49 protein-coding genes (1 of these 49 cut by a window edge) are annotated in these 56860 nt (G+C 64.5%); 29 read left to right on the top strand and 20 right to left on the bottom strand.

Annotation, left to right across the window (positions count from 1 at the left end):
- On the bottom strand, positions 1–2128 hold the 5' portion of the coding sequence (locus ACEN8I_RS19815) for a DUF6600 domain-containing protein (protein ID WP_413330336.1). It extends 290 nt beyond the left edge of the window; only the first 2128 of its 2418 coding nucleotides appear in the window; the start codon lies at positions 2126–2128; the stop codon falls past the left edge of the window.
- Positions 2129–2354: 226 nt separating this feature from the next.
- Here ACEN8I_RS19815 and ACEN8I_RS19810 point away from each other — a divergent pair, with 226 nt between their 5' ends.
- Positions 2355–3437: a DUF6352 family protein gene (locus tag ACEN8I_RS19810; RefSeq protein ID WP_413330365.1), complete on the top strand. Its 1083-nt coding sequence runs from the start codon at positions 2355–2357 to the stop codon at positions 3435–3437.
- 2 nt (positions 3438–3439) lie between these two features.
- On the opposite strand, the gene ACEN8I_RS19805 is transcribed toward ACEN8I_RS19810, so the two are convergent.
- A complete protein-coding gene (locus ACEN8I_RS19805) occupies positions 3440–3751 on the bottom strand; it encodes a cupin domain-containing protein (RefSeq protein WP_413330334.1) in 312 nt (103 codons plus the stop codon).
- A gap of 155 nt (positions 3752–3906) precedes the next feature.
- On the opposite strand from ACEN8I_RS19805, the gene ACEN8I_RS19800 reads away from it, so the two are divergent.
- On the top strand, positions 3907–4740 hold the full coding sequence (locus tag ACEN8I_RS19800; RefSeq protein ID WP_413330332.1) for an aldo/keto reductase: 834 nt from the start codon (positions 3907–3909) through the stop codon (positions 4738–4740).
- Between the two features lie 32 nt (positions 4741–4772).
- Here the strand turns inward: ACEN8I_RS19800 and ACEN8I_RS19795 are convergent, their stop codons facing one another.
- Positions 4773–5282 (bottom strand): DinB family protein, encoded by a 510-nt coding sequence (locus ACEN8I_RS19795; RefSeq protein ID WP_413330330.1) that lies wholly within the window; start codon positions 5280–5282, stop codon positions 4773–4775.
- Positions 5283–5423: 141 nt separating this feature from the next.
- Here ACEN8I_RS19795 and ACEN8I_RS19790 point away from each other — a divergent pair, with 141 nt between their 5' ends.
- The 6 genes from ACEN8I_RS19790 to ACEN8I_RS19765 all read left to right on the top strand — a co-directional run bounded on the left by ACEN8I_RS19790 (position 5424) and on the right by ACEN8I_RS19765 (position 10165).
- Positions 5424–5975, top strand: coding sequence for a TetR/AcrR family transcriptional regulator (locus ACEN8I_RS19790; protein ID WP_413330328.1), 552 nt, complete (start codon positions 5424–5426; stop codon positions 5973–5975).
- 192 nt (positions 5976–6167) lie between these two features.
- Entirely contained in the window at positions 6168–7130 is a 963-nt protein-coding gene (locus ACEN8I_RS19785; RefSeq protein WP_413330326.1) for a Bug family tripartite tricarboxylate transporter substrate binding protein, read from the top strand.
- Between the two features lie 142 nt (positions 7131–7272).
- Positions 7273–8010 carry a GntR family transcriptional regulator gene (locus ACEN8I_RS19780; protein ID WP_413330324.1) on the top strand — a complete coding sequence of 246 codons (738 nt, stop codon included), beginning with the start codon at positions 7273–7275 and terminating at the stop codon, positions 8008–8010.
- A gap of 46 nt (positions 8011–8056) precedes the next feature.
- The gene (locus tag ACEN8I_RS19775) at positions 8057–9085 is read left to right on the top strand and encodes a tripartite tricarboxylate transporter substrate binding protein (protein ID WP_413330322.1); all 1029 of its coding nucleotides are present in this window, start codon (positions 8057–8059) and stop codon (positions 9083–9085) included.
- Positions 9086–9107: 22 nt separating this feature from the next.
- Positions 9108–9929 carry an amidohydrolase family protein gene (locus tag ACEN8I_RS19770; RefSeq protein ID WP_413330321.1) on the top strand — a complete coding sequence of 274 codons (822 nt, stop codon included), beginning with the start codon at positions 9108–9110 and terminating at the stop codon, positions 9927–9929.
- Positions 9930–10003: 74 nt separating this feature from the next.
- Positions 10004–10165 (top strand): hypothetical protein, encoded by a 162-nt coding sequence (locus ACEN8I_RS19765; protein ID WP_007863796.1) that lies wholly within the window; start codon positions 10004–10006, stop codon positions 10163–10165.
- A 180-nt stretch (positions 10166–10345) separates the two neighbouring features.
- Here ACEN8I_RS19765 and ACEN8I_RS19760 read toward each other — a convergent pair whose 3' ends face one another.
- Positions 10346–11374 (bottom strand): LacI family DNA-binding transcriptional regulator, encoded by a 1029-nt coding sequence (locus ACEN8I_RS19760; RefSeq protein WP_413330320.1) that lies wholly within the window; start codon positions 11372–11374, stop codon positions 10346–10348.
- 398 nt (positions 11375–11772) lie between these two features.
- Between ACEN8I_RS19760 and ACEN8I_RS19755 the strand changes: the two genes are divergently transcribed.
- From ACEN8I_RS19755 to ACEN8I_RS19735, 5 genes are all read left to right on the top strand, one after another.
- Positions 11773–13062 carry an ABC transporter substrate-binding protein gene (locus tag ACEN8I_RS19755; RefSeq protein ID WP_413330319.1) on the top strand — a complete coding sequence of 430 codons (1290 nt, stop codon included), beginning with the start codon at positions 11773–11775 and terminating at the stop codon, positions 13060–13062.
- A 142-nt stretch (positions 13063–13204) separates the two neighbouring features.
- Complete coding sequence (locus tag ACEN8I_RS19750) at positions 13205–14194, top strand: carbohydrate ABC transporter permease (protein WP_413330318.1); 990 nt, start codon at positions 13205–13207, stop codon at positions 14192–14194.
- A gap of 21 nt (positions 14195–14215) precedes the next feature.
- A complete protein-coding gene (locus tag ACEN8I_RS19745; protein WP_413330316.1) occupies positions 14216–15271 on the top strand; it encodes a carbohydrate ABC transporter permease in 1056 nt (351 codons plus the stop codon).
- Positions 15272–15286: 15 nt separating this feature from the next.
- Positions 15287–16288 carry an ABC transporter ATP-binding protein gene (locus tag ACEN8I_RS19740; RefSeq protein ID WP_413330314.1) on the top strand — a complete coding sequence of 334 codons (1002 nt, stop codon included), beginning with the start codon at positions 15287–15289 and terminating at the stop codon, positions 16286–16288.
- A gap of 32 nt (positions 16289–16320) precedes the next feature.
- Positions 16321–18750 carry a TIM-barrel domain-containing protein gene (locus ACEN8I_RS19735; protein ID WP_413330364.1) on the top strand — a complete coding sequence of 810 codons (2430 nt, stop codon included), beginning with the start codon at positions 16321–16323 and terminating at the stop codon, positions 18748–18750.
- On the opposite strand, the gene ACEN8I_RS19730 is transcribed toward ACEN8I_RS19735, so the two are convergent.
- Positions 18747–19487: an ABC transporter substrate-binding protein gene (locus tag ACEN8I_RS19730; protein ID WP_413330312.1), complete on the bottom strand. Its 741-nt coding sequence runs from the start codon at positions 19485–19487 to the stop codon at positions 18747–18749. The genes ACEN8I_RS19735 and ACEN8I_RS19730 overlap by 4 nt on opposite strands.
- 112 nt (positions 19488–19599) lie before the next feature.
- The gene (locus ACEN8I_RS19725; RefSeq protein ID WP_413330310.1) at positions 19600–19953 is read right to left on the bottom strand and encodes a hypothetical protein; all 354 of its coding nucleotides are present in this window, start codon (positions 19951–19953) and stop codon (positions 19600–19602) included.
- 585 nt (positions 19954–20538) lie between these two features.
- Here ACEN8I_RS19725 and ACEN8I_RS19720 point away from each other — a divergent pair.
- Positions 20539–22425 (top strand): ATP-binding protein, encoded by a 1887-nt coding sequence (locus ACEN8I_RS19720; RefSeq protein ID WP_413330308.1) that lies wholly within the window; start codon positions 20539–20541, stop codon positions 22423–22425.
- Between the two features lie 504 nt (positions 22426–22929).
- Here ACEN8I_RS19720 and ACEN8I_RS19715 read toward each other — a convergent pair.
- Complete coding sequence (locus ACEN8I_RS19715) at positions 22930–23808, bottom strand: LysR family transcriptional regulator (RefSeq protein ID WP_413330306.1); 879 nt, start codon at positions 23806–23808, stop codon at positions 22930–22932.
- Between the two features lie 133 nt (positions 23809–23941).
- Here ACEN8I_RS19715 and speB point away from each other — a divergent pair, with 133 nt between their 5' ends.
- From speB to ACEN8I_RS19680, 7 genes are all read left to right on the top strand, one after another.
- Positions 23942–24895 carry an agmatinase gene (gene speB, locus ACEN8I_RS19710; RefSeq protein ID WP_413330304.1) on the top strand — a complete coding sequence of 318 codons (954 nt, stop codon included), beginning with the start codon at positions 23942–23944 and terminating at the stop codon, positions 24893–24895.
- 13 nt (positions 24896–24908) lie between these two features.
- Complete coding sequence (locus ACEN8I_RS19705; RefSeq protein ID WP_413330302.1) at positions 24909–25784, top strand: sugar phosphate isomerase/epimerase family protein; 876 nt, start codon at positions 24909–24911, stop codon at positions 25782–25784.
- 2 nt (positions 25785–25786) lie between these two features.
- Entirely contained in the window at positions 25787–26851 is a 1065-nt protein-coding gene (locus tag ACEN8I_RS19700) for an isopenicillin N synthase family dioxygenase (protein WP_413330301.1), read from the top strand.
- A gap of 50 nt (positions 26852–26901) precedes the next feature.
- Entirely contained in the window at positions 26902–27711 is an 810-nt protein-coding gene (locus ACEN8I_RS19695; RefSeq protein ID WP_413330299.1) for a transporter substrate-binding domain-containing protein, read from the top strand.
- A gap of 210 nt (positions 27712–27921) precedes the next feature.
- Positions 27922–29451, top strand: coding sequence for an amino acid ABC transporter permease/ATP-binding protein (locus ACEN8I_RS19690; protein ID WP_413330297.1), 1530 nt, complete (start codon positions 27922–27924; stop codon positions 29449–29451).
- A 1-nt stretch (position 29452) separates the two neighbouring features.
- The gene (locus tag ACEN8I_RS19685) at positions 29453–30208 is read left to right on the top strand and encodes a class II aldolase/adducin family protein (protein WP_413330295.1); all 756 of its coding nucleotides are present in this window, start codon (positions 29453–29455) and stop codon (positions 30206–30208) included.
- A gap of 12 nt (positions 30209–30220) precedes the next feature.
- A complete protein-coding gene (locus ACEN8I_RS19680) occupies positions 30221–31165 on the top strand; it encodes a 2-hydroxyacid dehydrogenase (protein WP_413330293.1) in 945 nt (314 codons plus the stop codon).
- Positions 31166–31274: 109 nt separating this feature from the next.
- On the opposite strand, the gene ACEN8I_RS19675 is transcribed toward ACEN8I_RS19680, so the two are convergent.
- A complete protein-coding gene (locus tag ACEN8I_RS19675; RefSeq protein WP_413330291.1) occupies positions 31275–32180 on the bottom strand; it encodes a LysR substrate-binding domain-containing protein in 906 nt (301 codons plus the stop codon).
- Between the two features lie 173 nt (positions 32181–32353).
- Between ACEN8I_RS19675 and ACEN8I_RS19670 the strand changes: the two genes are divergently transcribed.
- The 3 genes from ACEN8I_RS19670 to ACEN8I_RS19660 all read left to right on the top strand — a co-directional run bounded on the left by ACEN8I_RS19670 (position 32354) and on the right by ACEN8I_RS19660 (position 36090).
- Positions 32354–33328: a Bug family tripartite tricarboxylate transporter substrate binding protein gene (locus ACEN8I_RS19670; RefSeq protein WP_413330289.1), complete on the top strand. Its 975-nt coding sequence runs from the start codon at positions 32354–32356 to the stop codon at positions 33326–33328.
- 107 nt (positions 33329–33435) lie between these two features.
- Positions 33436–34863 carry an MmgE/PrpD family protein gene (locus ACEN8I_RS19665; RefSeq protein ID WP_413330287.1) on the top strand — a complete coding sequence of 476 codons (1428 nt, stop codon included), beginning with the start codon at positions 33436–33438 and terminating at the stop codon, positions 34861–34863.
- A gap of 78 nt (positions 34864–34941) precedes the next feature.
- Entirely contained in the window at positions 34942–36090 is a 1149-nt protein-coding gene (locus tag ACEN8I_RS19660) for an ABC transporter substrate-binding protein (protein WP_413330285.1), read from the top strand.
- A 49-nt stretch (positions 36091–36139) separates the two neighbouring features.
- On the opposite strand, the gene icmF is transcribed toward ACEN8I_RS19660, so the two are convergent.
- The 5 genes from icmF to ACEN8I_RS19635 all read right to left on the bottom strand — a co-directional run bounded on the left by icmF (position 36140) and on the right by ACEN8I_RS19635 (position 44489).
- The gene (gene icmF, locus ACEN8I_RS19655; protein WP_413330283.1) at positions 36140–39463 is read right to left on the bottom strand and encodes a fused isobutyryl-CoA mutase/GTPase IcmF; all 3324 of its coding nucleotides are present in this window, start codon (positions 39461–39463) and stop codon (positions 36140–36142) included.
- Between the two features lie 145 nt (positions 39464–39608).
- Entirely contained in the window at positions 39609–41552 is a 1944-nt protein-coding gene (locus tag ACEN8I_RS19650) for a TRAP transporter large permease (RefSeq protein WP_413330281.1), read from the bottom strand.
- 3 nt (positions 41553–41555) lie between these two features.
- Positions 41556–42182, bottom strand: a complete 627-nt coding sequence (locus ACEN8I_RS19645) for a TRAP transporter small permease subunit (RefSeq protein WP_413330279.1) — start codon at positions 42180–42182, stop codon at positions 41556–41558.
- A gap of 95 nt (positions 42183–42277) precedes the next feature.
- A complete protein-coding gene (locus tag ACEN8I_RS19640) occupies positions 42278–43387 on the bottom strand; it encodes a TRAP transporter substrate-binding protein (RefSeq protein ID WP_413330276.1) in 1110 nt (369 codons plus the stop codon).
- A 178-nt stretch (positions 43388–43565) separates the two neighbouring features.
- Positions 43566–44489 carry a PPK2 family polyphosphate kinase gene (locus tag ACEN8I_RS19635; protein ID WP_413330274.1) on the bottom strand — a complete coding sequence of 308 codons (924 nt, stop codon included), beginning with the start codon at positions 44487–44489 and terminating at the stop codon, positions 43566–43568.
- A 189-nt stretch (positions 44490–44678) separates the two neighbouring features.
- Here ACEN8I_RS19635 and ACEN8I_RS19630 point away from each other — a divergent pair, with 189 nt between their 5' ends.
- Complete coding sequence (locus ACEN8I_RS19630) at positions 44679–45122, top strand: rhodanese-like domain-containing protein (RefSeq protein WP_413330272.1); 444 nt, start codon at positions 44679–44681, stop codon at positions 45120–45122.
- Positions 45123–45352: 230 nt separating this feature from the next.
- The gene (gene cqsA, locus ACEN8I_RS19625; RefSeq protein ID WP_413330270.1) at positions 45353–46606 is read left to right on the top strand and encodes an alpha-hydroxyketone-type quorum-sensing autoinducer synthase; all 1254 of its coding nucleotides are present in this window, start codon (positions 45353–45355) and stop codon (positions 46604–46606) included.
- A gap of 24 nt (positions 46607–46630) precedes the next feature.
- Here the strand turns inward: cqsA and ACEN8I_RS19620 are convergent, their stop codons facing one another.
- Both ACEN8I_RS19620 and ACEN8I_RS19615 read right to left on the bottom strand, forming a co-directional pair.
- The gene (locus tag ACEN8I_RS19620; RefSeq protein WP_413330268.1) at positions 46631–47617 is read right to left on the bottom strand and encodes a response regulator; all 987 of its coding nucleotides are present in this window, start codon (positions 47615–47617) and stop codon (positions 46631–46633) included.
- Positions 47618–47683: 66 nt separating this feature from the next.
- Positions 47684–48985: a sensor histidine kinase gene (locus ACEN8I_RS19615; RefSeq protein ID WP_413330266.1), complete on the bottom strand. Its 1302-nt coding sequence runs from the start codon at positions 48983–48985 to the stop codon at positions 47684–47686.
- A gap of 90 nt (positions 48986–49075) precedes the next feature.
- Between ACEN8I_RS19615 and ACEN8I_RS19610 the strand changes: the two genes are divergently transcribed.
- Entirely contained in the window at positions 49076–49744 is a 669-nt protein-coding gene (locus tag ACEN8I_RS19610) for a helix-turn-helix transcriptional regulator (RefSeq protein ID WP_074575918.1), read from the top strand.
- A gap of 83 nt (positions 49745–49827) precedes the next feature.
- On the top strand, positions 49828–50595 hold the full coding sequence (locus tag ACEN8I_RS19605) for a type III pantothenate kinase (RefSeq protein ID WP_413330264.1): 768 nt from the start codon (positions 49828–49830) through the stop codon (positions 50593–50595).
- 115 nt (positions 50596–50710) lie between these two features.
- On the opposite strand, the gene ACEN8I_RS19600 is transcribed toward ACEN8I_RS19605, so the two are convergent.
- Positions 50711–52240, bottom strand: coding sequence for a wax ester/triacylglycerol synthase family O-acyltransferase (locus ACEN8I_RS19600; protein ID WP_413330262.1), 1530 nt, complete (start codon positions 52238–52240; stop codon positions 50711–50713).
- 143 nt (positions 52241–52383) lie between these two features.
- Here ACEN8I_RS19600 and ACEN8I_RS19595 point away from each other — a divergent pair, with 143 nt between their 5' ends.
- Positions 52384–52638, top strand: coding sequence for an acyl-CoA-binding protein (locus ACEN8I_RS19595; RefSeq protein ID WP_413330260.1), 255 nt, complete (start codon positions 52384–52386; stop codon positions 52636–52638).
- A 655-nt stretch (positions 52639–53293) separates the two neighbouring features.
- Here ACEN8I_RS19595 and ACEN8I_RS19590 read toward each other — a convergent pair.
- The 4 genes from ACEN8I_RS19590 to ACEN8I_RS19575 all read right to left on the bottom strand — a co-directional run.
- Positions 53294–54268, bottom strand: a complete 975-nt coding sequence (locus tag ACEN8I_RS19590) for a Bug family tripartite tricarboxylate transporter substrate binding protein (RefSeq protein ID WP_413330258.1) — start codon at positions 54266–54268, stop codon at positions 53294–53296.
- Positions 54269–54307: 39 nt separating this feature from the next.
- Positions 54308–54700 (bottom strand): VOC family protein, encoded by a 393-nt coding sequence (locus ACEN8I_RS19585; RefSeq protein WP_413330256.1) that lies wholly within the window; start codon positions 54698–54700, stop codon positions 54308–54310.
- Positions 54697–55647, bottom strand: coding sequence for a hydroxymethylglutaryl-CoA lyase (locus ACEN8I_RS19580; RefSeq protein ID WP_413330254.1), 951 nt, complete (start codon positions 55645–55647; stop codon positions 54697–54699). The genes ACEN8I_RS19585 and ACEN8I_RS19580 overlap by 4 nt, the downstream gene beginning before the upstream one ends.
- The coding region (locus ACEN8I_RS19575) for a CaiB/BaiF CoA transferase family protein (protein WP_413330252.1) at positions 55644–56860 on the bottom strand (1217 nt) is incomplete at its 5' end. The genes ACEN8I_RS19580 and ACEN8I_RS19575, both read right to left, overlap by 4 nt.

Genomic DNA, 56860 nt, shown 5'->3' with positions numbered 1-56860 from the left:
GCTGTTGTTGCAAATGTTGCTGCTGCTGTTGCTGTTGCTGTTGCTGCCTTTGCGCCGCCTGCTGCTGGCGCGCGTTTTCCTGGTCGCGCTGGGCCTGTTCGCGCAGGGCGCGCTGGCCTATGGCTTCTTCACCCGAGCGGCGTTGCTGTTCCAGCTGAGGGGCTTGCAGCTTTTCCCTTTGCTCCCGCTGTTCCCTTTGCTGGCGCTGCTGTTCGCGCTGGGCTTGCTGCTGGCTGCGCTGCGCCTGTTCGGCGGCATGGCGATCGGCCTCGGCCCGGGCTTGCGCGCTGGCATTGGCTGCCTGGGCGCGTTCCTGCGCTTCGTTGCGGGCTCGCGCATCGCGTTGGGCCTGCTCGCGCAGCGCACGCTGGCCTATGGGCTCCTCACCTGAGCGGCGTTGCTGTTCCAGCTGCGGGGCCTGCAGCTGTTCCTGCCGCTCCCTTTGCTGGCGCTGCTGCTCGCGCTGTGCCTGCTGGCCGGCGGCGGGAGTGCCGCGGTCGGGTGCGGGTACTGCCGGTATTGTGGGCATGGTGGGCTGGGGCCGGGCATCGTGGTCCCTGCCGGCGATGGGGCCGGCGCGCCGCTCATCCCGGTTGTTGTCATCGCGGCGACCGTCACGGCCATCACGGCGGTCGTCACGGCTGCTGACGACGGGCACGGGCCTTGCGGCCACCGCCGGTGGCGGCAAGGCGGTAGTGGCCACGGGGCGTTGCCGTTCGCGAAGCTCCGCCGGATTCGGGCGTTGCGGCAGCGCGCCGCGGTCGGCCACAAGCTGGGCACGGCCCAGGTCGGCGCGGCTCAACGCCTGCTGCACGCGCACCGGCCGGCCGCGCTCGAAGTCCTCGCGGCTGACGGCCGTCACGGCGGCGGGCTGGCGCTGGTAGCGGTACACATTGGTCACATTGTTGGTCACGTTGACGGTCTTGTTGACCACGATGTTGTTGTTCACCTGGGTGACGTAGCGCGGGCTCACGCGGTAGGCCGGGCGGAAGGCCTCGCCGGGCGCCAGCGGGAACCAGCCCACGCCGGGGCGCGCCGCGCCGCCTATCGAGATGTTCCAGCTCACGCCGCCGCTGCTGCCGCCCACAAAGGCGACCAGCGCGGGCGCGTACACCGGACGCGGCGCGAGCCGCCCCGGCACCCAGGCCCAGCGCGGGCCTATCTGCGCCCAGCGGCCGTAGTGAAAGGGCGCGAACCCCCAAGGCGCGTCGTCCACCCAGGTCCAGCCCCAGGGCGAGACCCAGGCCCAGTGGCCCATGCGGTAAGGCGCCCAGTTGACGGGCACGGCGCGCGGTATCCAGATGGCGCCGTAGCTCGGGTCCTGGCTCCAGTTGCCGTAGCTGTCGAGTTGCTGGTAGCCCACGGTTTCGCGCGGCACATAACGCGCGGATACCGACTGGTCCTCCAGCCGGTTGCGGTTGGCGGCCCACAGGTCGAAGTCGTCCTGGCGCGAGGCGCCCGGCCCGGCCGGCACCAGCTGCGTGCCGCTGAAGTTGGCCTGCTGGCCGGCGGCCAGGTTGACCGAGGCCGAGTTGTCGCCGTAAATCACGCCGCCGCCCGATTGCGCGATCACGCGCGTGGTGTTGCCGGCCGGGTCCACGTCGAGGCGGTAGTCACCGGGCTGCGACACCACAAAAGCCAGGTTGGGTGTGTCGACTTCGAGGCGTTGGCCGTCAAACAGCTGGCGCACGCGCAGCTTGAGCGTGCCCTGGGCGAGGCGCAGCTGGGTGGTGTTGTCGTCCAGCGCGAGCAGGTCCAGGCTGGTCTGGTGGTTCATGCGCACGGCGGTGGAGCCGGCATAGACTTCGGCGCGCGCCTGCGGGCCCGTCCAGAGCCTGTCGCCGGCGGTCAGCGGCCGGTTCAGGTTGGCGGCAGTCCATGCATCATTGGCGTCGCCGGGTGCGAAGCTCACGGGGCCTTCAGCCAGGTTGAGCCGGGCCACGCGGCCGGGCGGGTCTATCGCGTCAGCCTGTGGTGCGGGTTGCTGGGCCCAGGCGATGGGCTGCAGCAGCGCCAGCACAAAGGCGACCGCCGTCAGCACAAGGTACCAATAGAGGTCTGAGAAACGAAAGCCCCGGAATTCTTGGCCGGGGTCGTCGCGAAATGGTTCGGTGTCGGTGCGGGTCATGGTGCACGCTCTCTTCCTGTCGTTGGGGCCTCATCGATGTGACCGTTGATGAGGCCGGATGAAGCTAGTGGCTCAGGCTCTAAGACCACCATACCCATGACAACGCGCCTGAAGATGGATGGAGTGCTAACAGCTCGTAAAGATTGCGCGATTCACGGTGGCGATGAAACAGGATGTAATGCCCGGCACACGACCCCGGCATAAATGATGTGAGACTATGTCGCCCATGCAAGATTTCTGGCCTTCCAGCGGCTTTAAGCAACTGCGCCGCACCCCGCGCGGCTGGCTGCAGCCCACCGACGATTACCTGCGGCTGTTCCTGGCGCGGCCCGAGCTGGCCCTGGTGCCCGAGTCCTGCGACGCCGAGCGCGTCCTGCACGCCGCGCTGGTGGCATCGCCCTCAAAGTCCGTGGCGCCCGGCGAATTGCAGGCCTTGCAAGATGCCGATGCGCGAGACAACTATGCGCATTTCCTGCGCTTTCGCGACGGCCTGCTGGCCGCCGGCACGCTGGAGGCGTACTACCTGGGCCTGTTCCCGCGCGACGGCACGGGCCGTGTGGACATACCGCCGCTCTTCATCGACCTCATCGTGCAGGCCATGCTGCGCAACCTGCTCGATGATTCCGCCGATGCCTATGAGTTGCGCGCGGCCGAAATGCTGTTTCGCGCACAGCGCATCAGCACCGAAGGCGGCCGTGTGCTCAGCGGCGACCTGGCGGTGCTGGACATGCTCCATGAAACCGGCGGCGTGGGTGACTTCGGCCGCTTCCTGGCCGAGGCCGGCGCGCCTGTGCCCGCCATCGAACTGCGGGTGCTCGCTGACGACAATGCGGCCGCCTATTGGCAAGAGACCGAAGGGGCGGGCGGCCATCGTTTTCTGCTGGACCTCACGCATGAAATCAACAATGAACTCGGCCACGGCCTGGTACTGACCGTGGTGCGCGCGCGATCCGGCCTCAAGGCGCTGGCCGTGGTGCTGCAAAAATGGATTGCGCATTTGCTGGGCGTGGCCGTCACCATACGCCCGGTGCAAAAAGTGGACGACGAAGCCTGGCGCTGGCATGTGGGCCTGGACGCCGGGGCCACGGCCCTGCTCAATGACTTGTATGAAGGCCGCGAGGTGGAGCCGGCGCGTTTGCAGCGGCTGGTCAGCCTGTTCCGGCTGGAGTTTGCCGATCCGCGCGAGATGCGCGCCGACGTGGCGGGAAAGCCGGTGTACCTGGGACTGATGATGGACGCCGGCGGCGTGCTCAGGCTCAAGCCGCAAAACCTGCTGGTCAACCTGCCGCTGCCTGCGGCGGCTTCGTAAGTTCAGTCACTGCCCTCCACTTCAACTACCAGCACGCGGGCCTCGCCCACCGGCGAGGCGATGTGCTCGGTGCCCGCGCTCGCGAAAAAGATGTCGCCGGTTTCCAGCATGACCGAGCATTGGCCGCAGTTGTCGCGGTAGCGCATCTCGACGCGGCCGTCGAGCACGGCAAACACTTCCTCGCCCTCGTTGATGTGCCACTTGTAGGGCTTGTCGGTCCAGTGCAGCCGGGTGGTGATGCCCTGCATATTGGCCACCGTCATCGCGCCCCAGGCGCGTGTCGCGGTGAAATCCTTGCTTCGAATGATCTTCATGTGGGTCTCCATCAGGTGAGCGCTTGGCGCAATGAAAGCCACGCCATGCTACGTCGCGGGGCTCTCGCAAACATGAATTCTTCGGCGTGAATTGATTCCGTATCCGCATCACTGAAATGCCCCGCATGCGGTTCTGCGGCGCTAAGATGAATTGCATGAAGACCGTATTGCTGCCCGGCGGCGAAGCCGTCCCCGCCCTCGGCATGGGCACCTGGAACATGGGCGATGCGCCATCGCGGCGCGCTGATGAACTCGCGACCTTGCGGCTGGGGCTGGATCTGGGCTGCACGCTGGTCGATACCGCTGAAATGTATGGCGAAGGGCTGTCAGAGGAACTGGTCGGCGAAGCGCTGCAAGGCCGGCGCGACGAGGCCTTTGTGGTGAGCAAGGTCTATCCGCACAATGCGTCGAAGGCCGGCATGGTGGCGGCCTGCGAGCGCAGCCTGCGCCGCTTGCGCACCGACCGCATAGATCTTTATTTGCTGCACTGGCGCGGTTCGGTACCGCTGGCCGAAACCCTGCAGGCTTTCATGGCGCTGCAAAAGGCCGGCAAGATCAGGCACTACGGCATCAGCAACCTAGATATGGCGGATATGAAAGAGCTGTGGGCCCTGCCCGGCGGGAAGGACGTGCAGGCCAATCAGCTGCTGTACAACCTCACGCGGCGCGGCATCGAGTGGGACTTGTTGCCCTGGCTTCGCGAGCGGCGCGTGCCGGTGATGGCTTATTCTCCGATTGAGCAGGCGCGCCTCTTGCGCCATGCGGGCCTGGCCCGCTTCGCAAAAAACCACGGCATGTTGCCCTCCCAGGCCGCGCTGGCCTGGCTGCTGGCGCAACAAGGCGTGATCGCGATTCCCAAGACCAGCCACCCGGACCGCTTGCGCGAGAACGTCGCGGCTGCGCAGATTCAGCTCAGCGACGAACAACTGGCCGAGTTGGACGCGCTTTTTCAGCCACCTGTGGGCCCGGTTCCCCTGGAGATGATCTAGTCCGGTGCGCTGCGCCGTTCGATCGGCTCGTCTTACGCTTTCAATCGGCGTGACGGGTCGGCTTGGTGCAGGTACACCGCGAAGGTGTCCCATGGGATGCTGATTGCGAGCCGCGACATGATGCGTCCGATCTCGCCGCGATGGTAGCCACTATGGATGACGAGGTGGGTCAGAATTTCCTCGCGTGACATGCACCCTCGGTCCCCGTCAGTGAACACAAAGGGCACGAATTCGGACAACAGTTCAGGCGTGGCGGTTTCCAGGTAGTTCAGGTACCAGCGGTCGGAAGCCGTCAGCGCCTGGCGCAGGTCTTCCAGTGTGGGTGTGTCCGGCGTGTTGTCTGCGGCAAAGTTGTGCGCGGCGCCGACGAGATGCGCCGCGAATATCTGGTCAACGATGTAGTTGTGGTTGAGCAGCCGCAGGGCGGCCTGCCGGTCTTCGGCATGCAGCTTGGCATCGAAGCCTTTCATCTTGTCCAGGAACTCGGCATTGGCCCAGGCGCGGTAGCTAAAAAGGGTCCGCAGCAATGCGACAGCGCTCATGTTGAAGGTGTCCTTTGTCGTTCGAGAAATGTGAGTACCATGTACATATATTCATGGGAGTGGGGTCACGTGTCTACTCGCATTTCAGCGGCACGGTCATCAATGCGCAAAGAGCCACGCCAAGCGCGTTCCCGGGCCACGGTGGAGGTCATCGTTCGAGCCGGGGCTCGCGTTCTGGCCGACCGGGGCTGGGCCGGCTTCACGACGAACGAGGTTGCCGAAGTCGCCGGCGTCAGCATCGGGTCCATTTACCAATATTTCCCCGACAAGCTGGTGTTGGTGGATGCCATCCGGCGCCATCACCTGGACGACGTGCTGGGGGTGCTGCGAAAGGCCGGGCAGGGCGCGTCGCTGGACCAGCTGATTGATGGTCTTGTGGATGGCATGGTTGCGGTCCATAGTCTTCATCCCGCCCTTCACCGGGTGCTGCTGGACGAGGTGCCGGGCGGCGCCGGGAGCTCCGCGCATCGCGCGTTCGAATCCGAGTACCTGGAGCGTTACCGAGCGATTGTTGCGAAGTCCGGCCGTCGGAAAGGACTGGCCGTCGACGCCATGGTCCAGGTGCTTTCTTCCGCGGTCGAAGGCGTGATTCATGGTGCTGCCCGGAGAGGAACTTTGGCGTCGCCGGACCTCAAGCGTGAACTCGCGACGATGATCCGCTCGTACCTGATCCCGCAAGGTCATGCGACATAGGCCGCTGTTGCACTGGAAACGGCGAGTTGCCGCGGGCCCATCGCCGGCCGCGAGGCCGGCCCCCGCGGATCACGGCCCATTCAGGCCTTGTATAGACAGGTCGGCGAATAAAATCGAGGGTCAAAAACCGGCCGCACGCGGGGTACCCATCATGGGCCTTATGCTTGCAAGCCCCATCTGGAGACTTCCCCCATGCTTCGCAAAATTCTGTCCTTCGTCGCCCTCGCGTTGGTGCTCTGCGCCGCGCAGGCCCAGAGCTATCCCACCAAGCCCATCCGCCTGATCGTGCCTTTCCCACCCGGCGGCGGCACCGACATCCTGTCGCGCCTGGTGGCCACCAAACTCACGGAGGCCAGCAAGTGGACGGTAATCCCCGACAACCGCGGCGGCGCGGGCGGCACCATAGGCATTGCCGAAGCCGTGCGCGCCGCGCCCACGGGCTACGACATGGTCATGGGCCAGAAGGACAACCTGGTCGTCGCGCCCTGGCTTTACAAAAACCTGAGCTACGACCCGACCAAAGACCTGGTGGCCGTGGCCCACGTGGCCTACACGCCGGTGGTCATCGTCACGGGCGTGCAGTCGCGCTTCAAGACCCTGGCCGACGTGGTGGCCGCGGCCAAGGCCGCGCCCGACAGCGTCACCTACGGCTCGCCCGGCAACGGCACCACCATCCACCTGGCCGGCGAAATATTCAACAGCGCCGCCAACATCAAGCTGCGCCACGTGCCCTACAAGGGCTCCAACCCGGCCATGATGGACGTGCTGGCCGGGAATGTGGACCTGATGGTGTCCTCGCTGCCCTCGGCCATCGCCCAGATCAAGTCGGGCAAGCTGCGCCCGCTGGCCGTCACCTCGGCGCGCCGCAGCACCTCGCTGCCCGAGGTGCCCACCGTGGCCGAACTGGGCTACAAGGACTTTGACGTGAGCACCTGGTACGGCCTCTTCATGCCGGCCGGCACGCCCAAGGACGTCGTGGCCACCGTCAATGCCGAAGTCAACAAGCTGCTGGCCACGGCCGACATGAAGGCCGCCATCCACGCCCAGGGCGCCGAGGTGCAGAACATGACGCCCGAGCAGTTCTCCAGCCTGCTCAAGACCGATTACGTGAAGTGGAAGAGCATCGTGCAGGCTTCCGGCGCGACCATCGAATAAGCGCGTTGTCAGGCTTGCTTCCTGCACAAGGCGGCGCCCAGACGGGCGCCGTTTTTTTTGGCCGCAGCGCTACGTGTAAACCCTAGGAAACTGAAGCTTTGGTACGTGACATGATCTAGTCATCTATAGGACTAGATCAATCATGAGCGCACCTGCCCTGACCGTGGTGCCCGAGCCGGGCCAAAGCCGCTATGCCGCGCTGGCCGCCGCCTTGCGCGCGCGCGTGGTGGCGGGCGAATGGCCGCCGGGCAGCGCGCTGCCGGCCGAGCAGACCTTGGCCGCTCAGCACGGCGTGGCGCTGGGCACGCTGCGCCGCGCGCTGGAACTGCTGGCCGGCCAGGGGCTGATTGAACGCATCCACGGCCGCGGCACCTTTGTGCGCGCCGGCTTGACGGGCGACACCATGATGCGATTCTTTCGCTTCGGCGAGGGCACGGGCGAGGTGCCGGTCTCGCGCATCGTGTCGCGCCAGCTGCTGATCGCGCCCGCCGAGGTGGCGCGCCGCCTGGGTCTGGCGCCCGGCGACACCGCGCTGCGTCTGCAACGTGTGCGCTCGCTGTCGGGCCAGCCCTGTGTTTATGAAGAAATCTGGCTGCCGCTGGCCCTGTTCGCCGGGCTTGGCGAGGGCGATACCGCCGCCTGGGGTGATTTGCTCTACCCGATGTTTGCCGAGCGCTGCGGCGTGCGTGTGGCCCGCGCGATCGATGAAATCGCCTTCGGTGTGCTGACCGCGGCCCAGGCCGGGCACCTGGCCCTGTCGGCCGGCCACCCCTGCGCGCTGGTCACGCGCAGCGCCTACGACCTGGCCGGCCGCTGCGTGGAAGTGCGCCATACGCGCGGCGACGCCCATGCCTTTCACTACACCGTCACCATCACTTGAACACCTGCTTGCACGTCCTTGAACCATCCCTGAAACCGGAGAAACCATGCCAGCCAAGCCCCGTCACCTTTCATCCGCGACCCAGCCGCTGAACCGCTCGCGCCGCCTCATGTTGCAGGCCACCGGCGCGGCCGTCGCCGCACCCTGGGCTTTTGCCGCCAACGCGGCCGGCCAGATCGCCGGCGGCAAGCCGATCACGCTGGTCGTGTCCTATGCCGCGGGCGGCGGCGCCGACCTGATGGCGCGCCTGATCGCGCCGCGCCTGTCGGAGTTCCTGGGCCAGCCCGTGCTGGTGGACAACAAACCCGGCGCCGGCGGCCAGATCGCCGCGACCCAGGTGGCGCGCGCCACGCCCGACGGCACGCAGCTGCTGGTCGATGCCTCGTCCTTCGCGGTCAATCCCGCGCTGTATCCCAAGCTGCCCTATGACGTCGACACGGCGTTTGCGCCGCTGGCCGTGCTGGCGCAGTTTCCCAACGTGCTGGTCTGCACGCCCGGCTTTGAAGCCAAAAGCGTCAAGGACCTGATACGCATGGCCAAGGCCAGGCCCGGGCAGATCGCCTATGCCTCCTCGGGCAACGGCTCGGCCCAGCACCTGGCCGGCGCGCTGTTCGAGGACCTGGCCGGCGTCAAGCTGGTGCACGTGCCCTACCGCGGCGGCGGCCCGGCCATGAACGACGTGATGGCCGGCCAGGTGCCGCTGTTCTTCGCCAACGTGGCCTCCTCGCTGGGGCAAATCCAGTCGGGCCGGCTGCGCCCGCTGGCGGTCACCAGCCGGCGCCGCACGCGCTCGCTGCCCGACATGCCGACCATGGAAGAAGCTGGCGTGCCGGCCTACGAGGTGCTCGAATGGAACCCGGTGCTGGCGCCCGCCGGCATAGACGCCAAGTCCAAGGCCGCGCTGGTCGCGGCCATCCGCAAGACCATGGCCGACCCCGAGGTGCTGGGCCGCATCCGCAGCCTGAGCGGTGAAGTCTTCCCCGACGGACCGGAAGCGCTGACCGTGGCTTTCCTCAAGGCCCAGCAGCTCAAGTGGGGCCGCATCATCAAAGACCGCAAGATCACCGCGGGCTAGGGCCTTGGCCGTGCGAAATGCAGTGACAGCCCCTGTGGCGCCCGGCTGGGACAGCCACGTGCATGTGTTCGATGCCGAGGCGCCCGTGGCTGCGGGCCATTACCGCCCTGTGCACCGTCCGCTGGCCGACATTGAGCAACTGGCCCATGCCTACGGCTTCGGTCACCTGGTGCTGGTGCAGCCCAGCGTCTACGGTACGGACAACAGCGTGTTGCTCGATGCGCTGCGCGCCAGCCGGGGGCGGCACCGCGGCGTGGTGGTGCTGCCGCCCTCGGTGGACGACGCGGCGCTGGCCGACATGCACGCGCTGGGCGTGCGCGGTGTGCGCTTTAACCTGGTGTCGCCCGTCGGCGACAGCCTGGGCGCGGCGCAGGGCGGCGCGATGGAGCGCTTCCAGGCCCTGGCGCCGCGCCTGCGCGCCCTGGGCTGGCATGTGCAGTGGTATGCCTCGCCCGATGATCTGCCGGTGATCGCCGCCCTGCATGCCGCCAACCCTGTGCCCGCTGTGCTGGACCACCTCGCGGGCATGCACGCGGGGATAGCGCCCGGCCACCCGGCCTGGCGCGCGCTGGAGCAGCTCACGGCCCAGGACGCCTGGGTCAAGCTTTCGGGCTGGTACCGCCTGCGCGCGCAGGCGCCGTATGAGGCGCTTTATGACGTGATCCGCAGGATGGCGGCCCTGTTCGGCCGGCGCCTGGTCTGGGGCTCCGACTGGCCGCATACCGCCTTCGCGCCCGATGCGCTACCGGCCTATGCCAGCACCTGGGAGCCCGTCTCGCGCGCGCTGACGCCGGTCCAGAAGCAGTGCGCCCGGGAGCAGGCGCCGGCCGCCCTCTACGGCTGATCGCCCCCTGCAGCGGCCCGGAGCCCGGAGTGGCTTAAAATCACGGGCTACGCCATTTTTAACCGGAGTTCTCCATGCCCAAGAAAATCAGAGTCGAAGCCGACATCTGCGCCCCAAAGCCAGTCCCTCCCAAGGGCTACACCATCACCACCGGCCGCGGCCAGAAGATCAGCCTGGAGCGCGGTTCCCACACCCGCAGCAAAAAGAACCCTGGCAAGCGTCCCCACCAGGGTTGAGCCGGTTCTGCTGATGTGGCCCAGGTCGCATCCATGAAAAAAGCGCCTTTTCAGGCGCTTTTTTCATGTCCAAAATGGCTGGCGCTGGTGGTCAATATCGGGCACAAGCTGCAATACCTGCAGTTTGTATGGCCGCAGAATGTTCGCCGTGACGCGCATCCGGCGCAGGCCTGGCCAGTTTCAGGTCGCGAGCGCAGCCGCCATGCGGTGCGGCATGAGGCGTTCGCGTGGCGCTGCGCCGCCCCACAGGCTCAGCATCAGGTCCACGATGACCGGTCCGAAATCCTGGTGCGGAATTTCGACCGAGGTGAGCCACGGGGCGAGCCAGGCATTGATCGGGTTGCCGTCGATGCCGACCAGCTCGCAGTCGCCGGGCACCCGGATTCCGCTCTCGCGGGCCATGCGGTGCACCCCATAGGCGACCTGGTCGCTGATGCACATCGCGCCACGCGGCCAGGCACCGGGCGCCGCGAACTGGGCCGCGGCGGCGTAGCCGATTTCCAGGTGCGAGATGCCGGGGGCCTCCACCCGGCGGACCCGGTCGGCCGACAAGCCTCTGGCGACGACCCGTTCGCAAAAGCCCTGCACGCGTTCCCGGGTCGTGGACGATCCGCGCGACGGAAATACCACGGCCGGCGCGTCGATGCCGCGGTCGAGCAGGTAGTCTGCGGCGGCGGCGCCGGCCGCCAGGTTGTCCGGTCCCACGAAGGCGCAGGTGCCGAACGGGCTGCGCCGGCTCACGAAGACCATGGGCGCACCGCGCTCCACGAAGTCGCGCAGGCCGTCACTGGGCTGCGCCGCGACCATCACGTAGCCCTGCACGACCTGCGAACGCATGGCGTTGAGATAGTCGTCCTGCAGCTCCGGCCGGTCGTGCGTGTCGCACAGGATCATCGTGTAGCCTGCCTGGCGCAGCGCGGCCTCGGTGGAGGCGGCCAGCGTGGCCATCACCGGGTTGTCGAGGTTGGCGGCCAGCATCGCGACCAGGCGGCTCTCACGGCTGCGTAGCGCGCGCCCCAGCTGGTTCGGGTGGTAGCCCACGGTCTTGATCGCCTCGCGCACGCGCGCCAGCGTTTCCGGCGAAGCCCGCCGGGTCTCGCCGTTCACGATGCGCGAGACGGTGGAGATGGAGACGCCGGCCTGCACGGCGACTTCGCTCAGCGAAACCGGGCCGACGCCCTTGCGCCTGCGCGGGGTGTCGTCGGTCATCGCTGCGGGCGGCAGGCCTGCCGGGTCAGGACGCCGCAGCGAATGCCGGGTTGGCGCGAAGGCCGGTCATGCGGCTGGCGAGGCGGGAGTCCGGCGAGTGGAAAGCGAAGCATCAGTGGGTCGTATTTTGGGAAAACAAGGGGGCGGCGGCGGGTGGCCGACCGGCGGCGCGATCGGTGCGTGCCAAGGCAACGTATAACCGAGAAAGCCGCGACTGACAACTATGGCAAACGATTGCCAAGCGTTGGCAAACGTTTGCCATAATAGCCCAAAACCGCCAACAATCGCAAAACAACGGAACAAGACGACATGGTTTTCACCTCACCCGCGGCCGACGCGCATTCATGAAGCCGACGACCGATCGGCCCCATCTTCCTTTTTTCCAGAAAGAGACAAACATGAACTTCCAGCTTCGTTCCCTCGCCAGGCACGCCATGCGCGCCGGCCTCCTGGGCGCCGCCGTCGCCACGCTGGGCACCAGCGCTTTCGCCGACATCCGTGTCATGTGCTACCAGGACGGCAATGAGTGCGATGTCACGGCCGACCTCATCAAGCGTTATGAAGCCCAGAACGCCGGCGCCAAGGTGATCCTTGACATCGTGCCCTACAAGACCGTGGTGGAGCAGTTGCCCGTGCAACTGGCGGCCGGCCAGGGACCCGACATCGCGCGTGTCGCCGAGATCGGCGGCCTGTCCAAGAACTACATAGACATCAGCGCCTATGTGAAAGACCGCAAGTACTGGGAAGACAACTTCGGCAGCACCTTGCCCTGGATGCGCAACAAGGCGGGTGACAAGGGCATTTACGGCTTCCTGTCGCAAATGACCATGACCGGCCCCTTCGTCAACAAGACCTTGTTCGAGCAGGCCAAGGTGCCCATGCCCGGCCCCAAGGCCACCTGGGAAGAGTGGATCGATGCGGCGCGCAAGGTGGCCAAGGCCACGCAGACCCCGGCCGCCATGGCCTGGGACCGCTCGGGCCACCGCTTCGCGGGCCCCGCCGTGAGCTACGGCGCGAAGATCTTCGACGCCAAGGGCAACCTCACGGTTGACGCGGGCTACAAGACTGCCGTGGGCAAGTTCGTCGGCTGGCACAAGGACGGCACCATGCTCAAGGATGTCTGGGGCGGTTCGGGCGGCTCCAGCTATGCCGATGCCGTGGGCGAATTCAAGAACGGCCGTGTGGTGATGATCCTGTCGGGTTCATGGCAGATCAACCGCATGCAAAAGGAAATCGGCAATGCCTTCGACTGGGTCGCCGTGCCCAACCCTTGCGGCCCCGCGGCCTGCTCAGGCATGCCCGGCGGCGCGGCCTGGGTGGCGCTGAAGACCACGAAGTCCCCGAAAGAGGTGGGCCGCTTCCTCGACTTCATGGCGCAGGAGGCCAATGTCGCTGAATTCGCATCGCGCACCAACACCATTCCCGCCCACGCCGGGGTGGCCAAGCGGGGCCTGGCGTACACCAGTGCGGGCCCGGCCGCCAAGGCGGCGCTGACCGTCTTTACCAACGGCACCGGCACCATCGCGGCTCCGGCCTACGCGCTGCAAGGCTACAAATACAACCGCGCCCTGATGCTGCCGACCGTGACCCGCGTCACCCAGGCCATCGTGGGTGAAATCAGCGTGGACGAGGCCGTGACCAAGATCGGCACCGACATGGCTGAGGCGGTCAAGCAAGCTGAGAAGTAGCACACCCCCGTGGCGCGCACTGCGTGCGCGCCTCCCCCTTGCAGGGGGCGACAGCTGCGGCCCGGCAAAGCCGGTTCCGCGCTGTCACTGGCATAAGGCCGGGGCGTAGCGAGTGCCCTTGGGACAGTAGATCGGAGTCGGTATGTCAGTCTTTTCGGCCTTTCTGGGCTTTTTGTTCAACCTGTTCGAGCCGGCTTTCCGGCTGGGCCAGAAATGGCTGGGCGCATCGCGCATAGGCTGGCTTTTTGTCGGGCCCAACCTGGTGATCATCAGCATCTTCACCTTTTTGCCCATTGTGGTGAACCTGGTGTATGCGGTGACCGGCGGGGTGAACCTGCTGCCCACGCAGCGGCCTTTCACGGGGCTGGAGAACTTCGCCATCCTGCTGGAGTGCCGCGACTACGCGGACCTGCAGACCTGCCGCACCGACATCTTCTGGCGCTCCATTGCCAACACGGTCAAGTTCAGCCTGATCCAGGTGGCCTTGATGGTGTTCTTCTCGCTGGTCACGGCCCTGGTGCTGAACCGAAAAATCATAGGCCGCGGTTTCTGGCGCGGCGTGTTCTTTTACCCGGTGCTGCTGTCGCCGGTGGTGGTGGCGCTGATCTGGAAATGGCTGCTGCAAAGCCAGGGCGTGTTCAATGCCGCGCTGGTGTCCATGGGTGGCTCGCCCATGGACTGGCTGCTGGACAGGCACTGGGCCTTCTTTTGGGTGGTGGTGGTGTCGATCTGGGCCCACATGGGTTTTTACACGCTGATCCTGCTGGCCGGCCTGCAGGCCATTCCGAAAGATGTGTATGAAGCCGCCGAGATGGACGCCGCGCCGCCCTGGCGCGTGCTCAGGCGCATCACGCTGCCGCTGCTCATGCCCAACCTGATCGTGGTGCTGGTGCTGGTGATGATCCGCGCGGTGCAAAGCTTTGACGAGGTCTTTGTGCTCACCGGCGGCGGCCCGGGCTCGGCCACCACCTTCATCGTGCAGTACATCTACCAGACCGGTTTTGCCGAGCAGATCCACCTCTACGGCCTGGCGGCAGCGGCCTCGCTGATCCTGGCCGCCGGCCTGATGGCCCTGACGCTCGCGCAGCTGCGGCTGTCCAAAGCCAGCGAAGCCGGCAAGACAAAGAAATAAGCAGAGAACAGGACAAGGGTCATGGCAAATTTCTTTACCCGTACCAAGGGCCATAAATACGGTGGCACCCACCTGCATTGGACCGACTGGGTTTCCTACGCCTACCTGCTGGCCGGCCTGATCGTGATGTTCGGCCCGGTGCTCTGGCTCGTGGCATCGTCCTTCAAGACCGAAAGCGCGCTGAGCCAGTTCCCGCCCACCTTTTTGCCCTACACCCAGAAAGAAGTGGTGGTGGCCGGTTACGACAAGCCGCTGCCGCTGTTCCTGGCCAGGGACGAGCAGGGCAAGACCCGCGAGCTGGCCCAGGTGCGGCGCATAGGCCTTGTCGCCACCATGGTCGACCCCGCGGCGCCGCAGACCGAGCTGCGCGTCAACATCAATGAGCGCAAGCCGGTCAACGAACTCAAATTCGCCGGCAGCAACTACACCGAAATCTTCGGCAAGTTCGCCTTCGGCACTTATCTGTGGAACAGCGTGTTCATCACCGTGGTGGCGACCCTGCTCACGCTGCTGTTCAATTCGATGGCGGCCTTTGCGCTCTCCAAATACCAGTTCACCGGGCAGAAGACGGTGTTTGTGCTGATCATCGCCACGCTGATGATTCCGCCCACCATCATCCTGGTGCCGGCCTTTCTGGTGATCTCGGAACTGAACCTGCTCAACAACCTCTGGGGCGTGATCCTGCCCGCAGTGGCCACGCCCACCGGCGTGTTCCTGCTGCGCCAGTACATGCTGACCATTCCCGACGAGCTGCTGGAAGCCGCGCGCATGGACAACGCCAGCGAGTGGCGCATCTATTGGAAGATCATCCTGCCGCTGGCCGCGCCGGCCATGGCGGTGCTGGCCATCTTCTCCTTCATGTGGCGCTGGAATGATTTCCTCTGGCCGCTGATCGTGCTGTCCAAATCCGAGCACTTCACCCTGCAGCTCGCGCTCAACGCCTTCCAGGGTGAACTCAACACGCAGTGGCACTACCTGCTGGCGATGACCGTGATCACCCTGATCCCGATCACCCTGGTCTTTGCCTTCCTGCAGAAATACATCGCGACCGGCATCGCCAGCGCCGGCGTCAAATAAACCGAGGACTCTCCCGTGGCCACTCTTGAACTCGCCAACGTCGTCAAAACCTTCGACAAAGCCACCATCATCCATGGCGTGGACCTGACCGTCTCCGACGGTGAATTTGTGGTCTTCGTCGGCCCCTCGGGCTGCGGCAAATCCACGCTGCTGCGCATCATCTCGGGGCTGGAGCCTGCCAGCAGCGGCGACATCCGCATAGACGGCCAGCGCGTCAACGAGGTCAGCGCGGCGCACCGCGGCTGCTCCATGGTGTTCCAGTCCTATGCGCTGTACCCGCACATGAGCGTCTATGACAACATGGCCTTCGGCCTGGAGAACCTGGGCGTGGCCAAGCCCATCATCGAAAGCAAGGTCAGCGCCGCCGCCGCCATGCTGCAGCTCACGCCGCTGCTGCAGCGCAAGCCCACACAGCTTTCGGGCGGGCAGCGCCAGCGTGTGGCCATAGGCCGCTCCATCGTGCGCGAACCCAAGCTGTTCCTGTTTGACGAGCCGCTGTCCAACCTTGACGCCGAGCTGCGCGTCTCCATGCGCGCCGAGATCCGCGACCTGCACGCCCGTCTGGGTGCGACCATGATTTACGTGACCCACGACCAGGTCGAGGCCATGACCATGGCCGACAAGATCGTGGTGCTGCGCGCCGGCCGCATCGAGCAAGTCGGCTCGCCGCTGGAGTTGTACAACCGGCCCTGCAACCAGTTCGTGGCCGGCTTTATCGGCAGCCCGCGCATGAACTTCGTGCCGGCGGCGCAGATCCCGGGCGCCAAGGGCGGCGCCCAGACCGTGGGCATACGGCCCGAGCATGCGCGGCTGGCGGATGACGGTCCGCTCCAGCTGGCGGTGTCCCAGGTCGAGCAACTCGGCAGCACCAGCATCCTGCACGGCAAGGTGGTGGACGGCGTGCCTTTCGAGCTGATCCTCAATGGCCAGACAAGCATCAAGCGCGGCGACACCGTGCGGGTGAGTGCGCCCGCGGAGCAACTGCATTATTTCGACCAGAACGGCCTGCGCCTGTGAGCGCCATGCCCATCCCACACGACACGCCCGCCATGCGCCTGGACCATCCCCCCGTATTCGCCCTGCAGTCCCGCAGCGGCAACCACCTTGTACTGGCCAGCGACGGCGCCGCCGTGGCCCACATCTGGGTGCTTGAAGAAGACATCGTGCGCGTGATGCTGCTGCCGCAAGGCCAGCCGCAAATGCCGCGCAGCTGGACGGTGGCGCCCGGCCTGGAGAACCTGCCGGTTGAAGGCCGTGACCGCTTTGACGTGAGCGGCTTTTCGCTGCCCGCTTTTGAGTGTGAGCTTGTGCAGGACGGCGCGCAGCTGCGCATCAGCACCGCCGCCGTGCGCCTGAGCATTACGCTCAAGGGTTTCTTCTGCAACTGGGAAAGCCGGCACCAGGGCCGCTGGCAGGCCAGCGCCGCCGACCGCCCGACGCAGAGCTACAACTTCGGCTGGTGGGACGACAAGGTCTACCACTATTTGCAACGCGAACGCGGCGAGGCCTACTTCGGCCTGGGCGAGCGCGCCGGCGACGCCAACCGCGCCGGCCAGCGCTACCGCATGTGCAACCTCGACCCCATGGGCTACAGCGCGCGCAGCACCGACCCGCTGTACAAGCACATCCCGTTCTACATCACGCGAAAACCAGGTGATGGCGGCGAAAAGGATGCGGGCCTTTGCTACGGCCTGTTTTACGACACCCTGTCCGACTGCAGCTTCGACATGGGCCGCGAGATGGACAACTACCACGGCCACTACCGCTACTTCGTGGCCGACCACGGCGACCTCGACCTGTATTACATCGCCGGCGACGGCCCGGCCGCCATCACGCGCCGCTACACCTGGCTCACCGGCCGGCCCATCTTCCCGCCGCGCTACGCGCTGGGTTATTCGGGCTCGACCATGAGCTACACCGACGCGCCAAATGCGCAGGAGCGCATGGGCGAGTTCCTCGAACGCTGCGAAGAACACGACATTCCCTGTGACTCCTTTCACCTGTCGTCGGGCTACACCTCGATAGGCCCGGGCCGCTACGTCTTTAACTGGAACCGCGACAAATTCCCCGACCCGGCGGCCTTTGTGCAAAGCTACCTGGATCGCGGCGTGCGCCTGGTGCCCAACATCAAGCCCGCACTGCTCAGCAACCACCCGCGCTTCGAGGAAGCCCGGCAGGCCGGCCTGCTGGTGCAGGACCCGGACGGCCAACCCACCGCCATCCAGTTCTGGGACGGCACCGGTGCCTACCTCGACTTCACCAACCCCAAGACCATTGCCTGGTGGAAAAAGCAGGTCACCGAGCAGTTGCTTGAGTACGGCATTCCCGCCACCTGGAACGACAACAATGAATACGAGATCTGGAGCGACAAGGCGCTGGCCCACGGCTTCGGCGCGCCGCGGCCCGCGCGCGAGGTGCGCCCGCTGCAGACCCTGCTGATGATGCAGGCCTCGCACGCCGCGCAGTCCGAGTTCGCACCCGCCGAGCGGCCTTACCTGGTGTCGCGCTCCGGCGCCGCCGGCATGCAGCGTTATGTGCAGACCTGGTCGGGCGACAACTACACGTCCTGGGAAACCCTGCGCTACAACATCCGCATGGGCCTGGGCCTGGCGATGTCGGGCGTGTCCAACACCGGGCACGATATCGGCGGTTTCTCAGGCCCCGCGCCCGGCCCCGAGCTGTTGCTGCGCTGGGTGCAGCATGGCATCTTTTTGCCGCGCTTCAGCATTCATTCGTGGAACGACGACAAGACCGTCAACGAACCCTGGATGTACCCCGAGGCCACGCCCCAGGTGCGCGCGCTGATACGCCTGCGCTACCGGCTCATGCCCTACCTCTACGACCTGGTGTGGCGTTACCACAGCGCCTACGAGCCCATCATCCGGCCGACGTACCACGACTTCCCCGAAGACGCGCGTTGCCTGGAGGAAAACGATGACATGCTGCTGGGCGCCAACTTGTTGGTCGCGTCAGTGGTCGAGCCCGGCCAGACACAGCGCCCCGTGTGGCTGCCCGGCACCGGAGGCTGGTACGAGGTGCACACGGCGCGGCGCTTCGACGCCGGGCAATCGGTGACATTGGATGCGCCCCTGGATGGTCCGCCTCCTTTGCTCGCGCGCGAAGGCTGCGCGATTCCGCTCAACGTTGGCGAGATCCACTTCGCAAACGTCCAGGACGTACGCGGCTTCCAGGTCTTTCCGCACAGCGGGGAGGGCAGTTTTGAGGCCAGCTGTTTTGAAGACGACGGACATAGCCAGGCCTGGCGCAGCGGGGCTGATGGGCAATGGCGCTTGCGGGTTGAGTCCAGCGAACAAGGCCTGCACATCGCTGTATCCCGCGAGGGCGCTAAGCCGCCTGTGCAAGACACCCTGGTCTTGCTGCTGCCCGCCGCCGAGCAACGCAAGCTCAGCTTTGCCGGTGCGGTGCTCGCGCAGGAGCAGCAGGAAGGCGCCTGGCGGCGGCTGACGCTAAAGCTTTAGCCTTGGCCCGGCGGCGCCACCGCGGCGCCTTCTATGCCATGGCGCGCCAGGGCCTCGGCCACAAAACCACTGGCCTTCATCTTTTCGACAAAAGCGCGCAGCTCGTCAGCGGCCGCTTCGCCGCGCGTCTTGGGCACGCCCATGGCCTGCCGTATCACCATGAAATGGCCCGGCAACAGGCGCAAGCCGCCCCTCTGCCGGGCATCGGCTTCCAGCTGCTGCTTGACGCCGGCCGCGACATCAAGGTTTTGTTCCACAAAAGTGGCCACCGTGGTCGGCGAGCTTGGCGCCCTGACGATCTCGGCATGTTTGAGCTCCCGGGTCAGGAACAGGTCGTAAGCGCTGCCCAGGCCCACCGCGACACGGCGGCCGGTTCGATCCACCTCTTCGTTTGCGCTTAACGGAGAGTCTTCGCGCACCAGGTAGCAGCCTTCGATCAGCACATAGGGCGCGGTGAACGCGATCTCCTTGCCGCGCACCGGGTCGATCGCGAAGAAGCCGAAATCGGCGCGCTCCTCGTTCACTGCCTGTACCGATTTGGCCGCGGTGTCCAGCACCACCAGCTCCAGCGGCACGCCCAGCCGCTGCGCAAAGGCATGGGCGAGATCTATGGACACACCGAAAGGCGTGCCCGTGACCGGGTCGGCATTGGCAAGAATCGGGTTGCCCAGATTGATCGAGGCGCGCAGCGTTCCGGTCGGCGCGAACAGCTTGGCAAGCGAGGCGTTGGTGGCCATCGAGGTTTCCTTTTTCAGGTGGCGAGGAGTTTTGTGATTTTCTTCGGATTGTGCCGTGTGCTGGAGGAGTGCCCGCACGCCAGCAGGTCGACTGGATTAAAGGGCACAGGCCCTAGCCCGCATGGCTCTGAACCCTGTAGACCTGCCAGGATCCGGACTTCTGCTTGCGCAGGTAGAAGCGAACCGAGCAGTCAAAAAAATCCACGCTGACCTCCGCTGGATCCGGATCTACGTTGCCGGCCAGGCGGCGAAGGCGGTTGCCGTTTGTCTGGAAGGGCGTGAACGAGCTCGGTTTGACGCAGCTGCGCAGCCGGGCTTTCCAGCCGGGGTCGGCGTCCACGCCTTCGATATAGGCATGGGTCGCGGCGATGGCTTCTGCCGGCCTGTGTTCGCGCTTGATCCAGAAAGCAAGGATCGCCGCAGCGGCGATGGACGCGGCGATCATGGAAATCATGGTTTTGTGCATGGCGGCTCTACGGAACAAAGACTGATTCGGCAAATGTGGTTAGAGGGGCACTCTATAAGGGTGGCCCGGACTGCGACTGCTCTCAGAAATACTCAGCAATTCCCCTAATTGGAGGATGTCACTTTTCATGAGCGTGGCGCATCATCATTACTCCTAGTGAAAGCTGGAGGTCGGCTTCATACTCAAATCACCCAAGGAGCAACTATGAAAGAGCCAGGACTTGACGGACGCCATCGTGACAAAGATGGACAAATACAGCAGAAACGTAGCGATACGAAGAATAAAAACTTGTCAACTCCTATACCAGGGTTTAAGCCGGATACCACGCTCAAAACGATGCGAGAGAAAACCGGGAAGGTTAGCGAGAAGGACATACGGGACGCTGTGAAGCGCAAACCATAAGCGACGGCGACTCAATTTGATCTGAAGTAACTGCACCGTGAAAAATCAAAGGCTTGATCTACTACCTAGTCGCCTGAGCCAAGGATTGGGCGGACTGATGCGGGTATAGGCGTTTGCATCTAGTAGTTTGGGAACTACTGGTGGATAGCCTTTAAAGAGAATTTACAAGGTGAGGGCGAAAAGATGAAGCTGAAGTCGATGACCGTAGCGAATTTTCGATGCTACAAGGGCCCGTTGACCGTCACGTTCGATGGACTGACAACCCTTGTTGGTCGTAACGATGCCGGCAAGTCAGCGCTACTGGACGCCCTGGATGTGTTCTTCAACGATAAGGCACTCGATAAGAACGACGCAGCGAAGGGGGGCACGCCCAAGGCTGTGACTATTACATGCGTGTTCAGCGAGTTACCCAGTGAGTTGATCCTTGATGAAAGTGCCTCGACCAGTCTGCGCGGCGAGTATCTGCTCAATGCCGACGGTGATCTGGAGATCACCAAGGTCTACAACTGCTCCCTCGAAAAACCCAAACTCACTGCTTTACGCCTTAGGGTTGTCCATCCAACAGCAGAAAAAGTCAAGGACCTCGTAGCTCTGAAGATCGATGAACTGAAGACTCGAGCCGAAGAGGTTGCTGTGGATATGGCTACGGTCAATAAGACGGTGAAGCGCGACTTGCGCGCTGCCATTCGTGACAAAGTTGGAGAGTTGGGGTTAGCGGTTAGTGACCTGTTCATCGGCGGTGACGGTGTCGATGACAAGAGTAATGTGCTGAAAGTGTGGGATGGATTAAAAGCGGCCCTACCGCTCTACGCGTTGTTTAAGAGTGACCGCCAGAGTTCCGACCAGGATGCGGAAGCGCAAGATCCACTGAAGATTGCCATAAAGGAGGCAGTTGCCGCGAAAGCGGCAGAACTGCAGGCGGTCATGACATTCGTCGAGCAGGAAGTCAAAAAAGTAGCCGATCTCACGCTCAAGAAATTGAAAGAAATGGATGCGGGCGTCGCGGCCACACTGGATCCAAAATTCGAGAAACCGAACTGGTCGACTCTTATCAAAGCCAGTATTACAGGCGACGATGAAATCCCTCTGAATAAACGAGGTAGTGGCGTTCGCCGCCTGATCCTCTTGAACTTTTTTCGCGCAAAGGCTGAGCGCATGATGCAAGAGAAAGGTGCGCAGTCAACCATCTACGCTGTCGAAGAGCCTGAGACCAGTCAGCATCCGCACAATCAGCGTCTGCTAATGCGCGCGTTGCAACAGCTTGCCGTGAGTGACGATCAAGTAATTGTCACGACTCATACGCCCACACTTGCGCGTGCACTGCCCAGTACCAGTCTGAGATTTTTAAGTAAGGCCGAGAATGGCATTCGAAGCATTGCGGTCGGTGGTGAAGATGAAGTTAACAAATCGATAGCCGACAGCCTGGGTGTACTACCGGATCACACTGTGAAGATGTTCATCGTCGTCGAAGGGATCCACGACATCACCTTTATTAAGAGTCTGTGCAGGATGTTCCGCATGCACGGAACTGCTGTTCCTGACCTTGAAGCGTTAGAGCTAACAGGTGAAGTTGTATTCGTGCCTTCCGGCGGTGCCGGAAATTTGGCGTTGTGGTCGTCGCGCCTACACGCGCTCAATCGCCCGGAATTCCATTTGTATGACCGCGATGCTCCGTCAGGCGATCCAGCCAAGCATCAAGCCAAAGTGGATGCGGTGAATCAGCGCGCCAGCTGTAAGGGAGTTTCAACCTCCAGAAACGAGATGGAAAACTTCGTCCATCATGAAGCGGTCAATGCTTGTGCGCAGGCGCTGCAGCTTGCATGCAACCTGGCAGCGCCCTTTGGGCCTGACGATGATGTTCCAGCGATGCTAACGGCAGAGTTAAATATTCATGCTCCCCAGAGTGCCAGATGGGGGCACAACAAAGTAAAAGCGTGGCTCGCCGATACGGTAGTGCCAACAATGAGTTCTCAAATGCTCGCCCAGATTGATCCGGCGGGGGAAATGCGTGGATGGCTTGCGGACATTGAGTCGATGCTCGCACCTCCACAAGTGCCAAAGGTCGGCTGAACTATCGCGGCCGCCCGTGAATTGAGACTTTATGTCAAAGATCCACCGGTGACACCGGCACTCGAGAGGGCAGATTCGCAAGGGGTTGTTTAGATTCCTCAGATCGTGTTAGCTCTCCATGTGTTTGGATAGAAGGCTTTGCAGGATCTAAGCGCTTAGGCTTGCGGAGCGATGTTGCGCAGACCAGTTCGCCTCTATCGCGTGCCTAAGATGACGGACAGGGCGCTACGCACCCAAGTAGTGATCGCACCGGTGAATGGAAGATCGAAGTTCTCGGATGTTGAAAATGAAGTTCGCACAACAATGTGCTGTTGAACGGGCTCTCAGCGAACTTCCACGACTCTCGAGATGGCCTCAAATTGACGGGGCTCTGCATAAATTCGCAGTTCTTGATGGAAAAACCGATGTCGATCGCAGGGTGCGCGATGCTGAGCCCGTTCGCGCGGTCAACGACGTACTGCGTGGCCGCCTGCCTCTCGATTCCTGATACTTCCAGCCAGGCCGCTAACGCTTCTGCAGCAGCTCGCGCATGGCCTGCAGCGGCAGTTCGCGGCTGCGGCCGCGGCGCAACGCCAGAGAAAACTGCGACTGGTAGCCAAACTCGGCGGGCAGCAGCACCTTCAGCCGGCCCTGTTCGACCCAGGACTGGGCATAGTGCTCCGGCAGATAGCCGATGTAGCCGCCCGACAGTATCAGGATCAGCTGGGCTTCCATGCTTTCCACCGTGGCCACGCTGCGCTTGAAGCCATGCCGGCCCAGCTCGGTCTGGCTCCAGTAGCTGCGGCTCACCACGTTGAGTTCGGAAACCACCGCTGGCAGCAGTTTCTTCTGTGTAAAGCAGGGGTGCCGGTCGCTGCAATACAGCCATTGCTGCTCGCGGTAGAGCGGCTGATAGACGAGGCCATTGGCTTTGGCGGGGAAGAAGCCCACGGCGATGTCGAGTTCGTTGTCGAGGAGGCCCTTCTGCAGCTCATAGGGGCTGCGGATCATCAGGCTCAGGTGCATGCCCGGGTACTTGCCGGAAAACACCCCTATCGCCTGGGCCAGCGGCAGCGAAGCGTCGGTCACCGTGGTGTCGAGCACGCCCATCTTCAGCGTGCCGCCGAGCTCGCCCTTGAGCGACCGGGTGTAGAGATCAAAGCTGTCCAGCTCGCCCAGCACGCGCAGGGTTTCCGACAGCAGCAGCTCACCCTTGGCCGTCAGCGCAAAGCCGCCACGGCCGCGCCGGCACAGCGAGAAGCCGACATCACTTTCCAGCTGGGCCATATAGGTGCTGATGGCCGAGGTGGTGAGGTTCAGCTCCTGCTGGGCGCGGGCAAAACCCTGGTGGCGGGCCACGGCCGCAAAAATCCGCAACAGCTTGAGATCAGCGCTTTGTGCCATGGGACAACCTTGCATTTAGTTATGAAATTCTAAAACTGATTATTTGGTTACTGCTATTTTTTCATAACACAGACTGGCTAAAGTTCGACCCATCGCAGCACGCAGGCGAGCTGCCACATGAAAAGGCCGATGCATGGTGTCCAAAGTTCTGTACCAACCCCAAAGCGGCAACGAGATGCCCCGGTTTGCCGGCCGCTCCACCATGATGCGGCTGCCCGCCATGGAGACGGCCGAGGGCCTGGATGCGGCCTTTATCGGCGTGCCCCTGGACATTGGTACCTCGCTGCGCGCCGGTACCCGCTTCGGGCCGCGCCAGATCCGGGCCGAGTCCGTGATGATCCGGCCCTACAACATGGCGACCGGCGCCGCCCCCTTCGATTCCCTGGCCGTGGCGGACATCGGCGACGTGGCCATCAATACCTACAACCTGCTGGAGTCGGTGCGCATCATCGAGGACAGCTATACCCGGCTGATGCAGCACCCGGTGGTGCCCATGACCCTGGGCGGCGACCACACCATCACCCTGCCGATTCTGCGGGCCGTCGCGCGCAAGCACGGCCCCGTAGCCCTGGTGCATGTGGACGCCCATACCGACACCAACGACGACATGTTCGGCGAAAAAATCGCCCATGGCACCACCTTCCGGCGTGCGGTGGAAGAGGGCTTGCTGGACTGCGGCCGCGTGGTCCAGATCGGCCAGCGCGCGCAAGGCTATGCGAGCGGCGACTTCCAGTGGGGCGTGGACCAGGGCTTTCGCCTGGTGCAGGCCGAGCAATGCTGGTACCAGTCGCTGGCGCCGTTGATGGCCGAGGTGCGGGCCCAGATCGGCGACAGGCCGGTGTACCTCACGTTTGACATCGACGGCATAGACCCCGCCTGGGCACCCGGCACCGGTACACCCGAGGTCGGCGGCCTGACCGCCATTCAGGCGCTGGAAATCGTGCGCGGCTGCCGTGGCTTGAACATCGTCGGCTGTGACCTGGTTGAAGTGTCGCCGCCGTATGACCTCAGCGGCAATACCTCCCAGCTGGCAGCGAACTTGCTTTACGAAATGCTGTGTGTACTGCCCGGCGTGGCGTACCGCTAACAGCTCTTTGTCCATGGAACTCAAGATATTCCGCTCTACCTGGGGTGCGCAAGGCGATATGGCTGCGTGCGTGGCCCAGCTGCGCGAAGCCGGTTGCGCCGGCCTGGAAGCCCGCCTGCCGATGGATGCACCGGCGCGGCGCGTGCTGCGTGGCAGCCTGCAGGCCGAAGCGCTGGACTACATCGCCACCGTGTTCAGCGGCGCCGATGTGATTCCGCGCCAGCAAGACGGGCCGCAGGTGCATCTGCAGCACCTGGCACGGGCCTTCGATGCCGCGGCGGAACTGGCTCCGCGCTTCGTCAACCTGCTGGCCGGCAACGACCGCTGGCCGCTGGCGGCGCAGGTGGACTTCCTGGGCCGGACCCAGGCCCTGGCCGATGCCGCGGGCATCGCCTGCGCTTTTGAAATCCACCGCGCAAGCTCGCTGTACAGCCCCTGGGTCACGCTGGACATTGTTCGGCAACTGCCGCAGCTGCAATACACGGTCGACATCAGCCACTGGGTGGTGGTGTGCGAGCGCCTGCTGGACGACCCGCTGGACGACCTGACGCCGTTCCTGGAGCGGGTGCACCACATCCAGGCCCGCGTGGCCTACGCCCAGGGCCCGCAGGTGCCCGACCCGGCCGCGCCCGAATACGCCGCCGAACTGGCGTTCCACCAACGCATCTGGGAGTCGGTCTGGGCGCTGCATCTGCGCAAGGGCTACGCCACCACCACGCTGACCCCCGAGTTCGGCCCCGACGGCTACATGCATCTGCTGCCCTACACCCGCAGCCCGGTGGCGGACCTGTGGCAGGTGAATCGCTGGATGGCGCTGGAAGAACGGCGGCATTTCGAACGCTGGTCGCAACACCACCTCTCTCAACCTCACACCACGGCAGGACCCTGACCATGCAACCCGGACAACGTAATTTCACGGCCTTGCCCGTGATCAACATCCGCGGCCTCTTTAGCGACAGCCTGGCGCAGCGCCAGACGGTGGCCGACGCGCTCGGTGCGGCAGCCCGCGATGTGGGCTTTTTCTACGTCGTCGGCCACGGCATCGATGCCAGGCTGATCGCCGGCCTGCGCCAGGCCAGCCGCACCCTGTTCGAGCAGCGGATGGAGTGGAAGATGCGCTACTACATCGGTGAATCCTGGGGCCATAAAGGCTATGTGCCCGAAGGCGAAGAGGTGTATTCCAAAGGCCGGCCCGACCACAAGGAGGCGTTTGACATCGGCTTTGAGGCGCCGGATGACCACCCGCTGGTACTGGCCGGCACACCGCTGATCGGCAACAACAAGTGGCCGGATCTGCCCGGGTTCAAAGCCGCCGTGGCCGGCTACTACGCGGCCGTGTTCGCGCTCGGCCGCCAGCTGTTCCGTGGTTTTGCCTTGTCGCTGGGCCAGCCCGAAGACGCGTTCGAGGCCCTGGTGACCTGCCCGCCGTCCAAGTTGCGGCTGATCCACTACCCGGTGGACACCGAGGCCGTGGACGCCCCCGGCATAGGCGCGCATACCGACTACGAGTGCTTCACCCTGCTGCTGGCCGACCAGCCGGGCCTGGAGGTGCTGAACGACCAGGGCGCCTGGATAGACGCGCCGCCGTATGCCGAAGCCGGCCCGAACGGTGAAGAGGCTTTCGTGATCAACATCGGCGACATGCTGGAAGTGATGACCGCCGGAGCGTTCCCCGCCACCTCGCACCGTGTCCGCAAGGTGCAGCATGAGCGCTATTCCTTCCCGCTGTTCTTCGCCTGCGATTACCACACCCGCATCCGGCCGCTGCCGCAATTCGCGAATGGCGCCGCGACCACCCGCTACAGCGAGCTGTCGATTGGCGAGCACATGTATTCGCAAGCCCAGCAGACCTACACCTACCTCAAACGCAAGCTGCAGGCCGGTGAGATTGCGTTGCCCGACGGCGCGCTGAAGCCGAACAGCTTCGGCCACCTGAAGTCCCAGGCCGGCGCCTGAACCTTTTTTCGTTTCCCTTGTTCGTCCACCCACCCCAGGAGTTAGCTACCATGATGAAAACCATCCGTACCGCGTCCCTCAACCGCAGCCTGCTGGCTGTCGCACTGGCGGCCTTGCTGCCGGCCGCCGCATTCGCCCAAACCATCGTGCCCGGCCAGATCAAGGTCGGCATGGAGATCACCTATCCTCCATTTGAATCCTGGCAAGGCGACAAGGTGGTGGGCTTCGACCCCGATATGGCCGAAATGCTGGGCCGCGAGATGAAGACCAAGCCCGCCTTCGTGGACACCAAGTTTCCCAGCCTGATCCTCGGCCTGGGCAGCGGCCAGTTCGACACGGTGATCTCCGGCATGTACATCACCCCGGAGCGCACCGCCCAGGCCGATGCCATCGCCTATGCCCGCACCGGCGCTTCCATCATGGTGGCCAAGGACGGCGGCGTCGCACCCAAGACCGAGCAGGAGTTGTGCGGCCTGAAAGTGGGCTTGCAGCAGGGCACCAGCTGGGTTGCCGCGCTGAAAAAGCTGTCCGCCGAATACTGCGTGCCGAACGGCAAGCCCGCCGTGGCGGTGAGCGAGTTCCCCACCGCGCCCGAGGTGTCGCAAGCCCTGCTGTCCAAGAACGTCCAGGCGCAGCTGGAGATTGCCGGCGCCGCGAAGATGCTGGCGGAGCGCAGCAAGGGACGCATCGCCATCAGCTCGCCCGCCCTCGTGTATCCGCAAACTCTGGGCATCTACGTGAAGAAGGGCAACACGGCCCTGTACCAGGCGTTTGAGAAAGCCCTGGCCGCCGTGAAAGCCAGCGGCGAGTACGCGGCCCTGGTCAAGAAGTACGACCTTGAGCCGATCGCGGCAAAGTAAGGTCTCACCCCCAGGCTGCAGTGCTGCGCATCTTTCGCCTGCCCCCTTGCACGGAGCGATACCCGTGGCCCGGCGAAGCCGGTTCCACGGCTTCTACGGGAGGGGACATCCTGCCTGCCCGCGCCTGGGGAGCCGTTGTCACGCAAGTCAACACGCGAGGGCGTGGCGCAGCTGCGCCTTTTCGATAGTTTTGCCTCCTGGAGCCTGTGCATGGAACTGGATTGGTCGTATTTCTTCTCGCTGTTTTCCATGAAGGTTTTCTGGCGGGCGTGCGTGACCGTGGTGCAACTGGGCTCACTGGCCTGGACGCTGGGCCTGGTGCTGGGTTTCTTCCTTGCCTGTGCCCGCATTTCCACCACGCGCTGGATCCGTGCATTGGCGGGGGTTTATATCTGGCTGTTCCGCAGCGTGCCGCTGCTGGTGGTGGTGGTGGTGGTGTTCAACCTGCCGCAGATCTTTCCGGCAAGCCGCGGCGTGATCGGCGAGCCGTTTTTTGCCGGCCTGGTCGCCATGGTGCTGACCGAGGCGGCCTACATGGCGGAAATTCACCGCGGCGGCCTGCTGTCGGTGGCGCGCGGCCAGCGCGAGGCGGGCCGGGCGCTGGCCCTGGGCCGCTTTGGCGCGATGCGGCTGATCGTGGTGCCGCAGGCGTTTCGCATTGCGCTGCCTACGCTGATCAACGAATTCGTCACCATCATCAAGCTGACCTCGCTGGTCTCGGTGATCTCGTTGCCCGAGCTCCTGATGACCGGCTTGCGGCTGTATTCGCAAAATTTCCTGGTGATGGAAACCCTGCTGGGCGTGGCGGTGTATTACGTGATGCTGGTCACCGTATTCAGCACGCTGCTGGGCTGGCTGGAAAAGCGCCTGGACCTGCAGCTGCGCCGCCCCACCACTTTGGACGATGCGGCCTGCGCCAGCCTGCGCAGCCGTCTCGGCGGCCTGGCGGCGATACGCCCGGCGGTTGCGGCCCCCGGCCAGCCGGCCGCGCTGGAGCTGCGCAACATCCACAAGGCCTACGGTGCGCACCAGGTGCTCAAGGGCGTCAGCTTGCAGGTCGGCGCAGGCCAGGTGATCTCCATCATCGGCCCGTCCGGCTCGGGGAAAACCTCGCTGATCCGCACCATCAACGCGCTGGAGAAGATCGACCAGGGCGAGATCATCCTGTTCGGCGAAAGCCACATCCACGCCCACGAATCTCTGGAGAGCAGCCGGGTGCGCAAGGGCATACGCCGCATCGGCATGGCTTTCCAGAGCTTCAACCTGTTTCCGCACCTCAGCGTGCTGGACAATGTGCTGCTGGCTCCGCGCTACCACGGCCGGCCGGCCGACGCGGCGCTGCGCCAGACCCAGGCCCAGAAACTGCTCGACAAGGTCGGCTTGCTGGCACACCAGCACAAGTACCCGCACCAGCTGTCGGGCGGCCAGCAGCAGCGCGTGGCGATTGCCCGTGCGCTGGCCATGTCGCCCGACGTGATGCTGTTCGACGAGCCGACCTCGGCGCTGGATCCCGAGCTGGTCGGGGAGGTGCTGAAGGTGATCCAGGACCTGGCGCAAGAGGGCATGACCATGGTCATCGTGACCCACGAAATGGACTTCGCGCTGGCCATCTCCGACCGTGTGTTGTTCATGGAAAACGGCCTGATCCAGCTCGATGCCGCGCCGCCGCGGATACAGCAACCCGGCGCGACCGATGCCACCGTCCAGCGCGTGCGTCGATTCATGGGATTGGAGTCCTGACATGAGCACTACCTCCGACGAAGCCACCCTGCGCCGCGACCTGGCGGCCGCCTATCGCCTGGCCGCGCTGTTCGGCTGGGACGACACGCTGTACACCCACTTCTCGGTGCGGCTGCCGCGCGCGGACGGTGCGGCGCCGCAAGACGACCGCTTCCTGATCAACCCCTTCGGCCTGCTGTTTGAGGAAGTGCGCGCCAGCGACCTGCTGGTGGTGGACATGCGCGGCCGCGTGGTGTCGGGTGGCTCCGATTACAACGTGGCCGGCTTCACCATCCACAGCGCCGTGCACATGGCGCGCGACGATGCGCACTGCGTGCTGCATACCCACACCTTGGCCGGCATGGCGGTGGCGGCCTGCGAGGGCGGGTTGCTGCAGTTGAACCAGATCAGCGCCGAGTTCTACCAGCGTGTGGGCGTGCATGCCTACGAGGGCGTGGCGTTTGACCTGGGCGAGCGCGAGCGCATCCAGCAGTCGCTGGGTGCGAACATCGCCTTGCTGCTGCGGCATCATGGCCTGTTGTCGGTGGGTAGCACCGTGGCCGACGCGTTCTGCATCATGTTCTACCTGAACCGCGCTTGCGAGATCCAGATGGCGGCCAGCCAGATGGCCGCCACCGCCGGCCCGGTCACCGAAATCCCCGCGCACCTGAGCCAGCACGCCTGCGAGCAGCTGCAGAGCGTGGAGCACGAGCGCCAGGTCCTCTGGCAGGCCTGGCTGCGCCGGCTGGACCGCATCGATCCCTCTTACCGCGATTGACCCTGTACTTGCATGCCGACTCTGCTGCTCTGTAGTGCCACCGATGACCTGAGCGACCTGCACACGCTCTTCCAGCACGAGGCCGCGCGCTGCGTGCCCGGCCTGCAGGTACGCCTGTGGCCCGACATGCCCGATCCCGCCGATGTCGAGGCTGTGGCCGGCTGGTATCCGCCCGCCGGTTTGATGCGCAGCCTGCCGAATCTGCGCCTGGCCTCGTCGATTGCCGCCGGGGTTGACCATGTTCTAGGCCCGGCCCAGCCGCGTCCCGAGGTGCCGGTCTGCCGCATCGTGGACCCTGGCCTGGCCGCCGGCATGGCCGAGTACGTGCTGTGGGCCGTGCTGTACTACCACCGGGCGCTGGACCAGGCGCAGCAGCAGCAGGCGCAGCGCCTGTGGAAGATGCCGGCACAAAAAGCCGCCCGCCAAACCCATGTAGGCCTGCTGGGCCTGGGTGTACTGGGCAGCCACGTGGCCCGGGTGCTGCGGGCCCAGGGTTTTGCCGTCAGCGGCTGGTCCCGCTCGGCGCACGCCATCGACGGTGTCACTGCTTATGCGGGACCGCAGACGCTGAAGGCTTTCCTGCGCGAGCCCGATGTGCTGGTCTGCCTGCTGCCGCTGACCGACGCCACCCGCGGGCTGTTGAACCGCGAGTTCTTGCAGGCCATGAAACCCGGTGCGGCGCTGGTGCATTGCGGCCGGGGCGAGCATTTGGTGGTCGAGGACCTGCTGCAGGCGCTGGACCAAGGCCATCTGCGCGGTGCGGTGCTCGATGTGTTTGCCCAGGAACCGTTGCCGGCATCGAACCCGCTATGGACGCACCCACGGGTGGTGGTCACGCCGCACATGGCTTCGGCCGCGCAGCCGGCGGCCATCGTTGGCCAGATCCTGGACAACCTGCAGCGCGTGCGCAGCGGCCGGCCGGTGCTCAATGCCGTGGACCGCAGCGTGGGTTATTAACAGGCAGTCCTGTTCATAGGGGGTGGCCTACATACTGCGCCGGTACTGCCCACCCACGTGTGTTGGATCACGCCGCCTCTGCCTCGTTCAGCAGGCCGCCGCCGCAGCGTCAGGAGCCAGGCGGCGACTGGCCCGTCAACCACTGGCGCAGCGATTGGATGACGGGCGCCTTGGCGCGCTCGTTCGTCGTCACCAGAAAGTAACTGCGCGGCGAAATGAAGGGCTTGTCATTCAGCTTGACCAAGCGCCCGGCCTGCAGCGCCGAGGCGCTCGCATAGTCCGGCGCCAATGCGACGCCCAGGCCGGCCTCTGCTGCCATCAACCCAAGCGACAGCAGGCCGTAGTGGGCGCCCGGCATCGGGACTTCTACCGACGCGCCCAGCTGCCGCAGGTAGGCTGCCCAGGAGTTGGGCGCCATGCTCTGGTGCAGCAAGGGCAGCGCGGCCATTTGCGCACCCGTCAGCGGCGCCACCAGCCGGCTCAGCGTGGGCGCCGCAAGAGGAAAGGAGTGCAGGGGATGCAGCAGGTCGGCCACGCAGCCAGGCTCCGGCCCTTCGCAGTGCACGATGGCCGCGTCCAGCCCCGAGTCGCGCATGCTGATGGGTCCGGTATGCGTGGCCACGTCCAGCTGGATCTGCCGGTGCGCGGTGGCGAAGGCGCACAGCCGTGGCATGGCCCACAGCGTGCCGAAGGTAGTGGGCACAGACAGCCGCAGTATCTTGCCTGGCATGGAGCCCATGGACGCGGCGATGGTCGCTGACTCCAGCTCGTCCAGCAGAGTTCGCACCCGCCGAAGGTAGCTGGCACCGTCAACCGTCAGCTCCATCCCGCTGGTTGTGCGCCGGCACAGCGCAACGCCGACAAAGCCCTCCAAGTCCGACAGCTGGCGGCTCACCGCGCTTTGCGTCAAGCCCAGTTCATCGGCTGCGGCAGTGATGCTCAGGCGCCGGGCAATCACCTCGAAAGTGTTGAGGTTGACGATGGACGGCAAGTGGCGTTGCGTCGGATATTTCATGGCGGTTACGGCCATTATTGGCATGGCATCGATTCGTCCGCAATGAAAAAGGCTGCGTGGTCATGAAATAAATGCAGGGGGGCATGCGTTTATTCCGTTGGACAGGCCATCGCGCATGTCAGATATTCAGGGCGCCCGGTAAGGGGCCTCAAGAACAGAAGTTGGAGTCATCGATGTCGAAATTTCAAGCACGCCTCGTACTGCTGCTGGCGGCGGCCACGCTGGCTGGCACCGTCCTGGCGGCGGATTGGCCCGCCACCCAGCCTATCAAACTGATCGTGCCCTCGTCCGCCGGCGGTACGCCAGACCTGACCAGCCGCAAGCTGGCCTACTACCTGCAGGACAAGCTCAAGCAATCGGTGATCGTCGAGAATCGCCCGGGCGCGGCAGGCACCATCGCCATGCAGGCGGTGGCTACCGCCAAGCCCGACGGTTACACGCTGGGCTTCGGCAATATCGTGACCATGGCCATCAACCGCGGCCTGATCGCCAAGATGCCCTACAACCCCGACAAGGACCTGGCACCGGTGGCCGTGCTCTCGCAGGTCCCCAACGTCCTGGTGGTCCGCCAGGGTTTGCCCATCACCTCGGTGCGCGAACTGGTCATCTATGCCAAGAGCCACCCGGGCCGCCTGGCCATGGGCTCCGGCGGCAACGGCACCACCAGCCACCTCAGCGGCGAAATCCTCAAGGAAAAAGCCGGCATCAGCTTTAGCCACATTCCCTACCGCGGCGCCCCGCAGGCGCAGAGCGACCTGATCGGCGGGCAAATCGATTTCATGTTCGACAACCTGCCGTCCATGGTGGGCGCCGTCCAGTCGGGCAAGGTGCGTCCGCTCGCGGTTACCAGCAAACGTCGCTCGGCGCTATTGCCGGATGTTCCGACCATGGAGGAGGCCGGTATTGCAGGCTTCGAGGTAGTAGCCTGGGGCGGCATTGTGGCCCCGGCGGGCACGCCCCGGCCGGTGATCCTGCGCCTGAACCGTGAAATCAACAACTGGTTGCAGGCACCTGCGACAAAGGCTGAATTCGCGCAAACAGGGCAGGTCGCACTCGGGGGAAGCCCCGAGTTTTTCAAGACGCACATCGACAGCGAGGCGAAAAAATGGGGTGACGTGATCCGTACCGCCGGAGTCAAGCTTGACTGATGTTGCCTGGCCTTTCGCGTAGGCCTGCAGTTGCGTTTCGGCCATTCGCTTCACACAAGGATGCGCTGACAGGCGCACCCCATACCAAACACACCTCAAAGACAAGCATGCCCAGTTCCTCCGTTCCCGCTACCCATGTTCTCGCGCACTGGGCCGCCACGGTCCCCAATCATTGGGGCGAATCCACCCTGCGCACGGCAGAGCACTCCCTGGAGGACACCATCGCCGCCATGGTGGCAGGTGCGGGGGACCCGGTTTGCGCATCGGTACGGGCGGGCTTGCGTGTCGCGGGATCGGTCCCGGTGGTGGGCAGCAACACCGGGACTTGTGCCGCCTTCAGTGCACTGGCCAACGGCACGGCCGCCCATGCGCGGGAGCTCGATGAGATGTTTTTCGTCGCTGGTGGTCATTTTGGCTGCGCGGTGATCCCAGCCATCCTGGCGCAAGCCCACGAGATGGATGCCACGCTGGACGCCGTGCTGGACGCGCTGATCATCGGGAGCGAGGTGATGGCCCGCGTCGGGATGGCGATGGACCGGTCCCATGCCGAAAAAGGCTGGCACGGCACTCAAACCATTGGCGTGATCGCTGCCGCAGTAGCTTGCGGCAGACTGCTTGGGATGGACGCGGCCAGGATGACGCATGCCCTGAGCCTGGCCGTTTCCATGGCAGCTGGACCCAAGGTCCAGTTCGGCACCGACACGAAACCCGTGCATGCCGGACTGGCGGCTCAAGGCGGTGTCCTGGCCGCATCGCTTGCAGCATCGGGCGTCACGGGCAGCGAGAAAGCCCTGGAAGGTCCGCACGGGTTTGGCGCGCTCTACGCCGGCGGCTCTGCGGCCGACTGGCAGTCCGTGGCTGCGGTCGGTGACGGCCCGCTGGCGATCGACAGCCACGGCCTGGCGTTCAAGCTGTATCCCAACTGTGCGTCCACACACCGCTGCCTGGACGCGTTACAAGCCCTCGCCACCGAAAACCGATTCGGCATGGAGGACGTTGAGCGTGTCGAAACATGGGTAGGGCGCGTCAACCTGGTGAACCTCAAATACCCGGAGCCCAGGAATCCCCGCGAAGCCATGTTCTCCATGCCTTACGCGGTGGCCACGATGCTCCGTTACGGCACGGTCACGTTGGCCGACTTCACGCCGCAAGCGGTGCATGACGATATGACCCGACGGCTCATGCCACGCGTCGAATTGCGCTTGAACCCGACACGTACAGAAACCGCGACGCAGCTGCTTCCCCACACCACAGCCGTGACCTTGAAGGACGGACGACGCCTGGAGCGCGTCGTTCAACACGCCAAAGGGTCGTTCCTGAATCCGTTTTCGGCCTTGGAGCGGCAAATCAAATTCGAACAATGCACGACGGGCATCCTTGCGCAAGAGCGCCTGGCACCGCTTCGCGACAGCCTTGCCAGGCCGCAAGGCGTCAAGGTTCGCCAACTGTTGGCGCAGCTTCAGTTCGAGGCCGAGGTCGATGACGGTACACGTTTCGGCCGCCCACGAAGAGGGGGGGCGGGGCCCCTTCCTTGATCCATGGAATACAGCCTTGCTGACCACTGATCGATACCCAGGTCCGTCAGTTTCGCAGCACAAAAGGAAACTCTCATCATGCGCAACCGTTGTTTATCGTCGGCTTTCGCCAAGACCCTGAAGGCACTGGCCGTGGCTGCCCTTGTGATGGGAACGGGTCCGATACTCGCCGCCGAGATCCTGGTGGGCCAGGTCGGCCCCATGTCAGGGCCGGAGGCCGGTCAGGGCCGCGCTTACGCCGCCGGCATGCAATTGCATTTCACCGCCCTGAACAAGGCCGGCGGCATCAACGGCCATAAGTTCACACTCCTGCGCAAGGACGACGGGGGAGCACCCGACGACACAGTCACCTTGACAAAGCAGATGATTGCCGAAGATAGCCCGATGGTCCTGGCCGGTTACTTTGGCGGCAGGAATGTGGCCGGCCTGGTGTCTGCGGGCATCTTGGCAAAAGAGAAGATTGCCCTGGTGGGCTACCGCACTTCGGAGATTCAGCCGGACGTTCCCTACCTGTATAGCGTGCGGGCAGGCCTGCGCGACGAGATTTCCAAACTCATTGAGCATTTGGCCACCATCGGGATCAAGCGCCTGGGGTTTTTCCATGAGGCTGGGCCGGGCTCGACTTCGGTCATCGCCGCGGCCGAGGATGCGGCCAGGAAAGCCGGGGCGACTATTGAGGGACGCGGCTCTTACGTCGCAAACACGGTCAACGTCACTGACGCCGTGGACACTTTCATGAACATGCAGCCGCAAGCGATCATCATGGTTTCCAGCGGGGCTGCCGCGGCCGGCTTTATTGAGAAGTACCGTATCGCTGGCGGCGCGGCCCAACTGCTTGCGCATTCGGGCGCCGACATCGAGCAACTCTCCAAACGGCTGTCTCCGGAGCAGATGCAAGGTGTGGCTATCGCCCAGGTGACGCCGAGTCCGTACAGGGTCTCCAACCCGCTTGTCAAGGAATTTACCGACATTGCAGTCAAGGCGCGTAACCTGGAAGTGCCTGTGAGCTACGCCATGATGGAGGGCTACATCGCCGCTCGCGTCATTTCCGAGGTGATACGCCGCCAAGGCAGCAGGCCCAGCCGCGAAGGGACCGTTCTAGCCTTGGACGGCATGAGCAATTTTGACCTTGGTGGTTATGTGATCAGCTTTAAACCTGGACAGCACTCCGGCTCCAGCTTCGTCGAGTTATCCATCGTCACCAGTGCTGGAAGGATTCGTCAATAGCTCAAATCATTTGCCATTGGTCAGTTGGGTCATAGCAGCCCCCGGCGATTTACATATTCCGCCGGTACTGCCCACCCACCTCAAACAGCGCATTGGTGATCTGCCCCAGCGAGCAGACGCGCACCGCGTCCATCAGTACTTCGAAGACATTGAGGTTTTCGATCACGGCCTGTTGCAGGCGCTTGAGCATGGCCGGTGATTCGGCGGCGTGGCGGCGGTGGAAGTCGTCCAGGCGCTTGAGCTGGTTTTGTTTTTCTTCCTCGGTGGAGCGGGCCAGCTCGAGCTTGTCCTGCACCGCGTCGCCGTGCGGGTTGCGGAAGGTGTTGACGCCGATGATGGGCAGCTCGCCGGTGTGCTTGAGCATCTCGTAGTGCATGGACTCGTCCTGGATGCGGCCGCGCTGGTAGCCGGTTTCCATGGCACCCAGCACACCGCCGCGCTCGGCGATGCGTTCGAACTCGCTGAGTACCGCTTCCTCGAGCAGTTCGGTAAGTTCTTCGATGATGAAAGCGCCCTGCGAGGGGTTCTCGTTCTTGGCCAGGCCCCATTCGCGGTTGATGATGAGCTGGATCGCCATGGCGCGGCGCACCGATTCCTCGGTCGGTGTGGTGATGGCTTCATCAAACGCGTTGGTGTGCAGCGAGTTGCAGTTGTCGTAAATCGCGATCAGCGCCTGCAGCGTGGTGCGTATGTCGTTGAACTGGATTTCCTGCGCGTGCAGGCTGCGGCCCGAGGTCTGGATGTGGTACTTGAGCTTCTGGCTGCGTTCGTTGGCGCCGTATTTTTCTTTCATGGCCACGGCCCAAATGCGGCGCGCGACGCGCCCCATCACGGTGTACTCCGGGTCCATGCCGTTGCTGAAGAAGAAGCTCAGGTTGGGCGCGAAGTCGTCGATGTGCATGCCGCGCGCCAGATACGCTTCGACAAAGGTGAAACCGTTGGACAGCGTGAAGGCCAGCTGGCTGATGGGGTTGGCGCCGGCTTCGGCGATGTGGTAACCGCTGATGGAGACACTGTAGAAGTTGCGCACCCGGTTGTGCACAAAGTACTGGGCGATGTCGCCCATGACTTTTAGGCTGAACTCGGTCGAGAAGATGCAGGTGTTCTGGCCCTGGTCTTCTTTCAGGATATCGGCCTGCACCGTGCCGCGCACGTTTTCCTGCACCCATTCGCGAATCTTGGCGGCTTCGGTGGCGGTCGGGTCGCGGCCGTTGTCTTTTTTGAACTTGTCGAGGTTCTGGTCGATGGCCGTGTTCATGAACATCGCGAGGATGGTCGGGGCCGGGCCATTGATGGTCATGGAGACCGAGGTCGACGGGTTGCAGAGGTCAAAGCCGTCGTACAGCACCTTCATGTCGTCGAGCGTGGCGATGGACACGCCCGAGTTGCCGACCTTGCCGTAGATGTCGGGGCGCAGCGCCGGGTCGTTGCCGTAGAGCGTGACCGAGTCGAAGGCGGTGGACAGGCGTTTGGCGGCCATGCCTTCGCTGAGCAGTTTGAAGCGGGTGTTGGTGCGGAAGGGGTCGCCCTCGCCGGCGAACATGCGGGTCGGGTCCTCGCCCTCGCGCTTGAAGGCGAAGGTGCCGGCGGTGTAAGGGTAGCTGCCGGGCACGTTGTCCAGCATCAGCCACTTGAGGATTTCGCCGTGGTCTTCGTACTGCGGCAGCGCCACCTTGCGTATGGTGGTGCCCGAGAGCGACTTGGTGGTCAGCGCGGTGCGGATTTCCTTGTCGCGGATTTTCACGACGTATTCGTCGCCGGCATAAGCGGCCTGCATGTCGGGCCACTGGGCCAGCAGGGCGCGGGCGTCGGCATCCATGCGCGCCTTGCGGTGGCCGGCCAGGTCCAGCGCGGCTTCGGCGGCCGGTGCGCGGTCAGGCTTGTCGATTTTCAGCATGGCGGCAGCGGCCTTGAGCTGCTGCACCTCGCGCGCGAGCTGGGCCTGGGCGCGGGCACGCTTTTTGTAGCCGCGCACGGTGTCGCTGATCTCGGCCAGGTAGCGCGTGCGCGCGGCCGGCACCACGGGTGTCTGGTTGGTGCTGTGGCGCACGCCGGCCGCGGGCAGTACGCCGCTCTCAAGCGCCAGGCCCAGCGCGGCCAGGCGCGGCTTGAGGGCCTGGTAGAGCGCGGTCACGCCGTCGTCATTAAAGCGCGCGGCCATGGTGCCGAAGACCGGCATTTTGTCGGCCGGCGTGCTCCAGGCTTCCTTGTTGCGCTGCACCTGTTTGGAAACATCGCGCAAGGCGTCGAGCGAACCTTTGCGGTCGAACTTGTTGATGGCGATGAACTCGGCGAAGTCCAGCATGTCGATTTTTTCGAGCTGGCTGGCTGCGCCGAACTCGGGCGTCATCACATACATGGGCACATCCACATGCGGCACGATGGCTGCGTCGCCCTGGCCGATGCCCGAGGTCTCGACCACGATCAAATCAAAGCCTGCACATTTGCAGGCGGCGATCACGTCGGGCAAGGCCTGGCTGATTTCGGAGCCGAAGTCGCGCGTGGCCAGGGAGCGCATGAACACGCGCTGGCCGCTGTCGGCGTTCTTTTGCCCGGCTGCGGGCACGGTCCACGGGTTGATGGCGTTCATGCGGATGCGGTCGCCGAGCAGGGCGCCGCCGCTTTTGCGGCGCGAGGGGTCGATGCTGATGACGGCCACGCGCAGCTTGTCGTTCTGGTCCAGGCGCAGGCGGCGTATCAGCTCATCGGTCAGAGAGGACTTGCCGGCGCCGCCGGTGCCGGTGATGCCCAACACGGGAATCTTGCGGGTGGCGGCTTGCGTACGTACCTTGTCAACCAAGGCGGCATCGGCCTTGCCATTCTCAAGCGCAGTGATCAGCTGGGCCAGCGCCCGCCAGTTCATCTCGCCATGGCCTTCAATGGCCTTGACGGTTTTGGGTGCGAAGCCGGTCAGGTCCTTGTCGCAGCGCATGACCATCTCGCCGATCATGCCGGCCAGGCCCATTTTCTGGCCGTCTTCGGGGCTGTAGATGCGGGTGACGCCGTAGGCATGCAGCTCGCGAATCTCGGGCGGCACGATGACGCCGCCGCCGCCGCCGAAAACCTGGATGTGCTCGCCGCCGCGGCTTTTGAGCAGGTCGACCATGTACTTGAAGTACTCGACATGCCCGCCCTGGTAGGAGCTGATGGCGATGCCCTGGGCGTCTTCCTGCAGGGCGGCGGTCACGACCTCGTCGACGCTGCGGTTGTGGCCCAGGTGGATGACCTCGGCGCCCATGCTTTGCAGGATGCGCCGCATGATGTTAATGGCCGCGTCATGGCCGTCAAACAGGCTGGCCGCCGTGATGAAGCGCACCTTGTGCGTGGGGCGGTAGCTGGCGAGCGCTTTGTATTCAGCGGACATGTCGGTCATGGTTGTCTCCGGGCGGTGGCGGGTCGGCGCCCCACTCACTGTAGTTGACGTTTACGTAAACGTCAATCTTACTCCGTAAGCGGGGGCTGTTCAAGCGCTCACCCCCGGGCAGGGATTGAGCGCCCCGGGGGCCGAGGCCAGGCGGTCAGCCGCCGCCGTACAGGAACTTGGGCAGCCAGAGCGTCATGCCCGGCCAGATGTACATGAAGACCATGCACAGGATCACGATCAGCATGTAGGGCATCATGCCGGCGAAGATCTGGTTCAGGGTCACATGGGAAGGCGAAACGCCTTTGAGGTAGAAGGCGCTCATCGCGACCGGCGGCGACAGGAAGGCCGCCTGCAGGTTCACAAAAACCAGCACGCCCCACAGGATGGGATCGATCTGGAAATGCTGCAGCAGCGGCAGGAAGATGGGCACGAAGATCACGATGATTTCGGTCCATTCGAGCGGCCAGCCCAGGACGAAGATGATGGCCTGCGACACCAGCAGGAACTGCAGCGGCGTGAGTTCCATCGACAGCACCCATCTTTCGATCACGGCCTGCCCGCCCAGCAGGGCGAATACGGCCGAAAACAGCGCCGAGCCGACAAACAGCCAGCACACCATGGAGGTGGTCTTGGCGGTCAGGAAAACCGCCTCCTTGATGCGCTGGAAATTCAGGGTCTTGGCGTGCCAGGCCATCAGGAAGGCGCCCGCCGCGCCGACCGCCGCGGATTCGGTGGCCGTCGTGATGCCGAACAGGATCACCGCCAGCACGACGAAGGTGAGTATGGCCAGCGGCATGACGGAAGACACCAGCAGGCGCAGGATCTCGAACTGCTCCGCGTCGAACTTCCAGTAATACCAGGCCAGCAGCAGCAAGGTGACGGCGCAGGCGATCCAGAAGCCGGTGAAGAAGACCTCGGGAACGGCGGCGGTGTGCGGCCCCTCGGCCGCCGGGTCGCCGAACTGCTGCATGGGCTCGTCCTTGGCCGGGCCGGCGGCCGGCTCGCCGACGGCGCCGGGCGGGGCCGACAGCTCCTGCAGGCCGCTGGTTTCGGTCGGCGGTTCCTGCACGCCGCCGGCGGGCGGCGGCGCCTGGGCCGCCTCGGCGCCGGGGGCTTCCTGCAGGCCGGTACCGGTGCCTGCCGCCGCAGGCGCCTGGGCCCGCTGGGTGACCTGCGCCGCGGCGCTGGCGACGTTGTCCTCCTGGGAATGGATCACCACATACCACCAGACGGCGCCCAGGGTGACGGCGGCCAGCGCCAGCGGCACCAGCGCCAGACCCAGGCTGCGTGCCAGCAGGCCGCGGGTGATCTTCACGCCGTCCACGCCGGCTTTGAGGGCGCGGCCGGGTGAGGCGGTGGCGGCCAGCAATGCGGGCAGCATGCGGCGCGAGTAGGCGCCGGCGACGGCGTGCAGCCAGGCAGGCACTTGCACCTGCTGCTGCTCGGGCGGCAGCTTGGGCGCGATCTTGGGATTGATCAGCACCCAGCCAATGATGTAGACGAGGTACAGCAGGGCCAGGAAGAAGCCGGGGAACATGGCGGCGGCGTACAGCTTGACCACCGACTGGCCCGCGACGGCGGCGTAGACGATGATCATCACCGAGGGCGGGATCAGGATGCCCAGCGTGCCGCCGGCGGTGATCACGCCGGCGGCCAGCCGGGTGTCGTAGCCGGCGTTGAGCATGGGCCGCATGGCGATCACGCCCATCAGCACCACGACCGCGCCCACCAGGCCGCTGGCGATGCCCCAGAAAGTGCAGATGATCAGCGTGGTGACGGCCAGCGAGCCCGGCACGCTGCGAAAGGCCAGCTGCACGCTGTGGAACATCTTGTCCACCAGCGCGCCGCGCTCCATCACATACCCCATCAGCACGAACAGCGGGATGGATAACAGGGTTTCATTGGTCATGGCCCCGAAGGCGCGCTGCACCATGAGGTCGAAGATCTTGTTGTCCAGCCAGTGCGCCGACGGGTCGTAGAAAGCGACGAAGCCGAACATGATGCCCAGGCCCATCAGGGTGAAGGCAGTGGGAAAGCCCAGCATGATCACGACCACGATCAGGCAGAGCATGGTCATGCCGAGTGCTGCGTTGCTCATCATTTATCCCTTCATTCCTTTGGATTTTTCGATGGCAAGCTGCTTGGCGTCCTCGTCGACGAATTCGCTGCCGGCCAGCTGCTGGGCCACCACGTCGGCCTCCTCGGCGTCCCTGAGCCGGGGCGTCCATGCGCCGGTCCTGAGGCAGACCACGCAGCGGATCATCTCGGCGATTCCCTGCATCAGCACGATGGCGCCGGCCAGCGGGATCACGAACTTGAAGGGATACAGCGGGATCGGGTCGGCGTTGAAGGTCTGCTCATGGATGGACCACGAGTCGTTGAAATAGGTCCAGCCGGCCCAGGTCAGCGCGGCGATGCCGGGCAGGAAGAACAGGACGTAGAGCACCAGGTCCAGCAGGGCCTGGGTGCGCGGCTTCATGTTGCCGTACAGGAAGTCTCCGCGCACATGGCCGTCATGGGCCAGGGTGTAGGCCCCGCCCATCATGAACAGCGTGCCGTAGAGCATGTTGTTGGCATCGAAGATCCAGGCTGTCGGGGCGTTGAGCGCGTAGCGCTTGAAGACCTCGGCGCAGACCAGCAGCATCAGCACCACGATGAGCCAGGCAAAGGCCTTGCCCACCCAGGTGCTGATGGCGTCGGCAGTGTGCAGGAGACGTTGAACGTTCATGGCGGTTCCGGTGGCGTGCGGTGACAAAGAAAAGCAGCCATCCAGGTGGAACCGGATGGCTGCTGTGCTTCAGGCTCAGACTCGAGCGCTGGCGGTCAGGCTTTCTTGCCGGAGAAATAATGGTTGTAGGCCATCTTGAAGTCGACGGAGTAGTCGTTGTGCCAGGATACGGCCCGCTGGGCGAACGCCTTTTGCGAATCCAGCACCTTCTGGAACAGCGGGTTCTCGCCGGCTTTTTTGGCAATGGTCTTGTCCCAGGCGTCCAGCTGGGCGCGCAGCACGGCGTCCGAGGTCTTGTAGAACTTGATCCCCTGCTTCTTCATCTCGATGTAGTCGCTGGAGTTGCGGTCTATCATCTTCCAGCTCATGTCGGCGCTGGCCGCCTGCACCGCATAGTCGATGATGGCCTTGAGTTCGGCCGGCAAGGTGTTGTATTTGGTTTTGTTGAACAGGATCTCGAACTGCTCGCCGCTTTGGTGAAAGCTCTGCAGCATGCAGTTTTTCACCACGTCCGGAAAACCCAGGACCCGGTCGGAGGAGGCGTTGTTGAATTCGGCCGCGTCGATCAGGCCGCGGTCCAGCGCCGGTACGATTTCGCCGCCGGGCAGGGGGTTGACCGCAGCACCCATCAGCGTGAACATGTCCACAGCCAGGCCTACGGTGCGGTACTTCAGGCCCTTGAGGTCATCGGCCTTGGCGATGGGTTTTTTGAACCAGCCCAGCGGCTGGGTGGTCATGGGGCCATAGAGGTAGGACACCACGTCCATGTTGATGGCCTTGTAGATTTCCTCGAGCAGGGCCTTGCCGCCGCCGTAGTTGTGCCAGGCCAGCACCATGTTGGAATCCATGCCGAAGCCGGGGCCTGAGCCCCACAGGGCCAGTGCTGAATTTTTACCGTAGTGGTAGGCCACCACGCCGTGGCCGCCGTCCAGCGTGCCCTTGTTCACGGCTTCGAGCAACTGGAAGGCCGGCACGACAGCGCCGGAGGGCAGCACCTCTATCTTGAGGCGGCCGCCGGCCATGTCGTTGACTTTTTTCGCGAAGTCGTTGGCGAATTCGTGGAAGATGTCCTTGGCCGGCCAGGTGCTCTGGAAGCGAAAGGAGGTTGTCTGCGCCATGGCGACCATGGGGGCGGACAGGGCGCCGGCGGCAATCGCGGCGCCTTTCAGCAGGCCGCGCCTGCGGGGGCTTTTGCTCTCGGTCATGACTGTCTCCTGTTGTTGGAAAACATACGAACACTAAGAACACTCATCATTCCGCCTTGCCCAAAGCTTACAAAGAGGGTTTCCACCAACGGGGGCGGCGATCGGCCTTTTGATTACCCCCGATACGGGTGAAACTGTTTTTGCAGTCCGGGCGGGAATCGCGCGGCGGCTTTCAACCTCAGCGGATTTTCACGCTCTTGAGCGCGGGATCGCCGGGGGGAAAGCGCAGGCCCAGCTGCACCAGCGTGGCGCGGACCACGGTGGCGATCATCAGGTTGCGGTGGGTCTTGGAGTCGGCGGGCACCACGGTCCACGGCGCCCAGGGCGTGCTGGTGGCGCGAAGCAGGTCCTCGTAAGCCTGCTGGTACTGCTTCCACTGCTTGCGCGCCTCCAGATCGTCGATGTTGAACTTCCACTGTTTGGTCGGGTCGTCCAGCCGCGCCTGCAGGCGGTCACGCTGCTCGTTGCGGCTGATATGCAGCATGAACTTCAGGACCACGGTGCCGGTCTGCGCAAGCAGGCGCTCGAAGTCGTTGATGTGGCGGTAGCGCTGGGCGGTCTGCGCCGGCGTGATCCAGCCCTTGACGGGCGGCACCAGGACGTCCTCATAGTGGCTGCGGTTGAAAAGGGTGATCTCGCCGGCGGCCGGCACTTGCTGGTGGATGCGCCACAGGTAATCGTGGGCACGCTCCGCCTCGTTGGGCGCGCGCCAGCTCACGGTGTGCACGCCCAGCGGGCTGATGCGGCCGAACACACCGCGCAGGGTGCCGTCCTTGCCGGCGGTGTCGGTGCCCTGCAGGATGACCAGCAGCTTGAAGCGCTTGTCGGCGTAGAACAGGTTCTGCAGCTCGTCGAGTTCCGCCGCCAGGGTCTCGACCAGGGCCTTGTCGCGCTGCTTGTCGCCGCTGGAAAAGGGCTTGGCCGTGGGGTCCAGGTCGGCCAGCGCCCAGGGCTTGCCGGCTTCTTTGCCGGACGGCGGCTGGCCGTCCGTGCCGGTTGGCGGTGGCTGCCATCGGGCCAGCAGCCTGGCCAAGGCCTTGAGGTCCGCCTTACCGGCCGCGGTGTCGGGAAAAAGAGGCGGGTCTGTGCGGGTGGTCGGCATCGATGTCTCCGGTAGGCGGTGGGCGGGCTTGCCGCTGTGATTGTGCATGCCGCGCTTTCTCCCTGCTGTTGCCGCGGGCCGCGGCCCGGGAATAAACTTGCCTGGGCGCTTTCACTTTTCTGCTTCTTCTTTTTCTTTTCTTTTCTTTTTTTCTTCCTCCTTCCTTTTCTTTATATGACAGGCAATGACATGACAAGCTCTACCGCAGCGAACGCCTGCTCCCCGCTTCAGGTCCGGCCGGCCGCCGGCTATGCCGGGGACATCCCCGCGCGCCTGGCGTTTGAATGGATGCAGTCGGGCGAGGCTGTGCTGGTGGACGTGCGCACCGACGCCGAGCGCGAATGGGTCGGTTATGTGCCCGGCGCCGTGCCGCTGGCCTGGAAGCAATGGCCGGGCATGGCCATGAATGCGGGCTTTGATGAGGGGCTGAAAGCGGCCGTGCCCACCGGCAAGAAAGCCGTGCTGCTATGCCGCAGCGGCGTGCGTTCAGTGGCGGCCGCCAAACGCGCGGCGGAGCTGGGCCTGGAGGCCTACAACATCCTGGAGGGCTTTGAGGGCGACGCCGACGAAAAGGGACAGCGCGGCCACAAGGGCGGCTGGCGTCTGCAGGGCCTGCCGTGGAAGCAGGGGTAAAAAATTAAATACCCGAAATATCCCGGCTCCATGGGGGATCCGTACCTTTCGTAACTTCGCCATGTAAGGAAATAGGTGAGAGTCCGGAAAAAATGAAGTGAATAGTTCACATTACTTTTGCTGAAATTTGGTGTATTAGCGTGACCCCTGTTAGTTCTGACAGGGGATAACACGTATCAATTTGTTTGAGCGCTTTCAATGGGGGTTCCTCTTTCTAACGGAGCTCCCCCATGCAAGTACTCGAACGCGAAATTCCATCCGCCGTCAAGGCGCCTATCAATCCCGCCCTGGGGGCCCAGCTGAGCCAGCGCATCGCGCGCGACTTCAAGCCGCGCTGGGACCAGCAATGGGGCGGGAAATTCATGCTCCATGGCCGCACGCCCGACTCCAATGCCATACGCCTGGACGGCAACGACTACCTGAGTATTACGGGGCATCCGCAGATCGTGCATGCCCAGGTCGAGTCCTTGCGCAAGGCGCAGGAGTTCGTGGTGCAGTCCGGCGTCTTCCACCTGAACCAGCATCCCACGCATGCCCTGGAGACGGCCCTGGCCGCCTGGGTCGGCAAGGACGACGGCTTCATTTGCCAGTCGGGCTACGCGGCCAACGTCGGCCTGCTGCAGGCGATTGCCGACGCGCAGACGCCGGTCTACCTGGACACCCTGGCCCATGCCTCGCTGTGGGAGGGCGCCCATGCGGCACGCGCGCCGGCCTTCGCCTTCCGCCACAACGACCCGGCCCACCTGGCGCGCATGATCGCCCGCAACGGTCCCGGCATTGTGGTGGTGGATTCGGTCTACAGCACCACCGGCGCTGTCAGCCCGCTGGTGGAAATAGTGGACGTGGCCGAGGCCCACGGTTGCATGATGCTGGTCGACGAGTCGCATTCGCTGGGCACGCACGGCCCCCAGGGCGCGGGACTGTGCGCCGAACTGGGCTTGACCGACCGGGTGCACTTCATCACCGCCAGCCTGGCCAAGGCCTTCGCGGGCCGCGCGGGCTTTTTCACCGCGCCGGCCCACATGCGCTACTACATCCTGTGTTCGAGTTTTCCCAACATCTTCAGCTCCAGCCTGCTGCCGCATGAGATCGCCGGCCTGGCCGCCACCCTGGAACTGATTCGGGACAGCGATGACGCGCGCAAGCGCCTGCACGCGAACACGCGCCGGCTACGCGCCTCGCTGAGCGAGCTCGGTTATCCGATCCACCAGGGCAGCCAGCAGATCATCGCGCTGGAAGTCGGCTCGGAAAGCGACACCATGGTGCTGCGCGACCGGCTGGAAGAGCGCAATGTGTTTTCCTCGATGTTCTGCGCGCCGGCTACCAGCGCCAAGCGCGCCATGATGCGCATGACGCTGAACGCCGGCCTGATGGAGTCGGAACTGGACCACGTGGAAGCCGTGGCCCGCGAGATCGCGCCCATCGTCAAGCCCTGGGACTGGCCGATCGCGCGGCGCGCCCGAGCCGGCCAGGCCGAGGCATGAGTGCGCAGCCGGATGGCGCGCAGGCTAGTCCTGCAGCTGGCGCTCGCCCGAGGTGGCGATAAAACGCTCGTGGCTGGTCATGAAGCCCGGGCTGAAGGTCTCACCCACGTTGAACAGCGCGGCGTGCAGCACGGTTGCGCCCGAGGCGATGGTGAAGGCCTGGCGCGGCTGCGGCTTCTGGCCGGCGCCCAGCGCCAGCTGCAGTTCGAGGTCTATGAGTTTTTTGCCCGCGGCTACGTCCTGCACGGTGGCCGTGTCCCAACCCTGGGATTCGGCGATTTCCGCGAGTTCGCGCAGGTTGGCCGCCGGCTCCAGCTGCAGCCAGCTGGCGCTGCCCTTGCGGTCCAGCGCCAGCACGCCGAAAGGCGCGCCTATCACCACATGCTCTATCCAGCCCTGGCGCAGCGCCAGGTTTTCCAGCTCCTGGGCGATCGTGGGCTCGCACAGCAGGGCGTGCTGCTCGCGCGACAGCGTGGAGCGCCAGGTCTGCTGGTGCCTCCCGTCGGGCTGTCGCAGCAACGCCTGGATGGCGTCGGTCAGGCGCAGCCGGATTTCGGGGGACTGTTTGGGAATGAACTGTTCGATCAGCCCGCGGTTGAAGGCCGAGACGGCGAGTTGCTCGTCGGCGCGCCCGGTCAGCAGCACGCGCGCGCCGGACCAGCCCGTCAGCTCGCTGAGCACCCGCAGCCCGCTCATCGCCGGCATCGAGTAATCGACCACGCAGACCTGCGTGAGCGCAAAGCGCGCCGAGCCGTCTTCGCGCCAGTATTGCAGGATCTGCGGGATCAGGGCCGCGCCTTCGCGCCAGCGGTTGATGATCTCCTGCTGGCGCCAGGCGTCCGCTTCCCAGCGTGCCGGCTCCTTGAGCAGCAGGTCTATGCAGGCCACTGGCCGCAGGAACAGGCGCACATACCAGTCCAGCGGCATGACCTCGGCCAGCATTTCGAGGTAGTCCGGGTCGTCGTCCAGAAAGACCACGCCTCCCGGTCGGCGGTAGAGTGCAAAGGACATGTTTGTCGTTTTAGGGTGGGTTGTCAAAAGCAGTCGTACAAAGTCGCAAACAGGCTTTCAGGGGCATCAGGACGCCATGGGCAGTTCAATGGTAAAAACGGCGCCCACGGCAAACTCGGATTTCACATGAATGTTGCCGCCTGCACTTTGTACCACTTGCTGGCAAAACGCCAAACCCAGACCGTGGCCTGTGCCACGGTTGCTGGAGAAAAAAGGTTTAAAAATCTGCGGCAGCAAGGCCGCGTCTATGCCCATGCCTTCGTCCGCCACGATAATGCGGCCGCGCTGCTGCGAGTGGCCCACCTCGATGCGCAGCGCTCCGGCCGGGTATTTCGAGTCGGCCGCCATCAGGGAGTGCAGGGCGTTTTTGATCAGGTTGTCCAGCACCTGGGAAAACTGGGTGGCGGAAGAACGGAAACTGAAATCGTCATGAATGATGACCTTGACACAGTCGCGCTGGCGGCTCGACTGGTAAGGATAAGCCACCACAACGTCCTGCACCACCTTGCTGGCCCAGACCCGCTCGGTGTAGCGCGGCAGCTGCAGCAGCTTGGCGTTGGCGATCTGGGTGTCGATCTGGTGGTTCATGTTGCGCACCAGGGCGTGCAGGCGCAGCGCCAGTTTGTCCAGCTGCTGCGCGCGCGGGTTGTCGGGCTGGCGTTGCACCTCCAGCTGGATCGCGTCGCCCAGCAGCGCCGCCGTCGACAGCGGCGTGCGAAGTTCATGGGCCATGATGCCTATAGTGGTCAGCGTGCTGGAGAGTTGCTCCCGCCGCAGGTTGGCCGAGGACAGGTTGAGCACCAGCGCGATCGACCAGGCAAAGGCGAACACCACGGCATGGACGGCGCGCTGCTCGGGCGGCAGCAAGGGAACCGCGGGCCCGATGGCCATGAAGGCCCCGAAGGCCAGCAGGCCCCCCGTGATGGTGCCCAGCGTGGCCAGGCGCCAGTCGGTCACGTGGTAGTAGATCAGCACCATGGCCGCCATGGTGGCCAGCCACACCGTGCTGCCGCTGTTGCACAGGTACATCCAGCTGAACAGCACCGGCAGTTCCACCCAGAACACCAGGCCGAACACCCTTTGCGCCAGGCGGCTGCTCGGGTCGTGGTTGACGCGCCGCGTCATCAGGCTGTAGCCCAGCAGGCTGGCCATCACGCGCAGGGGCAGGTTTTCATAGGGCTGGGGCAGCCAGGCCGACCAGATCCAGGCGAACAGGGCATTGCCCGAAAAAAAAGAAAGCCCCAGCCACCACAGACGCCGCGGCGATGGATGCAAAATGGGCTCCAGCGGGGCAAGTACCAGCTCCTCGCGCAGCCACTGGAGCAATGGGCGCTGCGCCAGCCACGCGTGGAAGCGGGCGCTCCTCACTTTAAAGATCTCTCCAGCACAACAGGGAACCTGACTGATGATGCATTTGACATGTGACTGTATTGTCCTGGTTCTTTTTCCGTCAAGCTAATGCTATTACCTGCCAACTTTGACAGCGTGAGCCTCGATGGCGTCATCAGCGACTGGCTGTGCGCCCTGCGCGAATTTTCGGTCGAGGCCCTGATGGTGCTGGGCCCCGACCCTTTTGCGGGCCAGGAGGACCGGCTGGTGCTGGCCATCCACCCGCCGCGCCTGCTCGAGGCGGCCGAGGCCCTGGCCGAAAGCCGCGACTTCGGCGCTCCCTGGCGCGACTCCGACGCGCCCCTGGTGGCCTGGCAGGATATCTCCAAATCGGCTTTCGAGAGCCTGGGCCGCTGGCGCCGTCTCTGGCTGGCCCACGGCTACCAGAGCGTGGTGCGCATCGCCTTTCCGCTTACCGTGGGCCGCGCCTTCGAGTGCTACCTGTTCAGCCCGCGCCAGTGGCACGACCGCAGCGAGGCAGCCCTGCTGGCCTGGTCGGCGCTCAACATCTGGCCGCTGCTCAAGCGCGCGCTGGCCGAAGCGCGCAGCCCGCTGAGCCCGCGCGAACTCGAATGCCTGAGCCTGGCTTTCCAGGGCATGACGGCGCGTGAAAGCGGCGAGCTGCTGGCCTGCAGCGAGCGCACCGTGAACTTCCACCTCTCCAATGCCATGACCAAGCTCAGGGTCGACAACAAGCTGGCCGCTATCCAGCGCGCCTGTTGGTTTGGCCTCATTTGACCCTGCATTCCCAAAGAAACCCTACTGGAAACCCCTAGGCGGGTAGCCGGGGCGCGGCGCCAAACCTGTTCATAATCCGCCAAATGACCTTCCTAGCGCTTGACGTGGGTAACACCCGCCTGAAATGGGCCCAGTATGAGGCGCCCGCGGCCGGCGCCAAGCTGCTGGCGCAGGGGGCGGTGTTCCTGGAGAACATCGACAGGCTCGCGGAAGAGGAGTGGAACGGCCTGCCCATCCCTTCGCGTATCCTGGGCTGCATCGTCGCCGGCGACGCCATCAAGCGGCGCGTGGCCGAGCAGATGGAGCTCTGGGACGTGGCGCCGCGTTGGGTGGTCTCCAGCCCGCAGGAGGCGGGTGTGAGCAACGGCTACGACCATCCGGCGCGCCTGGGCGCCGACCGCTGGGTCGCCATCATAGGGGCGCGCCACCGCCTGCTGGCGCGCGGCGTGCGCAAGCCCTGCGTGGTCGTCATGGTGGGCACGGCGGTCACCGTCGAGGCCATAGACGCCTCCGGAAAATTCCTGGGCGGCATCATCCTGCCGGGCCACGGCATCATGCTGCGCGCGCTCGAGTCCGGCACGGCCGGCCTGCATGTGCCCACCGGCGAGGTGCGCGATTTCCCCACCAACACCAGCGACGCGCTGACCAGCGGCGGCACCTTCGCGATTGCCGGGGCCGTGCAGCGTATGGTCGAAAACATCACGCGCCACTGCGGCGAGACGCCCGAATGCATCATGACCGGCGGCGCGGGCTGGAAGATGGCGCCCAGCATGTCGGTGAAGTTCGAGCTCGTGGACAGCCTGATTTTTGACGGGCTTCTAGAAATAGCGTCGCGTCGCTTTGCCGCCTAGACTGGCTCACCCCTGTTGAGGCTCACTTCGTGTAGCCTCCTCTCCCCTTGCAGGGGACAGGCGCCTTGCGGCCGGCGAAGCCGGACCGCGGCCCCCGCTTGAATGAGCCGGGCGCTCACTCTCCCCAGGGAAGCATCAAGGTCACTATCGACAGTTTGGCGAACTCCGGCACGAACTCGTCGATGATGCGCTGAGGCTCCGGGCACAGCGTGCTGTCGGTGATCACGCCGAACTGCACGCCGCCGCCGTAGCTCAGGATGGACACACCCAGGCCCATGTCGCCCGACTGCGGCACCCAGAACATGCTTTGCTCCAGCGTGGAGCCGCAGAACTTGAGCTTTTCGCGCGGGCCCGGCACATTGGTCATGACCGCCGTGGTCTTTTTGGCGAACAGGTTAAGCATCATGTCCTGCGCCGGCTTGATGAGCAGGCCCGCCACCGCCAGCAGGCTGAAGGCCAGCAGCGGCTGGTAGCTGCCCTTGAGCGCGGCCATGCGGCGGCGCACCTCGTAGACGCGCTCGATCGGGTTGTCTATGCCTATGGGCAGCACCAGCGGCACCAGGCCGAAGCGGTTGCCCAGCTTGTGCGCCTGGTCCAGCGGCCGCAAATTTACAGGCACCATGGCGCGGATTTCCTGGCCCGCCACGTCGTCGCCGAAGGTTTTCAGGTACTCGCCCAGGGCGCCGGCCACGCAGCTCAGCAGCACGTCGTTGATCGAACAGTTGAGCGCCTTGCCCACGGCCTTGACCTCGTCCAGCGGAATCGGCTGGCACCAGGCCACTTTTTTCGCGCCGCCGGGCTTGCCCTTGAGCCGGGTCTTGGAGTCGTCGGGCATCAGGGCCAGCGCGGCCGAGTCGGACAGCAACTGGAACAGCACCTTGGCCATGTCGAAGGAGCCGCTCACGCCCTGCTCCATGCCTTTTTTCGGATCGCCCAGCATGCCCAGCGAGCGCGCCGCGCCCTCGCCCACGGCGCCCAACGCCTTGACCGTGATGTCGGTAAAGGGCTTGAGCAGGGTGTCGGTAATCCAGTCTTCCGGGCCCGCGGCGGCGGCTTTCTTGCGCCGCTCGGGCGGCGGCGCGCCGCCGTCGACCAGCGACATGGTCACCGAAATCAGCGCGATGCCGTCGGCGATGCAGTGGTGGATGCGCACGATCATGGCGCTGCCCTTGACGCCGTCGGGCCCGGTGTAGTCCTCGACCAGGTGGATCTGCCACAGCGGGCGTTTCGGGTCCAGGCGCTGGGTGGCCAGCTCGGCCACACGGTCCTGCAGGGCCTGCTCCTGGTTGGCCGATTTCGGCAGCTTCTCCGCCACCACATGATTGGCCAGGTCGAAATTGCGGTCCATCACCCAGGTGGCGCCGGCCGCGTCTTCCATCACGCGCTGCTTGAAGCGGTCGTATTTGAGCAGGCTGTTTTCAATGCGTTCGCAGACCGCCGCGTGCTTGACGCCGGGCGCCAGCTGCCACACGCCCACGATCATCATGAGGTTGGCATCGTTGTCCATGCGCAGCCAGGCCGTGTCGACCTTGCTCATGCGTTCCCCCGAAATGCCCAGGGTTCCCGAGACGGCCCGCTTGACGTTCTTCTGGACGTTTTTTGCCACTTTCCGGCCGGCGGCCTGGGCGGTAACGCGTGTAACCATGAGCACTCCCGATGCAAAACTGCTGCGAATCCACCCCGGATGGGGTAACTTCCCTATTTTGCAAGGAACGGCCTCGCTAAGATACCGGGCAGTTACCCCAAGCACCTCATTGGTGACCCACTTCTAAAAACGGAGATTCCCTCATGTCAGACCTGAAAGCCGCCTTCGACAAAGCCATTGCCGATTCGAAAAACCTCAGCGAGCGTCCTGACAACGCCACGCTGTTGAAGATTTACGCGCTCTACAAGCAAGGCAGCAGCGGCGACAACAACGACAAGAAGCCCGGCTTCGGCGACATGGTCGCGCGCGCCAAGTGGGACGCCTGGAATAGTCTCAAGGGCACTTCGCAGGAAGATGCCATGCAGCAGTACATTGATCTGATTGCTGATTTGAGCTGATCTCCTCCTCCTTCCTCTTCTTGGTTCAGCTGGCCGGGTCTCGCCCCGGCGGGCGAGGCACTTTTCTTTGCTTCGCCAAAGAAAAGTACCCAAAAGAAAGGCGACCCGCAGTCTGGGTCCCTCCGCTTCGCTACGGGCAACCTGCGGTGCTCGACTACGGCGGGGTCTCGCGCAAACTCGCCTTCGGCTCAGACAAGCGCGATCCCTGATCCGCCTACGTCTGCGCTCCTCGGCCCAGCCAGGACGGGGCAATCGGGAACCAAATACCGAAATACCAAGAAGACAAATACAAACAAGGACACGCCATGGCGTGTCCTTGTTTCTTCAAGTATTTGGTATTCCGGCCCCCACCCCTTGTGTATGCGCCGAGGAGCGGAGGTTCAGGCGGATAAGGGATCGCGTTGTCTGAGCGAAGCGCAGCGTAGCGAGTTTAGCGAGACCCCGCCTGAACCGAGCACCGCAGGTTGCCCCGTAGCGCAGCGAAGGGGACGCAGACACCAGGGTCGCCTTTTCTTTTGCTTACTTTTCTTTTGGCGAAGCAAAAGAAAAGTGAGTTGCCGCCGGGCAACCCCCGGCCAGCAGAACTTAGCAAGAGAACCGAGGAGATAAGAGAGCAGAGAGGCACGCCCGCCGGAGCAAGACCCGGCCGCCAACCTCAATCCGCTTTGATGTTGGCAAGCTTCACAATCCGCCCCCACATCTTCCGTTCGCTGTCGCCCAGCGCGCCCAGCTCGGCACCACTCATGACCACAGCCTTGGCCCCTTGCTCTTCGGCGCGTTTTTTGAAGTTCTCCGACTCCACCACCTGCCTGATCGCCAGCGAGAGCCGGCTTTGCAGGTCGGCAGGCAAGCCCGTGGGCCCATAGACCGCGAACCACGACGAGGCCACCAGCGGCACGCCGGCCTCGGTGGCGGTCGGCACATTGGGCACGGCGGCCAGGCGGCTGCGGCCGGTCACCATCAGCGCCTTGAGTTTGCCCGCGCGTATGTGCGGCAGCAGCGGTGGCGGCGTGGTGATGGTGAAGTCCACCGTGCCGGCCAGCAGGTCGGTCAGCGCCGGACCGGTGCCGCGGTAGGGGATGTGCACCATGAAGGTTTTGGTCAGGTCCTTGAGCAGCTCGGTGGTCACGTGCTGCAGCGAGCCGTTGCCGCTGGAGGCGTAGTTGACCTTGCCCGGATTGGCTTTGACGTACGTGAGGAAGTCCGCGAAGTTGTCGGCCGGGAAATTGCCGCGCACCACCAGCAGCTGCGGCGCATCGATCAAATGGCCCAGGGGCTTGAGGTTGGTCGCGGGGTCAAAGCCCGGCACCGGCTGGATCAGCGGCGTAATGCACTGGTAGCCCGAGTACTGCACCAGCAGGTTGCTGCCGTCGGCCGGGCCGCGCGCCACCAGCTGGCCGGCGATGTTGCCGTTGCCGCCGCCCCGGTTGTCCACGACCACCGAGGTCTGCAAAATCTTGCCCAGCGGCTCGGCCAGCATGCGCGCCGCGATGTCGGTGGTGCCGCCGGCCGCCGTGGGCACCACCAGCGTGATGGGCTTGCCGGCGAACTGCGCGCGCACCGGATTCAGCCAGGCGGCGCTGCTGAGCCCGGCAACGGTCAGCAGTGTTCTGCGGGAAATGAAAGCCATGGTTTTGTCTCCAGTCGTAGTAGTTTTAGGATGGCCTTGTCAGGCGGGTTCGGAAATTTCGATAAGGTTCAGGTCCGGGTCGCGCACATAGACCGAACGGATTTTTTGAGTGGCACCCGTGCGCAGCACGGGGCCTTCGATCACGGGCCAGCGCTCGCGCTCAAGGCGGGCCATCACCTCGGCAAGGGGAACACTGGCCAGAAAGCACAGGTCCAGCGCGCCCGGCACCGGTAAATGGGCCTTGGGCTCGAACTCATGTCCTTTGACGTGCAGGTTGATCTTCTGCTGGCCGAATTTGAAAGCCTTGCGCTCCACGGGCGGGGTGCCACCGGTAAAGGTTTCCAGTGCCATGCCCAGCACGCAGGTGTAAAAGTCCACGCAGGCTTTCTCGTCATTCGTGGTCAGTACCAGGTGGTCAAGGTGGCCGATCATCTGGACGCCTCCCGCAGTGCTGCCACATAAGGCGGCGGCGCATGCAGGTCGGTAATGCGGCCGGCCTTGGCGACCTGGCCGGGCACCTCATGGCCGACGATGGCCGGCATCTGCCTGGCCACCTCCAGCAGCCTGGGGATGTTGATGCCGGTGTCATAGCCCATGGCGTCCAGCATGTGGATGGCGTCCTCGCTGCTGAGGTTGCCGCTGGCGCCGGGCGCATAGGGGCAGCCGCCCAGGCCGCCCAGCGATCCGTCAAAGCGCGTGATGCCGCCCTGCACCGCGGCCAGCACATTGGCCAGGCCCATGCCGCGCGTGTTGTGAAAGTGCAGGGTCAGTTGCAGGCCGGGAAAGCGCTGCTGCAGCACTTGCACCATGCGAGCGACCTGGGCCGGGTGCGCCATGCCCGTGGTGTCGCAAATCGTGAGGCCGCGCATGCGGTCTGCGCCAAAGGCCGCAAAGCGATCGGCCCAGCGCAGCACTTCTTCCTCGGCCACGTCGCCCTCCATCGGGCAGCCGAAGCAGCAGGACAGGGACACATTGATGGCCGTGCGACCGTCCACATGGCGAATCACGTCGGACAGCGCGGCAAAACTTTTCTCGCGCGGCATGCGCAGGTTGGCCAGGTTGTGGGTTTCTGAAACCGACATCACGAGGTTGAGCTCATCGGCGCGCGACTCCAGCGCGCGTTCGGCACCGCGCAGGTTGGGCACCAGCACCGTGTATTCCACGCCGGGTGCGCGGCGTATGCGGCCCATCACTTCCTCAGCGTCGCGCAGCATGGGAATGGCCTTGGGCGAGGTGAAGGAGGTCACCTCGATCTTGGCGTAGCCGCAGTCGCTGAGCGCATCGACCAGTGCGATTTTGGCGTCGGTCGGGACAAATTCGGGCTCGATCTGGAAGCCGTCACGCGTGGCGACCTCGTTAAAGTGGATTCGTTTTTTCATGATGCGTCCGCGTCCTTTCCGGCCACGATGCCTTTGTCCTTGAGCGCCTGGATCTGCGCGGCTGAAAGGCCCATCTCCCGCAGCACCGAGTCGGTGTCCTGCCCCACCTGCGGTGCATTGCGGCGGTGGCCGCCCGGCGTGCGCGAAAGCTTGGGCACGATGCCGGGCACGGCCAGCAGGCTGCCGTCGTCCATGCGCACCTCGTCGAGCATGCCGCGCGCCCGGTAGTGCGGGTCGGCGGCGATGTCGGCCACGGTGTAGATGCGGCCCGCCGGCACGGAGACCTTGTCGAGCGCCGCCAGCACCTCGTCCACCGTGAGGCCGGCGGTCCATTGGCCTATGGCCGCGTCGATTTCCTCCACGCGGGCCACGCGGCCGGCGTTGTCGGCCAGCGCCGGGTCGTTGCCCAGATCACCCCGGCCTATGGTGGCCATCAAGCGCTTGAAAATGCTGTCGCCGTTGCCCGCCACCAGCGCGTAGCCGCCATCCTTGCACAGGTAGGCATTGCTGGGCGCGATACCGGGCAGGGCGCTGCCGGCCGCGCCGCGCACCGCGCCGAAAGCGCTGTACTCGGGCAGCAGGCTTTCCATGCAATTGAAAACCGCTTCATACAGTGCGACGTCGATCACCTGGCCCTTGCCGGAGCGCTGGCGTTCCTGCATGGCCAGCAGGATGCCGATCACGCCGTGCAGCGCGGCCAGCGTGTCGCCTATGCTCACGCCTACACGCACCGGCACGCGGCCCGGCTCGGCCGTTAGGTGGCGCAGGCCGCTCATGGCCTCGGCCACTACGCCGAAGCCCGGTTTGTCGCGGTAGGGGCCGGTCTGGCCGTAGCCGCTGATGCGCAGCATGATGAGGCGCGGGTTCAGTGCCAGCAGCGCGTCAGGCCCCAGGCCCCAGCCCTCCATGGCGCCGGGGCGGAAGTTTTCGATCAGCACGTCGGCGTCAAGCGCCAGCCGGTGCACGATGTCCTGCGCCTCGGGGCTTTTGAGGTCCAGCGCCACCGAGCGCTTGTTGCGCGACTGCACCTGCCACCAGACCGAGGTGCCGTCCTTGAGCAAACGCCATTTGCGCAGCGGGTCGCCCGCGCCAGGGGTTTCGATCTTGATGATGTCTGCGCCGAAGTCCGCCAGCGTCTTGGCGGCGAAGGGCCCGGCGATCAGCTGGCCCAGTTCCAATACTTTGAGACCGGCGAGCGGGCCGGGGGCGGCGG

The sequence above is a fragment of the Polaromonas sp. CT11-55 genome (genome assembly GCF_047303325.1).
Taxonomy (GTDB): Bacteria; Pseudomonadota; Gammaproteobacteria; order Burkholderiales; family Burkholderiaceae_C; genus Polaromonas.
Note: the sequence above shows the minus strand (reverse complement) of the source record. Positions and strands in the feature narration are given on the sequence as shown.

Bases quoted from the DNA above. Each gene is read 5' to 3' on its own strand.
- ACEN8I_RS19700 (WP_413330301.1), top strand. From the start codon at position 25,787: ATGCAACCCGGACAACGTAATTTCACGGCCTTGCCCGTGATCAACATC.
- ACEN8I_RS19775 (WP_413330322.1), top strand. From the start codon at position 8,057: ATGCCAGCCAAGCCCCGTCACCTTTCATCCGCGACCCAGCCGCTGAAC.
- ACEN8I_RS19715 (WP_413330306.1), bottom strand. From the start codon at position 23,808: ATGGCACAAAGCGCTGATCTCAAGCTGTTGCGGATTTTTGCGGCCGTG.
- speB (WP_413330304.1), top strand. From the start codon at position 23,942: ATGGTGTCCAAAGTTCTGTACCAACCCCAAAGCGGCAACGAGATGCCC.
- ACEN8I_RS19580 (WP_413330254.1), bottom strand. From the start codon at position 55,647: ATGAAAAAACGAATCCACTTTAACGAGGTCGCCACGCGTGACGGCTTC.
- ACEN8I_RS19810 (WP_413330365.1), top strand. From the start codon at position 2,355: ATGCAAGATTTCTGGCCTTCCAGCGGCTTTAAGCAACTGCGCCGCACC.
- ACEN8I_RS19605 (WP_413330264.1), top strand. From the start codon at position 49,828: ATGACCTTCCTAGCGCTTGACGTGGGTAACACCCGCCTGAAATGGGCC.
- ACEN8I_RS19585 (WP_413330256.1), bottom strand. From the start codon at position 54,700: ATGATCGGCCACCTTGACCACCTGGTACTGACCACGAATGACGAGAAA.
- ACEN8I_RS19670 (WP_413330289.1), top strand. From the start codon at position 32,354: ATGTCGAAATTTCAAGCACGCCTCGTACTGCTGCTGGCGGCGGCCACG.
- ACEN8I_RS19610 (WP_074575918.1), top strand. From the start codon at position 49,076: ATGCTATTACCTGCCAACTTTGACAGCGTGAGCCTCGATGGCGTCATC.
- icmF (WP_413330283.1), bottom strand. From the start codon at position 39,463: ATGACCGACATGTCCGCTGAATACAAAGCGCTCGCCAGCTACCGCCCC.
- ACEN8I_RS19695 (WP_413330299.1), top strand. From the start codon at position 26,902: ATGATGAAAACCATCCGTACCGCGTCCCTCAACCGCAGCCTGCTGGCT.
- ACEN8I_RS19780 (WP_413330324.1), top strand. From the start codon at position 7,273: ATGAGCGCACCTGCCCTGACCGTGGTGCCCGAGCCGGGCCAAAGCCGC.
- ACEN8I_RS19620 (WP_413330268.1), bottom strand. From the start codon at position 47,617: ATGTCCTTTGCACTCTACCGCCGACCGGGAGGCGTGGTCTTTCTGGAC.
- ACEN8I_RS19800 (WP_413330332.1), top strand. From the start codon at position 3,907: ATGAAGACCGTATTGCTGCCCGGCGGCGAAGCCGTCCCCGCCCTCGGC.
- ACEN8I_RS19680 (WP_413330293.1), top strand. From the start codon at position 30,221: ATGCCGACTCTGCTGCTCTGTAGTGCCACCGATGACCTGAGCGACCTG.
- ACEN8I_RS19640 (WP_413330276.1), bottom strand. From the start codon at position 43,387: ATGACCGAGAGCAAAAGCCCCCGCAGGCGCGGCCTGCTGAAAGGCGCC.
- ACEN8I_RS19630 (WP_413330272.1), top strand. From the start codon at position 44,679: ATGACAAGCTCTACCGCAGCGAACGCCTGCTCCCCGCTTCAGGTCCGG.
- ACEN8I_RS19650 (WP_413330281.1), bottom strand. From the start codon at position 41,552: ATGAGCAACGCAGCACTCGGCATGACCATGCTCTGCCTGATCGTGGTC.
- ACEN8I_RS19735 (WP_413330364.1), top strand. From the start codon at position 16,321: ATGCGCCTGGACCATCCCCCCGTATTCGCCCTGCAGTCCCGCAGCGGC.
- ACEN8I_RS19645 (WP_413330279.1), bottom strand. From the start codon at position 42,182: ATGAACGTTCAACGTCTCCTGCACACTGCCGACGCCATCAGCACCTGG.
- ACEN8I_RS19795 (WP_413330330.1), bottom strand. From the start codon at position 5,282: ATGAGCGCTGTCGCATTGCTGCGGACCCTTTTTAGCTACCGCGCCTGG.
- cqsA (WP_413330270.1), top strand. From the start codon at position 45,353: ATGCAAGTACTCGAACGCGAAATTCCATCCGCCGTCAAGGCGCCTATC.
- ACEN8I_RS19675 (WP_413330291.1), bottom strand. From the start codon at position 32,180: ATGAAATATCCGACGCAACGCCACTTGCCGTCCATCGTCAACCTCAAC.
- ACEN8I_RS19805 (WP_413330334.1), bottom strand. From the start codon at position 3,751: ATGAAGATCATTCGAAGCAAGGATTTCACCGCGACACGCGCCTGGGGC.
- ACEN8I_RS19760 (WP_413330320.1), bottom strand. From the start codon at position 11,374: ATGACCGACGACACCCCGCGCAGGCGCAAGGGCGTCGGCCCGGTTTCG.
- ACEN8I_RS19690 (WP_413330297.1), top strand. From the start codon at position 27,922: ATGGAACTGGATTGGTCGTATTTCTTCTCGCTGTTTTCCATGAAGGTT.
- ACEN8I_RS19750 (WP_413330318.1), top strand. From the start codon at position 13,205: ATGTCAGTCTTTTCGGCCTTTCTGGGCTTTTTGTTCAACCTGTTCGAG.
- ACEN8I_RS19755 (WP_413330319.1), top strand. From the start codon at position 11,773: ATGAACTTCCAGCTTCGTTCCCTCGCCAGGCACGCCATGCGCGCCGGC.
- ACEN8I_RS19720 (WP_413330308.1), top strand. From the start codon at position 20,539: ATGAAGCTGAAGTCGATGACCGTAGCGAATTTTCGATGCTACAAGGGC.
- ACEN8I_RS19665 (WP_413330287.1), top strand. From the start codon at position 33,436: ATGCCCAGTTCCTCCGTTCCCGCTACCCATGTTCTCGCGCACTGGGCC.
- ACEN8I_RS19765 (WP_007863796.1), top strand. From the start codon at position 10,004: ATGCCCAAGAAAATCAGAGTCGAAGCCGACATCTGCGCCCCAAAGCCA.
- ACEN8I_RS19600 (WP_413330262.1), bottom strand. From the start codon at position 52,240: ATGGTTACACGCGTTACCGCCCAGGCCGCCGGCCGGAAAGTGGCAAAA.
- ACEN8I_RS19595 (WP_413330260.1), top strand. From the start codon at position 52,384: ATGTCAGACCTGAAAGCCGCCTTCGACAAAGCCATTGCCGATTCGAAA.
- ACEN8I_RS19785 (WP_413330326.1), top strand. From the start codon at position 6,168: ATGCTTCGCAAAATTCTGTCCTTCGTCGCCCTCGCGTTGGTGCTCTGC.
- ACEN8I_RS19685 (WP_413330295.1), top strand. From the start codon at position 29,453: ATGAGCACTACCTCCGACGAAGCCACCCTGCGCCGCGACCTGGCGGCC.
- ACEN8I_RS19730 (WP_413330312.1), bottom strand. From the start codon at position 19,487: ATGGCCACCAACGCCTCGCTTGCCAAGCTGTTCGCGCCGACCGGAACG.
- ACEN8I_RS19705 (WP_413330302.1), top strand. From the start codon at position 24,909: ATGGAACTCAAGATATTCCGCTCTACCTGGGGTGCGCAAGGCGATATG.
- ACEN8I_RS19725 (WP_413330310.1), bottom strand. From the start codon at position 19,953: ATGCACAAAACCATGATTTCCATGATCGCCGCGTCCATCGCCGCTGCG.
- ACEN8I_RS19635 (WP_413330274.1), bottom strand. From the start codon at position 44,489: ATGCCGACCACCCGCACAGACCCGCCTCTTTTTCCCGACACCGCGGCC.
- ACEN8I_RS19660 (WP_413330285.1), top strand. From the start codon at position 34,942: ATGCGCAACCGTTGTTTATCGTCGGCTTTCGCCAAGACCCTGAAGGCA.
- ACEN8I_RS19745 (WP_413330316.1), top strand. From the start codon at position 14,216: ATGGCAAATTTCTTTACCCGTACCAAGGGCCATAAATACGGTGGCACC.
- ACEN8I_RS19590 (WP_413330258.1), bottom strand. From the start codon at position 54,268: ATGGCTTTCATTTCCCGCAGAACACTGCTGACCGTTGCCGGGCTCAGC.